General features: G+C 69.9%; 51 protein-coding genes (2 of these 51 cut by a window edge). 21 read left to right on the top strand and 30 right to left on the bottom strand.

All coding sequences use genetic code 11. From position 1 onward, the window contains the following. On the top strand, positions 1–419 hold the 3' portion of the coding sequence (locus VO99_RS11865) for an MOSC domain-containing protein (protein ID WP_046113059.1). It extends 166 nt beyond the left edge of the window; 419 of the gene's 585 nt are visible here — the last part of the coding sequence; the start codon falls outside the window, past its left edge; its stop codon occupies positions 417–419. Here VO99_RS11865 and VO99_RS11860 read toward each other — a convergent pair. Both VO99_RS11860 and VO99_RS11855 read right to left on the bottom strand, forming a co-directional pair. Further along, positions 416–1,477, bottom strand: a complete 1,062-nt coding sequence (locus VO99_RS11860; protein WP_310733656.1) for an AbrB family transcriptional regulator — start codon at positions 1,475–1,477, stop codon at positions 416–418. The two genes, VO99_RS11865 and VO99_RS11860, sit on opposite strands and share 4 nt — an antisense overlap. Continuing rightward, complete coding sequence (locus VO99_RS11855; protein WP_046113058.1) at positions 1,478–2,575, bottom strand: alkene reductase; 1,098 nt, start codon at positions 2,573–2,575, stop codon at positions 1,478–1,480. Positions 2,576–2,680: 105 nt separating this feature from the next. On the opposite strand from VO99_RS11855, the gene VO99_RS11850 reads away from it, so the two are divergent. Further along, entirely contained in the window at positions 2,681–3,538 is an 858-nt protein-coding gene (locus tag VO99_RS11850; protein ID WP_046113057.1) for a 23S rRNA (adenine(2030)-N(6))-methyltransferase RlmJ, read from the top strand. Between the two features lie 27 nt (positions 3,539–3,565). On the opposite strand, the gene VO99_RS11845 is transcribed toward VO99_RS11850, so the two are convergent. Further along, positions 3,566–4,825, bottom strand: a complete 1,260-nt coding sequence (locus VO99_RS11845; protein ID WP_046113056.1) for a pyridoxal-dependent decarboxylase, exosortase A system-associated — start codon at positions 4,823–4,825, stop codon at positions 3,566–3,568. A gap of 23 nt (positions 4,826–4,848) precedes the next feature. Further along, the gene (locus tag VO99_RS11840; protein WP_046113055.1) at positions 4,849–6,192 is read right to left on the bottom strand and encodes a UDP-glucose dehydrogenase family protein; all 1,344 of its coding nucleotides are present in this window, start codon (positions 6,190–6,192) and stop codon (positions 4,849–4,851) included. A gap of 183 nt (positions 6,193–6,375) precedes the next feature. Between VO99_RS11840 and VO99_RS11835 the strand changes: the two genes are divergently transcribed. After that, positions 6,376–7,386 carry an NAD-dependent epimerase gene (locus tag VO99_RS11835; protein ID WP_046113054.1) on the top strand — a complete coding sequence of 337 codons (1,011 nt, stop codon included), beginning with the start codon at positions 6,376–6,378 and terminating at the stop codon, positions 7,384–7,386. Between the two features lie 13 nt (positions 7,387–7,399). On the opposite strand, the gene VO99_RS11830 is transcribed toward VO99_RS11835, so the two are convergent. Further along, on the bottom strand, positions 7,400–9,004 hold the full coding sequence (locus VO99_RS11830; protein ID WP_046113053.1) for an acyl-CoA ligase (AMP-forming), exosortase A system-associated: 1,605 nt from the start codon (positions 9,002–9,004) through the stop codon (positions 7,400–7,402). A 156-nt stretch (positions 9,005–9,160) separates the two neighbouring features. Here VO99_RS11830 and VO99_RS11825 point away from each other — a divergent pair, with 156 nt between their 5' ends. The 13 genes from VO99_RS11825 to VO99_RS28790 all read left to right on the top strand — a co-directional run bounded on the left by VO99_RS11825 (position 9,161) and on the right by VO99_RS28790 (position 23,420). After that, positions 9,161–9,412 (top strand): acyl carrier protein, encoded by a 252-nt coding sequence (locus VO99_RS11825; protein WP_046113052.1) that lies wholly within the window; start codon positions 9,161–9,163, stop codon positions 9,410–9,412. A 43-nt stretch (positions 9,413–9,455) separates the two neighbouring features. Further along, positions 9,456–10,298 carry a hydrolase 2, exosortase A system-associated gene (locus VO99_RS11820; protein WP_046113051.1) on the top strand — a complete coding sequence of 281 codons (843 nt, stop codon included), beginning with the start codon at positions 9,456–9,458 and terminating at the stop codon, positions 10,296–10,298. Beyond that, on the top strand, positions 10,295–11,218 hold the full coding sequence (locus VO99_RS11815) for a hydrolase 1, exosortase A system-associated (RefSeq protein WP_046113050.1): 924 nt from the start codon (positions 10,295–10,297) through the stop codon (positions 11,216–11,218). The genes VO99_RS11820 and VO99_RS11815 overlap by 4 nt, the downstream gene beginning before the upstream one ends. Next, the gene (locus VO99_RS11810) at positions 11,215–11,976 is read left to right on the top strand and encodes a tetratricopeptide repeat protein (protein ID WP_157039542.1); all 762 of its coding nucleotides are present in this window, start codon (positions 11,215–11,217) and stop codon (positions 11,974–11,976) included. The genes VO99_RS11815 and VO99_RS11810 overlap by 4 nt, the downstream gene beginning before the upstream one ends. 64 nt (positions 11,977–12,040) lie before the next feature. Then, positions 12,041–13,264, top strand: a complete 1,224-nt coding sequence (locus VO99_RS11805) for a DegT/DnrJ/EryC1/StrS family aminotransferase (RefSeq protein ID WP_046113049.1) — start codon at positions 12,041–12,043, stop codon at positions 13,262–13,264. 70 nt (positions 13,265–13,334) lie between these two features. Further along, the gene (locus VO99_RS11800) at positions 13,335–14,579 is read left to right on the top strand and encodes a GNAT family N-acetyltransferase (protein ID WP_052736283.1); all 1,245 of its coding nucleotides are present in this window, start codon (positions 13,335–13,337) and stop codon (positions 14,577–14,579) included. Between the two features lie 160 nt (positions 14,580–14,739). After that, on the top strand, positions 14,740–15,822 hold the full coding sequence (locus VO99_RS11795; RefSeq protein ID WP_198156931.1) for a right-handed parallel beta-helix repeat-containing protein: 1,083 nt from the start codon (positions 14,740–14,742) through the stop codon (positions 15,820–15,822). A 23-nt stretch (positions 15,823–15,845) separates the two neighbouring features. Then, positions 15,846–17,540 carry an asparagine synthetase B family protein gene (locus VO99_RS11790; RefSeq protein WP_046113048.1) on the top strand — a complete coding sequence of 565 codons (1,695 nt, stop codon included), beginning with the start codon at positions 15,846–15,848 and terminating at the stop codon, positions 17,538–17,540. Positions 17,541–17,542: 2 nt separating this feature from the next. Further along, complete coding sequence (locus tag VO99_RS11785; RefSeq protein WP_046113047.1) at positions 17,543–18,511, top strand: glycosyltransferase family 2 protein; 969 nt, start codon at positions 17,543–17,545, stop codon at positions 18,509–18,511. 39 nt (positions 18,512–18,550) lie between these two features. Beyond that, positions 18,551–19,462 carry a hypothetical protein gene (locus VO99_RS11780; RefSeq protein WP_046113046.1) on the top strand — a complete coding sequence of 304 codons (912 nt, stop codon included), beginning with the start codon at positions 18,551–18,553 and terminating at the stop codon, positions 19,460–19,462. A 21-nt stretch (positions 19,463–19,483) separates the two neighbouring features. Then, entirely contained in the window at positions 19,484–20,779 is a 1,296-nt protein-coding gene (locus VO99_RS11775; RefSeq protein ID WP_046113045.1) for a polysaccharide pyruvyl transferase family protein, read from the top strand. Beyond that, positions 20,776–22,245, top strand: a complete 1,470-nt coding sequence (locus tag VO99_RS11770) for a lipopolysaccharide biosynthesis protein (RefSeq protein WP_198156930.1) — start codon at positions 20,776–20,778, stop codon at positions 22,243–22,245. Before VO99_RS11775 ends, VO99_RS11770 begins: the two co-directional genes overlap by 4 nt. After that, positions 22,233–23,420 (top strand): rhamnan synthesis F family protein, encoded by a 1,188-nt coding sequence (locus VO99_RS28790; protein WP_052736281.1) that lies wholly within the window; start codon positions 22,233–22,235, stop codon positions 23,418–23,420. Before VO99_RS11770 ends, VO99_RS28790 begins: the two co-directional genes overlap by 13 nt. Here VO99_RS28790 and VO99_RS11760 read toward each other — a convergent pair. The 9 genes from VO99_RS11760 to VO99_RS11720 are packed head-to-tail and all read right to left on the bottom strand — an operon-like array spanning position 23,357 to position 34,212. Further along, a complete protein-coding gene (locus VO99_RS11760; RefSeq protein ID WP_046113043.1) occupies positions 23,357–24,361 on the bottom strand; it encodes a rhamnan synthesis F family protein in 1,005 nt (334 codons plus the stop codon). The two genes, VO99_RS28790 and VO99_RS11760, sit on opposite strands and share 64 nt — an antisense overlap. Beyond that, complete coding sequence (locus tag VO99_RS11755) at positions 24,358–25,392, bottom strand: class I SAM-dependent methyltransferase (protein WP_052736280.1); 1,035 nt, start codon at positions 25,390–25,392, stop codon at positions 24,358–24,360. The genes VO99_RS11760 and VO99_RS11755 overlap by 4 nt, the downstream gene beginning before the upstream one ends. 15 nt (positions 25,393–25,407) lie before the next feature. Continuing rightward, on the bottom strand, positions 25,408–26,253 hold the full coding sequence (locus tag VO99_RS11750; protein WP_046113042.1) for a glycosyltransferase family protein: 846 nt from the start codon (positions 26,251–26,253) through the stop codon (positions 25,408–25,410). Beyond that, complete coding sequence (locus tag VO99_RS11745; protein ID WP_046113041.1) at positions 26,250–27,236, bottom strand: polysaccharide deacetylase family protein; 987 nt, start codon at positions 27,234–27,236, stop codon at positions 26,250–26,252. Before VO99_RS11745 ends, VO99_RS11750 begins: the two co-directional genes overlap by 4 nt. Beyond that, positions 27,226–28,527: a putative O-glycosylation ligase, exosortase A system-associated gene (locus tag VO99_RS11740; RefSeq protein ID WP_046113040.1), complete on the bottom strand. Its 1,302-nt coding sequence runs from the start codon at positions 28,525–28,527 to the stop codon at positions 27,226–27,228. The genes VO99_RS11745 and VO99_RS11740 overlap by 11 nt, the downstream gene beginning before the upstream one ends. After that, positions 28,520–29,728 (bottom strand): glycosyltransferase family 4 protein, encoded by a 1,209-nt coding sequence (locus VO99_RS11735; protein WP_046113173.1) that lies wholly within the window; start codon positions 29,726–29,728, stop codon positions 28,520–28,522. Before VO99_RS11735 ends, VO99_RS11740 begins: the two co-directional genes overlap by 8 nt. A 5-nt stretch (positions 29,729–29,733) precedes the next feature. Beyond that, complete coding sequence (locus tag VO99_RS28785) at positions 29,734–30,960, bottom strand: glycosyltransferase family 4 protein (RefSeq protein ID WP_052736279.1); 1,227 nt, start codon at positions 30,958–30,960, stop codon at positions 29,734–29,736. Next, positions 30,957–32,273 carry a nucleotide sugar dehydrogenase gene (locus VO99_RS11725; protein WP_046113171.1) on the bottom strand — a complete coding sequence of 439 codons (1,317 nt, stop codon included), beginning with the start codon at positions 32,271–32,273 and terminating at the stop codon, positions 30,957–30,959. Before VO99_RS11725 ends, VO99_RS28785 begins: the two co-directional genes overlap by 4 nt. A 19-nt stretch (positions 32,274–32,292) precedes the next feature. After that, a complete protein-coding gene (locus VO99_RS11720; protein WP_046113039.1) occupies positions 32,293–34,212 on the bottom strand; it encodes an XrtA/PEP-CTERM system amidotransferase in 1,920 nt (639 codons plus the stop codon). Positions 34,213–34,467: 255 nt separating this feature from the next. Between VO99_RS11720 and VO99_RS11715 the strand changes: the two genes are divergently transcribed. From VO99_RS11715 to VO99_RS11705, 3 genes are read left to right on the top strand one after another with little or no spacing between them, the layout of a single operon-like run. Next, positions 34,468–36,045 carry an ArnT family glycosyltransferase gene (locus VO99_RS11715; protein WP_083440532.1) on the top strand — a complete coding sequence of 526 codons (1,578 nt, stop codon included), beginning with the start codon at positions 34,468–34,470 and terminating at the stop codon, positions 36,043–36,045. Positions 36,046–36,055: 10 nt separating this feature from the next. Further along, positions 36,056–36,997: a glycosyltransferase gene (locus VO99_RS11710; protein ID WP_046113037.1), complete on the top strand. Its 942-nt coding sequence runs from the start codon at positions 36,056–36,058 to the stop codon at positions 36,995–36,997. Beyond that, positions 36,985–37,404, top strand: coding sequence for a GtrA family protein (locus VO99_RS11705; protein WP_083440531.1), 420 nt, complete (start codon positions 36,985–36,987; stop codon positions 37,402–37,404). The genes VO99_RS11710 and VO99_RS11705 overlap by 13 nt, the downstream gene beginning before the upstream one ends. 29 nt (positions 37,405–37,433) lie before the next feature. On the opposite strand, the gene VO99_RS11700 is transcribed toward VO99_RS11705, so the two are convergent. The 16 genes from VO99_RS11700 to VO99_RS11625 form a co-directional block, all read right to left on the bottom strand. After that, entirely contained in the window at positions 37,434–38,597 is a 1,164-nt protein-coding gene (locus tag VO99_RS11700) for a TIGR03088 family PEP-CTERM/XrtA system glycosyltransferase (protein ID WP_046113036.1), read from the bottom strand. Between the two features lie 21 nt (positions 38,598–38,618). Then, positions 38,619–40,193 carry an exosortase A gene (gene xrtA, locus VO99_RS11695; RefSeq protein WP_046113035.1) on the bottom strand — a complete coding sequence of 525 codons (1,575 nt, stop codon included), beginning with the start codon at positions 40,191–40,193 and terminating at the stop codon, positions 38,619–38,621. Continuing rightward, positions 40,190–41,431, bottom strand: a complete 1,242-nt coding sequence (locus VO99_RS11690; protein WP_046113034.1) for a TIGR03087 family PEP-CTERM/XrtA system glycosyltransferase — start codon at positions 41,429–41,431, stop codon at positions 40,190–40,192. The genes xrtA and VO99_RS11690 overlap by 4 nt, the downstream gene beginning before the upstream one ends. A gap of 14 nt (positions 41,432–41,445) precedes the next feature. After that, a complete protein-coding gene (locus tag VO99_RS11685) occupies positions 41,446–42,483 on the bottom strand; it encodes a FemAB family XrtA/PEP-CTERM system-associated protein (RefSeq protein WP_046113033.1) in 1,038 nt (345 codons plus the stop codon). A 5-nt stretch (positions 42,484–42,488) separates the two neighbouring features. Continuing rightward, on the bottom strand, positions 42,489–43,337 hold the full coding sequence (locus VO99_RS11680) for an XrtA system polysaccharide deacetylase (RefSeq protein WP_046113032.1): 849 nt from the start codon (positions 43,335–43,337) through the stop codon (positions 42,489–42,491). 20 nt (positions 43,338–43,357) lie between these two features. Then, complete coding sequence (locus tag VO99_RS11675; protein WP_046113031.1) at positions 43,358–44,458, bottom strand: XrtA/PEP-CTERM system-associated ATPase; 1,101 nt, start codon at positions 44,456–44,458, stop codon at positions 43,358–43,360. Positions 44,459–44,460: 2 nt separating this feature from the next. Continuing rightward, positions 44,461–46,008, bottom strand: coding sequence for a TIGR03016 family PEP-CTERM system-associated outer membrane protein (locus tag VO99_RS11670; RefSeq protein WP_198156929.1), 1,548 nt, complete (start codon positions 46,006–46,008; stop codon positions 44,461–44,463). Further along, complete coding sequence (locus VO99_RS11665; protein ID WP_046113029.1) at positions 46,005–46,994, bottom strand: XrtA-associated tyrosine autokinase; 990 nt, start codon at positions 46,992–46,994, stop codon at positions 46,005–46,007. The genes VO99_RS11670 and VO99_RS11665 overlap by 4 nt, the downstream gene beginning before the upstream one ends. A gap of 2 nt (positions 46,995–46,996) precedes the next feature. After that, positions 46,997–48,571: an XrtA system polysaccharide chain length determinant gene (locus VO99_RS11660; RefSeq protein ID WP_046113028.1), complete on the bottom strand. Its 1,575-nt coding sequence runs from the start codon at positions 48,569–48,571 to the stop codon at positions 46,997–46,999. A gap of 36 nt (positions 48,572–48,607) precedes the next feature. Then, positions 48,608–49,189, bottom strand: a complete 582-nt coding sequence (locus VO99_RS11655) for an XrtA/PEP-CTERM system exopolysaccharide export protein (RefSeq protein ID WP_046113027.1) — start codon at positions 49,187–49,189, stop codon at positions 48,608–48,610. Positions 49,190–49,516: 327 nt separating this feature from the next. Next, on the bottom strand, positions 49,517–50,977 hold the full coding sequence (locus VO99_RS11650) for a UdgX family uracil-DNA binding protein (protein ID WP_046113026.1): 1,461 nt from the start codon (positions 50,975–50,977) through the stop codon (positions 49,517–49,519). A gap of 5 nt (positions 50,978–50,982) precedes the next feature. Then, the gene (locus VO99_RS11645) at positions 50,983–52,245 is read right to left on the bottom strand and encodes a putative DNA modification/repair radical SAM protein (RefSeq protein ID WP_046113025.1); all 1,263 of its coding nucleotides are present in this window, start codon (positions 52,243–52,245) and stop codon (positions 50,983–50,985) included. Between the two features lie 63 nt (positions 52,246–52,308). Further along, positions 52,309–53,622, bottom strand: coding sequence for an RNA polymerase sigma factor (locus tag VO99_RS11640; RefSeq protein WP_046113024.1), 1,314 nt, complete (start codon positions 53,620–53,622; stop codon positions 52,309–52,311). Then, positions 53,622–54,032 carry a VOC family protein gene (locus VO99_RS11635; RefSeq protein WP_046113023.1) on the bottom strand — a complete coding sequence of 137 codons (411 nt, stop codon included), beginning with the start codon at positions 54,030–54,032 and terminating at the stop codon, positions 53,622–53,624. Before VO99_RS11635 ends, VO99_RS11640 begins: the two co-directional genes overlap by 1 nt. A 26-nt stretch (positions 54,033–54,058) precedes the next feature. Continuing rightward, positions 54,059–54,448 (bottom strand): YciI family protein, encoded by a 390-nt coding sequence (locus tag VO99_RS11630; RefSeq protein WP_046113022.1) that lies wholly within the window; start codon positions 54,446–54,448, stop codon positions 54,059–54,061. Between the two features lie 78 nt (positions 54,449–54,526). Next, positions 54,527–54,898, bottom strand: coding sequence for a YciI family protein (locus tag VO99_RS11625; protein ID WP_046113021.1), 372 nt, complete (start codon positions 54,896–54,898; stop codon positions 54,527–54,529). Between the two features lie 150 nt (positions 54,899–55,048). Here VO99_RS11625 and ahpC point away from each other — a divergent pair, with 150 nt between their 5' ends. Further along, positions 55,049–55,612 (top strand): alkyl hydroperoxide reductase subunit C, encoded by a 564-nt coding sequence (ahpC, locus tag VO99_RS11620; RefSeq protein ID WP_046113020.1) that lies wholly within the window; start codon positions 55,049–55,051, stop codon positions 55,610–55,612. Positions 55,613–55,809: 197 nt separating this feature from the next. Then, positions 55,810–57,128, top strand: partial view of an alkyl hydroperoxide reductase subunit F gene (ahpF, locus tag VO99_RS11615; RefSeq protein WP_046113019.1) — the 5' portion only. Its footprint extends 253 nt past the window's final position; only the first 1,319 of its 1,572 coding nucleotides appear in the window; the start codon lies at positions 55,810–55,812; its stop codon lies off the right edge, out of view.

Raw genomic sequence — 57,128 nt, 5'->3', positions numbered from 1 at the left:
ACGGCGGCGTCGCCAAGGCGGTGTACGCCTACCCGGCCGAGCACTACGCCTTCTGGCAGACGGTGCGCGCCCAGGCCCGGGTGGCGCTGTGGGACGAGGTTCCGCCGGCGGCCCTGCTGGGCGAGAACCTCACCCTGCGCGGCCTGTTGGAGCAGCAGGTATGGATCGGCGACCTGCTGCGTCTGCCGGGCTGCACCCTGGCGGTGAGCGAGCCGCGCTTCCCCTGCGGCAAGCTGAATGCGGCCATGGGCTTTCCGCAAGCCGGAAAGATGATGTGGCAGTCGGGCTACTGCGGATTCTACCTGGCGGTGCGCGAGCCCGGCAGCCTGCGCGCGGGCGACCGCTTCGAAGTGGTGCCCGGGCCGCGCGAAGTGTCGATCCCCGAGCTGTTCCGCGCCCGGCGCGCCGCGCGCGCCTAGGCCGCCGCAGCCAGCCGGCGCTGCTGCCGGCGGAACAGCGGCCCGGTGAGCAGCAGCACCGCCACGTAGCGCACCACATGGAAGGCGGTGACCACCGGCACGCCCAGCTGCAGCACCTTGGCGGTGATGCACATTTCGGCGATGCCGCCAGGCGAGGTGCCCAACAGCACCGTGGCCCAGTGCAGGCCGGCGGCCTGCGCCAGCAACCAGGCGAACACGGCCGAGGCCGCGATCATCGCCAGCGTGCCCAGCGCCACCGCCGCCAGCCAGCGCGGCGCGGTGTGCAGGAAGCTGCGGTTGAAGCGGGTGCCCAGCGCCACCCCGATGAGCAGCTGGCCGACATGGCTGACCTCCGGCGGCAGGGCGGACAGCTGCAGACCACTGCCGCTGAGCGCCGCCGCCACGAACAGCGAGCCCAGCACCCACGGATTGGGCAGGCCGGTACGCCACACCGCCAGGCTGCCGGCCACCGTGGCCAGCACCAGCAGGAGCAGCCCGCCGGGCTGCACGCCCTGCACCGCCAGCGGGGTGGTGTCCAGCCCATGCAGGCCGGCCGCCTGGTAGCCGAATGGAATCACAAGCACCACCAGCAGCACCCGCAGCGAATGCGAGGCCGCCACCAGGTCGACCCGGCCGCCGTGGCGTTCTGCCAGCACCGCCATCTCGGAGGCGCCGCCGATGGCCGCCGCGAAATGCGCGGTGGCCGGATCGACGCCCGGCAGCGCGCGCCGCAGCACGCCGGCGAACACGCCGCCGATGAGCAGCGCCCAGGCCACGCCGGCCAGCAACGCCGGCGCCAGCGCCACCAGCAGCCCCAGCACCTGCGGCGAGAAGTACAGCCCCAGCGAGGTGCCGATGGCCCACTGCCCGGCGTTGCGCAGCGGGCCGGCCGCGGCCAGCCGCACGCCAGCCACGCAGCCGATGGCGGTGGCCAGCAGCGGGCCGATCATCCAGGGCAGCGGCGTGCCGAGACGCTCGCACGCCAGCGCCGCCAGCCAGGCCAGCAGCAGCGTGCCGGCCACGCGCATCAGCCAGCGGCCGTCGAGGCGCCGCGTCACTTACGCGGGCTGTGCGTCGAGCGTGGGGTAGTCGGTGTAGCCCTGGGCGCCACCGCCGTACATCGTCTTCTGGTCCGGGCGGGCCAGCTCCGCGCCCAGGTGCAGGCGGCGGGTGAGGTCGGGGTTGGCGATGGCCGGCTTGCCGAAAGCCACCAGATCACCCTTGCGCTGGGCGACGGCGTCCAGTGCCATCTGGCGGTCGTAGCCGTTGTTCACCATCCAGGCGCCGGGGAAGCGCTGGCGCAGGGCCTGGTAATCAAACGGCGCCACGTTGCGGTCGCCGCCGGTCTGGCCTTCGATCACGTGGATGTACGACAGGTGCATCGGCGCGATCTGCTCGACCACGTGGTTGAACAGCGCCTGGGGGTCGCTGTCCTGGCCAGCGTCGTTCACGGGCGTGACCGGCGACAGCCGGATGCCGGTGCGGCCGCCGCCGATCTCGTCGGTCACGGCCTTGACCACTTCCACCAGGAAGCGGGCGCGGTTGGCGATGGAGCCGCCGTATTCGTCGGTGCGGTCGTTGATGCTGTCGCGCAGGAACTGCTCGATCAGGTAGCCGTTGGCCGCGTGCACTTCCACGCCGTCGAAGCCGGCGTCGACGGCGCAGCGCGCCGCATGGCGGTAGGCTTGCACGATGCCGGGGATCTCGTCGGTGCGCAGGGCGCGCGGGGCCGACACGTCCTCGAAGCCCTTGGCGGTGAAGGTCTTGCCCTTGGCCACGCGGTTGGTGGAGGACACCGGCGCCTGGCCGCCCGGCAGCAGCGAGGTGTGAGAGATGCGGCCCACGTGCCACAGCTGCACCACGATCCTGCCGCCCTGCGCATGCACCGCGGTCGTCACCTTGCGCCAGGCCGCGACCTGCTCGGGGCTGTGGATGCCGGGGGTGTCGAGGTAACCCTGGCCCTCCGGCATGATCTGCGTGGCCTCGGTGATGATCAGGCCGAAGCCGGTCATCGGATTGGCGCGCTGTGCGTAGTACTCGACCGTGAGGTCGTTGGGCAGCTGGCCGGTGGCGCGGTTGCGCGTCAGCGGCGCCATCACCACGCGGTTGGCGAGTTCGATGTCGCCGATGCGGATCGGGTCGAAGAGGGTGGACATGGGTTTGGGCTTCTTGGAGTTGGGGAGAACCCCCAGAGCCTACGTAAAAGCCGGCAACCTTGCTGCGCACGCCCCAGGCCGATCCATGCTAGTTACAGTGCAGCCATGCTCGCCTACCGACACGCCTTCCACGCCGGCAACCATGCCGACGTCCTCAAGCACCTGGTGCTCGCCCAGGTGCTTCGCTACATGGGCGAAAAGGACAAGCCCTACACCCTGGTCGACACGCACGCCGGCGCCGGCGGTTATTCGCTGGCCGGGCGCTATGCGCAAAAGCGCGGCGAGTTCGAGAGCGGCATCGGCCGCCTGTGGGACCACCCCGACCTGCCCGCCCCGCTGGCGGAGTACGTCGAGCTGGTGCGCCAGTTCAACGGCGGCGGTGCGCTGGAGCAGTACCCCGGCTCGCCCGGCATCGCGCAGATGCTGCTGCGCGCCACCGACCGGATGAGCCTGTACGAGCTGCACCCGACCGACAACCGCATCCTCGAGAGCTTCCTCGGCCACCGGCCGCACACCAAGGTGCAGATGAGCGACGGCTTCGCGGCGCTGCAGAAGGAACTGCCGCCGCCCTCGCGCCGCGGCGCGGTGCTGATCGACCCTTCGTATGAGTTGAAGACCGACTACGCCAAGGTGGTGGGCGCGGTGCGCGAGTGCCTGACCCGCTTCGCCCAGGGCACGGTGATGGTCTGGTACCCGCAGGTTCAGATCGTGGAGGCGGCGCAGCTGCCCAAGCGGCTGATGGCCGCGGCCAAGGAAGCACCCAAGGGCTGGTTGCATGCCACGCTGCATGTGCACCGCGGCGAAGGCGACGGCTTCGGCCTGCACGGCAGCGGCATGTTCGTGATCAATCCGCCCTTCGTGCTGCACGACACCCTGGCCGCGCTCCTGCCGCTGCTGACGGAGCTGCTCGGCCAGTACGAAGGCGCCCGCTTCACGCTGGACCAGGATCTGGGCAAGGGCTGATCACCCTGCCGGCCTGGCGGCCGGCTGCTAGACCAGCACCTCGACGCAGCCCGGGTGGCCGAGGAAGTTCTGCGGGCTGGCGCTGGCGCCATAGGCGCCCGACTGGAACACCACCGCCAGGTCGCCCTCCTGGGCCACCGGCAGTTCCATGCGGTCCGCCAGCAGGTCGAGCGGCGTGCACAGCGGGCCGACGACCGAGGCCGGCTCCCGCTCCGCACTGCCCATGCGGTTGCCGATGGCCACCGGATAGTTCTTGCGCACCACCTGGCCGAAATTGCCCGAGGCCGACAGGTGATGGTGCAGGCCGCCATCAGTCACCAGGAACACCTGGCCGCGCGAGACCTTGCGGTCGAGCACCCGGGCCACGTACACGCCGGCCTCGCCCACCAGGTAGCGGCCCAGTTCGATCACCAGCGAAGCCCGCGGCAGCTCGCGGGCGGCACGCTCCACCAGCCCGGCCAGGTTCTCGCCAATGGGCGCCAGGTCGAGCCGCTGCTCGCCCGGAAAGTACGGAATGCCGAACCCGCCGCCCAGGTTCAGGAACTGCACCGGCGAAGGCGCGATCTCGGCCAGCCGCAACGCCAGCGCGTACGACTGCTGCTGCGCATCGCAGATCGACTCGGCCTTCAGGTTCTGCGAGCCGGCGAACAGGTGGAAGCCTTCGAACGCCAGCCCGGCCGCACGGATGTCGGCCATCAGCGCCGGCAGCTGCTCCACATCGACCCCGAACTGCTTCGGCCCGCCGCCCATCTTCATGCCCGAGCCCTTCAGCTCGAAGTCCGGGTTCACGCGCACCGCCACCCGCGCCGGCAGGCCGAGCCGCTGGGTGATGCCGGCCAGCAACCTCACCTCGCGCGGCGATTCGAGGTTGATCAGCACGCGCGACGCCACGGCGCGGCGCAGCTCCGCTTCCGTCTTGCCGGGGCCGGCGAAGCTCACCTCGGCCGGATCGGCGCCGGCGTCCAGCGCCACTTTCAGCTCACCCGCCGACGCCACGTCGATGCCATCGACCAGGCCGGCCATGAAGCCGACCACCGCCGGCATCGGGTTGGCCTTCATCGCGTAGTGCAGCTTGACCTGTTGCGGCAGCGCCTGGCGCAGTTCGCTCACGCGCTGGCGCAGCGCACCGCGGTCGTAGGCGTAGAACGGCGTCTGGCCGACACGCTCGGCGAGCAGGCTCAGCCGCTCGCCACCGATGACGAGCTCGCCTTCGCGCACCGCAAACTGCTGCAGGGGTGCGTGCTCGGGCAGGCGGCGCACCGGCGGGGGCGAGGTCGTGTCGGTCATGGCAACTGCAGGAACGGAAAGGCTCAGGCGCTGGCCGGCAAGGCGGCGGCGCGGCCGATGGCCAGGTACTCGAGGCCGAAGGCCTTCATCAGCGCTGGCTCGTAGAGGTTGCGGCCGTCGAAGATCACCGGCTGCTTGAGCGTCGCCTTGATGAACTCGAAGTCCGGGTTACGGAATTCCTTCCATTCCGTGACGATCAGCAGCGCGTCGGCGCCTTCCAGCGCGGCCTGCTGGCCAGCGACGAAGCTCACGCCCGGCACGCCTTCCAGCACGCGCTTGGCCTCCTCCATCGCCACGGGGTCGTAAGCCTGGATCTTGGCGCCGCGCTTGACCAGCTCGGCGATCACCACGCGGCTGGGCGCCTCGCGCATGTCGTCGGTGTTGGGCTTGAAGGCCAGGCCCCAAACGGCCAGCGTGCGGCCGCTCAGGTCTTCACCGAAGCGCGCGGTCACGCGCTCGACCAGCACATGCTTCTGGCGCTCGTTGGCGGCTTCCACCGCATTGAGCACCTGCAGCGGCACGCCGTTGTCGGCGCCAATGTGGATCAGCGCCTTCACATCCTTCGGGAAGCAGGAGCCGCCATAGCCAGCACCCGCGTACAGGAAGTGCGTGCCGATGCGCGGATCGCTGCCGATGCCCTTGCGCACCAGCTCGATGTCGGCGCCCACGCGCTCGGCCAGCAGCGCCAGCTCGTTCATGAAGCTGATGCGGGTGGCCAGCATCGCGTTGGCGGCGTACTTGGTGAATTCGGCGCTGCGCACGTCCATCACGATCAGCTTGTCGTGGTTGCGCATGAAGGGTGCGTACACGGCGCGCATCAGCAGGCTGGCGCGTTCGTCGTCGGAGCCCACCACCACGCGGTCGGGCCGCATGAAGTCGTCGACCGCCGCACCTTCCTTCAGGAATTCGGGGTTGCTCACCACCGCGTAGTCCATCTGCAGGTTGCGGGCGGCCAGCTCCTCGGCGATGGCGGCGCGCACCTTGTCGGCGGTGCCCACGGGCACGGTGCTCTTGTCGACCACGACCTTGTAGTCGGTCATGTGGCGGCCGATGTTGCGGGCGGCAGCCAGCACGTACTGCAGGTCGGCGGAGCCGTCCTCGTCCGGCGGGGTGCCCACGCCGATGAACTGCAGGGTGCCATGGCCCACGGCGGCGGCCACGTCGGTGGTGAACTGCAGCCGGCCGGCCGCGGCATTGCGCTGCACGACGGCGTCCAGGCCCGGCTCATGGATGGGGATCTCCCCGCGCTGGAGCATCGCGATCTTGCGTGCGTCCACATCCAGGCACACCACGTGGTTGCCCATCTCGGCCAGGCAGGCGCCTGTGACCAAACCCACGTAACCGGCGCCAACGACGGTGATCTTCATGCTTCTTCTCTCCCTGAATCGGGCCCGCGGCCCGTCAACTGACTGGATTCTGCCTGTGTGGCGTGACACGCATGCCGCGTGCCTGCGCAGCGGCGGCCCGGACTCAAGCGCCGGAGCGTAAGAGGACTTGGCTCAGAATAGCCACACAACGGCCACACCCAGGCCGGCACTCCTCCACAAACCATGCCCAAGATCCTGCTCACCGGCGCCGCCGGCTTCATAGGCGCCCACGTCGCCCGCCTGCTGCTGGCGCAGGGCGACGAGGTGGTCGGCATCGACAACCTTAACGCCTACTACGACCCCCAGCTCAAGCGCGACCGCCTGGCGACGCTGCAGGACCAGCCCGGCTTCCGCTTCCAGCAGCTGGACGTGGCCGACCGCAGCGGCATGCCCGCCCTGTTCGCCCAGGAGAAGTTCGACCGCGTGGTGCACCTGGCCGCGCAGGCCGGCGTGCGCCATTCGCTGGTCGACCCGCATGCCTACGTCGACAGCAACCTGGTGGGCTTCACCAACATCCTGGAAGGCTGCCGACACCACGGCGTGCAGCACCTGGTGTACGCCTCCAGCTCCAGCGTGTACGGCGGCAACACGGTGATGCCGTTCTCGGAGCACCACGGCGTGGACCATCCGGTGAGCCTCTATGCGGCCACCAAGAAGGCCAACGAGCTGATGGCCCACACCTACAGCCACCTGTTCAACCTGCCGACCACGGGGCTGCGCTTCTTCACCGTCTACGGACCCTGGGGCCGGCCGGACATGGCGCTGTTCCTGTTCACCCGCGCCATCCTGGCAGGCGAGCCGATCCAGGTGTTCAACCACGGGCGGATGGTGCGCGACTTCACCTACATCGACGACATCGCCGAAGGCGTGGTGCGCACGCTGGACAAGCCGCCGGCCGCCGATCCGGCTTACGACCGCGGCCAGGCCGACCCCGCCGCCAGCCATGCGCCGTACCGGGTGTTCAACATCGGCAACCACCAGCCGGTGCCGCTGATGGACTTCATCGCCGCCATCGAGCGCCACACCGGCCGCGAGGCGATCAAGGAGCTGCGCGACATCCAGCCCGGCGACGTGCCAGCCACCTACGCCGACGTGTCCGAGCTGGAGGCCTGGACCGGCTTCACGCCCGCCACCTCGGTGGACGAAGGCGTGCGGCGCTTCGTCGCGTGGTACCGGGACTACTACAAGGTCTGACCGCGCGGCCTGGCTACAGCGCCTGCTCGGCCCAGCGCGCGGCCAGCAGCTTGCGGTCGATCTTGCCGTTCGGGTTGCGCGGCAGCGGCCCGGCCACCGGCACCACGCCGGCCGGCACCATGTAGGCCGGCATGTGCACACGGCACTGCGCCAGCAGCGCCGGCACGTCCAGAGCTTCGCTGCCGTCCGGCGCGGTGGCCACCACCTGGATGGCCTGGCCCAGCGCGGCGTGCTCCACGCCGAAGGCGGCGCATTCCCCCACCAGCTTCGTCGCGTACAGCACCTCTTCCACCTCGGTCGGGCTCACCCGGTAGCCCGAGGTCTTGATCATTTCGTCGCGCCGGCCGATGAAGTACAGGAAGCCCTCGGCGTCCCGGCGCACCGTGTCGCCGGAAAACACCGCGTACTCGGGCAGCTGCAGACCGCCCAGCCGGCCGCCGATGCCGGGCTGCAGCAGCTTGTAGCGCTCCGCCGTCTTCTCGGCGTCGTTCCAGTAGCCCTGGCCCACCAGCGCACCGCGATGCACCAGCTCGCCTGGCTCGTCGGGGCTGCACTCGGTGCCGTCGTCGCGCAGCACCAGGATCTCGGCATTCGGGATCGCCTTGCCGATGGAGTCGGGCCGGCGGTCCACCTCCTCGGGCGGCAGGTAGGTCGAGCGGAAGGCTTCGGTCAGGCCGTACATCAGGAACGGCTTGGCCGAAGGCACGCGCTGGCGCAGCGCGGTCAGCGTTTCGCGCGGCATCCGGCCGCCGGTGTTGGCGAAGTAGCGCAGGTGGCCGTCGATCTCGGCCGGCCATTCCAGCTGCGTGAGCTGGATGTAGAGCGGCGGCACGGCGGTCAGGCCGGTCACGCGTTCCTTGGCCATCGCCTTGAGCACGTCGCGTGGCATCAGATAGTTCAGAAGCACCACCCGCGCGCCGGCATGGAAGGCGGTGGTCAGCTGGCTAAAGCCTGCATCGAACGACAGCGGCAGCGCGGCCAGCAGGGTGTCGGAGGGCCGGTTGTCCAGGTAGGTGGCCACGCTCTTGGCGCCCGCGACCATGTTGCGGTGAGACAGCACCACGCCCTTGGGCCGCCCGGTGGAGCCGGAGGTGTAGAGGATGGCGGTGATGTCGCTGTCGACCACCCGGTGCGGCGCGGCCTGCGGCCCTTCCAGCAGCGCTGTCCACGACAGCGGCGCGACCCCCGGCGGCAGCGCCAGGTCCGCCGGCGCGCCGGTCCCGGTGACTACCACGCAGCGCAGCGCCGGGCAGCCGGCCAGCACCGGCGCCAGCGCCGCCAGCCGCTCCGGCGAGGTGACCAGCACCCGCACGTCGCAGTCCTGCAGGATGAAGGCGGCCTGCTCCGCCTTCAGCAGCGGATTGATCGGCACCATCACGCCGCCCGCGGCGGGCGCGCCGAAGCTCGCGATCACCGTCTCGAAGCGCTTTTCCAGGTAGATGCCCACCCGCTCGCCGCGCTGCAGGCCCGCATGCACCACGCCGCCGGCGAAACGGCGGACCGCGTCGTCCAGCGTGGCGTAGCTCAGCGTGTCGGCGCCGTGCGTGAGGGCCGGCGTCGCGCCGTCGCGCGCCGCCGCGACGTGGACCAGTTCGTGAAGCAAGTGACTGTCAGGCATGGAAAAAAGTATGGCATGCAGGCGCCGGCAGTCCCCAGCCGTTGCGCCTGCGCTGAATGCGCAGCCCGGCACGGAACCCACCCGTTTGGGGGAAGCATGGGCTCCTAGAATCGCCGCGCTGCTGGACCCCCTGAACCAAGCCCCCGGAGTGCCCTGATGGATGTGAAGAGCGAACTGCTCGCCGTGCTGGACGAAACGCTGGGCCTGCAAGGCCGTGCCGCGGGCTTCGACCTCGACACGCCGCTGCTGGGTGCGCTGCCCGAGCTGGACTCGATGGCCGTGGTGTCGCTGATCGCCGGCCTGGAAACGCATTTCGGCATTACCGTGGACGACGACGACATCGACGGCAGCACCTTCTCCACCGTTGGTGCGCTGGTTCAGTTCGTCGACGGCAAGCTGGCCGCATGACGGCCCGGCGCGGCATCGGGTCGCGCCCGCCTCGCTGATCGCGATGGAAGCCTTCTTTCTTCCTGTCGAGCATGCGGACGGTGCGCGCTTGTGCATCCACCATCCGCCGGCCGGCGCGCTGCCTGCGCGCGGCGCGGTGCTGTACCTGCCGCCGTTTGCCGAGGAGATGAACAAGTCCCGCCGCATGGTGGCGATGCAGTCGCGTGCCTTGGCCGCGCAGGGCTACGCGGTGCTGTGCATCGACCTGCACGGCTGCGGCGACAGCAGCGGCGAGCTGGCCGACGCCAGCTGGCAGGGCTGGATCGAGGACGCGCTGGCGGCGGCGCGCTGGCTGCAGGCGCGCCATCCCGGCCTGCCGCTGTGGCTGTGGGGACTGCGCACCGGGGCGCTGCTGGCCGGCGCCGCGGCGGCGGCGTTGGGCCCTGGCTGCGGACTGCTGCTGTGGCAGCCGGTCATCGCCGGCAAGCAGGCGCTGCAACAGTTTCTGCGGCTGCAGGCGGCCGCCGACCTGATCGAAGGCAAGCAGCAAGGCGCCACCGCAGCGCTAAAGCAGCAGCTGGCACAAGGCCAGGCGGTGGATGTGGCCGGCTACCGGCTGCCGCCCGCGGTGGCGCTCGGCCTGGAAGCTGCCATCTTGCAGCCGCTGGAAAGCACCGCGTCGCTGCGATGGCTGGAGGTCACCTCGCGTGCCGAGCCGGCGCTCACGCCCGCTTCCGCGCTGGCGCTCGACAAGTGGCGTGCTGCCGGCGTGCCGGTACACGCGGCGGCCGTGCGCGGCCCGGCCTTCTGGCAGACGGTCGAGATCGAGGATGCGCCCGCGCTGATCGACGCCACCCTGGCGGCGATGGCCACGGCCGGCGCGCCGCAGGCGGAGCAGCGGGCATGACGGCCGGGCTGCCCTACCGCGAAACCGCCATCGTGTTCGCCTGCCAGGGCGAGCAGCTGGTGGGCGTGCTCACCCGGCCGGCCGTGGCCCCCTCCCCCGCCAAGCCCGGCGTGCTGGTGGTGGTGGGCGGACCGCAGTACCGCGTGGGCGCGCACCGGCAGTTCGTGGAGCTGGCACGGGCACTGGCCAGCCAGGGCCATGCGGTGCTGCGCTTCGACGCGCGCGGCATGGGTGACAGCAGCGGCGCGCTGCATGACTTCCTGCAGATCGACGACGACATCGCCGCCGCGATCGACACCTTGTGCCGCGAAGCCGGGGTGCGGCAGGTGGTGCTGTGGGGCCTGTGCGATGGCGCCTCGGCCGCCCTGCTGTACTGCCGGAAGACCGCCGATCCGCGGGTGGCCGGCCTGGCGCTGGCCAACCCGTGGGTGCGCTCGCAGGAAAGCCTGGCGGCCACGCACGTCAAGCATTACTACCTGCGCCGGCTGCTGGACGGCGCCTTCTGGCGCAAGGTGGCCAGCGGCGGCGTGGGGCGCCAGGCCGCGCGCGAACTGGCCGGCAACCTGGCCACCGCGCTGCGCGGCCGGCTTGCTTGGCGCCGTGGCGGCGTGGCAGCCGGCCCCGCCAGTTACCAGGACCGCATGGCGCAGGCCTGGCATCGGTTTGGCGGGCCGGTGCTGCTGCTCGTCAGCGGCGACGACTACACCGCCCGCGAATTCATCGACACCACCGGCAGCGCGCCCGCATGGAAGGGCGCGATGGCGCGCCCCGGCCTGCAGCGCGTGGACTTGCCCGAGGCCGACCACACCTTCTCGGATCGACGCTATGGTTCCGAAGTGGCCAGTGCCACATCGGCCTGGCTGGCCGGCGCCTGTACCGCAGGCGCGGCGGCCGACGTCCACAGGAGCACACACGCATGAACACCCGCCCAGCTCACCGCGCGCCGGCGCGCATGCCCTCCCTGGCCGGCCTGGCCGCGGCCGTGGTGCTCGCCGCCGCCTCGGCGCTGCCAGCCCACGCCCAGATCATGAACAGCCAGGGCTGCGGCCCGATGTACATCCCCACCCACGTGGGGCCGTTCGACTATCGCAACCAGCGCGAGATGCTGCGTACGGTGGAGTTCGGCCACTTCCAGCCGAACGTGGAAGACCTGATCAAGCCGATGTTCAACAGCTTCGGCGCGGACATCGACTACACGCTGAAGGCCTATCCCAACCACCACCGCGCGCTGATCACGCTCAACCGCCTGAGCCTGCGCGAGAAGGCGCTGAAGACTTCCGGCTCCGACTTCTCGGTGGAGTGCTACTTCTTCCGTGCCATCCGCTGGCGGCCCGACGACCTGATCGTGCGCATGATCTACGCCAGCTGGCTGCATCAATGGGACCGCACCAAGGACGCGGTGCAGCAACTGGACTACGTGGTGGACAACGCGGGTGACGATCCGTTCACCCACTACAACGCCGGCATGGTGTTCGCCGACCTGAAGATCTGGGACCGCGCGCTGCAGCAGGCGCATGCGGCGCAGGCGCTGGACTTCCCCAAGGGCGACCTGAAGGCCCGGCTGGTGGAAGCCGGCAAGTGGCAGGAACCGGTGCCGGGCGCACCGCTGCCCGGCCGTGCGGCCGCCTCCGCACCCGCGCTGCCCGCCTCGGCGGCCAGCGCCGCGGCAAGTCGATGAACACCTGCCCGGCAGGCAGCGCCGGCCCGCTACCGCGGCGCCCGCGCGGTCAGGAACGGCGCCCGTGAGCGCCGCCGCCCCGTCGCTGACAGGCGACGCCGCTGCAGCAACACCCGCAGCACTGCAGATCCGGCAGTTCGTGCCCGCGGGCTGCGGCTTCCCGCCCGCTGCGGTGCCGGTGATGCCCTGGCTGCGCCGCGCCGACCTGCGCTGGCGCGCCGCGCCCCGGCCCGCACCTGGCTTGGCCGGCGCCTCGGTGCGCAGCCATGCCTACGGCCGCCATGCGCTGCATGCCGCGCTGGCCGCAGCCGGCGTGGGCCCGGGCACGCGGGTGCTGGCACCGGCGTACCACTGCCGCACGATGATCGACGGCGCGCTGGCGCTCGGCGCGACGGTGCATTTCTACCGCCTGGCCGACGACCTGCGCCTGGATGCGGCCGACCTGCTGGCCCGCCTGGACGCCGGCGGCCCGCCGGTGCGTGCGGTGATCGCGGCGCACTTCTTCGGCTTTGCGCAGTCGCTGGCGCCGCTGCTGGCGGCCCGGCCCGACGTGGCGCCGCTGCTGGTGGAGGACTGCTCCCATGTGCTGGTCGGCGGCCCGCCGGCGCCGGGCGCCGCCGGCCTGGGTGGGCACGGCCGCTTCGGCATCGCCAGCTCGTACAAGTTTCATCCGCTGCCCGAAGGCGGCCTGCTGTGGGACAACAGCGGCCGGCCGCTGCCCGCCCTGCCGGATCGTGCCGGGCCGCTGGCCGAACTGCGCGCAGCCTGGCACACCCTGCAACGCATGCGCGCGCCGGCCCTGCCCGCCCCGCAGCCGGTGGACGACTCGCGCCCGCTGCCCGACGACGCCGACCGGCTGGTGGCCGACGGCAGGCCGTCCAGCCAGTTCGACGCCAGGCAGCTGGGCCGGCCGGCACTGGGCTTCGCGCGCTGGCTGAGCCGCCATGTGGATGCGCGGCGCTTGGCCGAGCGCCGACGCGCCCGCTACGTCCAGTGGGTGGAGGCCAGCCGACACTGGTCCGGCGCCCGGCCGCTGCAGCCCGTGCTGCCCGAAGGCACCGTGCCCTACATGTTTCCGCTGCTGCTGCAGGCACCACAGCGGCAGTTTCCAGCGCTCAAGCGCCGCGCCGTGCCGCTGGGCCGCTGGGACGACATGGCCGTCAGCGACTGCCCGGTGGCCACCCGCTATCGCAGCGCGCTGGTGCATCTGCCCTGCCACCAGGCCATCGACGATGCACAGATGGACTGGCTGCTGAACACCGTGTCGACCGCCCTGCAGGCCGGGTGAGGACATGTCAGTGCCCGTCCGCCCCTGCGCCTGTGCGCCTGCTCCCCCGCCCCTGAACCGCTCGCCGCGCATGCCTACCACCGCCCCTGACCTGCACACCCCGTGGATCACCGAGCTGCGCCTGCTGCCGGACGACGCGCGCGCCCTGATGACGGCCAAGGCCGCCGCGCACGGCATGCAGGCCGGCCTCGCCTGGTTCGAGAACTTCTGCGCCCAGGTGCAGGAACCGGGCAGCACGCCGGGCTTCCTGCTGCTGCAGCACGACGGCCGCACACGGGCGGTGCTGCCGCTGCTGCGGCGCGAGGCGGCCGATGGCCAGCCGCGCCGGCTGGACAGCCTGGGCAACTACTACACCACCTTCCACGCGCCGGCACTGGCCGACGACCTGGCCGCGCAGCCGCTGGCCGACGCCCTGCGCGCGGTGGTGCGCCAGCACCGGCCCGCGTCCATGCGGCTGGCGCCGATGGACCCGGACAGCCGCACGTATGCGCTGCTGCAGGAGGCCCTGCGCGCCGCCGGGCTGCATTGCCACCCGTACTTCGCGTTCGGCAACTGGTACCTGCCCAGCGAAGGCCTGGACTGGGACACCTACTGGAAGCAACGCAGCTCCGGCCTGCGCAGCACCTGCAAGCGCATGGGCCGCAAGTTCGAGGCCGACGGTGGCACGCTGGAGATCGTCACCGGAGGCGACCGGCTGGACAGCGCCATCGAGGCCTATCACACCGTGTACGCCTCCAGCTGGAAGCCGCAGGAGCCGTATCCCGGCTTCATGCCCGGCCTGGTGCGCATGTGCGCGGAGCACGGCTGGCTGCGGCTGGGCGTGGCGCGGCTCAACGGCCAGGCGGTCGCCACCCAGCTGTGGATCGTGGCTGGTGGCCGCGCCGAGATCTACAAGGTGGCCTACGACGAGGCCCACAAGGCCTACTCGCTCGGCTCGCTGGTCACCGAGATGCTCATGCGCCACGTGCTGGAGCACGACCGCGTGCGCGAGGTCGACTTCCTGGCCGGCGACGAGAAATACAAGCAGCAGTGGATGACGCAGCGGCGTGAACGCTGGGGCCTGGTGGCCTACAACCCCCGCACCGTGGCCGGCGCCCTGGGCGCCGCGCGGGAGGCGGCGGCGCGCCAGCTCAAGCCCCTGCTTGCACGATTCCGGCGTCCCGTTGCGGATGCAGCAACAGCAAAAGCCGTGAAAACGCACACCGACGGCTCGATTCGAGGGGGGGATGGTGCTCCCCCAAAAGAGTTGCCCGACAATCCGCAGCGATCGGAGGCACCCGCCAGGGCGCTTCCTCCGGCCCGCGGCACCCGGTAGGCGTGCCGCCGCTGCCCGCCACCAGGCAGCCAACGTAGTCACCCTTGGGGGTCGAAACATGTCGAGGGCTCACCACCCGTCATCCGCCCGGCAGCGTCGCCATGCGCTGCTGGCACTGGGCTCCCTGCTGTGCGCGCCGGCCTGGGCGCAGCGTGCCGACGTGCCGCCCACCACGCTACAGGTGGGGCCAAGCCGGTCGGTTCGCACTCTGGCGCAGGCCGCCCGCATGGCTACCGACAACATGTTGATCGAGGTGGATGCCGGCGAATACCGCGGCGATGTGGCCTTTTGGCCGCAGAGCCGTTTGCAACTGCGCGCAGTGGGGGGCCGGGTGCGCCTGCTGGCCGACGGTGCAGCCGCGCAGGGCAAGGGCTTGTTCGTCACCCGCGGCCGTCAGTTCCGAGTTGAAGGCTTCGACTTCGAAGGCGTGCAGGTGCCCAGCTTGAACGGCGCCGGCATCCGCGTGGAGACGGGCAGCGTCCACATCACCGACTGCCGCTTTTCCGACAGCCAATGCGGCGTGCTCGCCGGCAACGATCCCGGCGTTGAGGTGGTGATCGAGCGCTGCGAATTCACCCGCCACCTGCGCGCCGATGGCGGCAACCACCATGTGTACGCTGGTGCCATCGGCCGGTTGGTGGTCACAGGCAGCCATTTCCAGGGCGCGCAAAGCGGCCACCTGCTGAAAAGCCGGGCGCGCGACAACCTGGTGACGTACAACCGGCTGGTAGACGGCCCCGATGGCCACGCTAGCTATGAGCTCGAGTTTCCCAACGGCGGCGTAGCCGTCGTGGTGGGCAACGTGATCCAGCAGGGACCAGGCAGCGAGAACCAGCGGTTGGTTTCCTTCGGCGCCGAGGGCCTGTACCCCGCGCCAAACGAATTGCACATGGCCTTCAACACCCTGGTGAATGAGTTGGGGCCGACGGGGGTCTTCCTTGCGGTGCGGCCGGGCACCGACCGTGTGCGCCTGCTTAACAATTTGCTGGTGGGCGGCGGCCAGGTGCCGACTGACGGCGCCGAGGTGCAGGGCAATGCCCTGCTCTCGCTGGCCGACCTGGTCGACCCCGCGGCGGGCGACTACCGCGTGCGCAAAGCCGTCGCCGCCCGCCTGCGCGCGCTGGAGCTGCCGGCCGATGCCGACGCGCTGCGGCCGATGCTGATGCCCACCACGCCGCGCGGCGTGGCGGAGCGGCCACTCGCCTCGCTGCGCCTGCCCGGTGCGCTGCCGGCCCAGTCCTGAACACCAAGAACCGCATCGCGAGCATGTCCGCCGTACTCCCCGACACCTCCGCCGCCGCACTCGTGCTGGGCGACCCGACCTTCAGCGACCCCGCGTTGGCCGCCCTGCAGGCCCGCGAAGGCAGCGCCGCTGCATGGCGTGCGGCCGTGGCGGCCGACCCGCTGACCGCGGCGGCCAAGGCCGACGGCGCCTTCGCCGTGGCCCTGCCGCTGGAGGGCGGCCGGGTGTTCCTGGCGGTGGACCGCTTCGCCGTGCGCACGCTGTGCTGGCGCATCGACCACGGCGTGCTGCGCTTTGCCGAGCAGGCGCACCTGCTCGCCGACGCGCAGCACTCGCTCGACACCCAGGCGCTGTACGACTACCTGTACTTCCACGCCATTCCGTCGCCGCGCACGGTGCACCAGGGCGTGCACCGGCTACCGCCCGGCCATTGCGCGGTGTACGACGGGCGCACGGTGCATGTGCAGCCCTACTGGGTGCCGCATTTCGTCGATGCCGGCCCCGCGCCGCGCCACAGCTTCGACAGCCTGCGCGACGAATTCCGCGGCCTGCTGCGCCAGGCGGTGCAGCGATGCGCCGACCCGCAGCGGCCGGCCTGTTTCCTGAGCGGTGGCACCGACAGCTCCACCGTGGCCGGCATGCTCTCCGAGGCCACCGGCCAGCGCGCGTCCACGTATTCCATCGGCTTCGACGCCGAGGGTTACGACGAGATGGAGTTCGCGCGCATTGCGGCCAAGCGCTTCGGCACCGACCACCACGAGTACTACGTGACGCCGGAAGACCTGCTGCGCAGCATGCCGGAGGTGGCGGCCGCCTACGACCAGCCGTTCGGCAACTCGTCGGCACTGCCGGCCTACTACTGCGCGCTGATGGCCCGGCGCGACGGCGTCTCGCGCATCCTGGCCGGCGACGGCGGCGACGAGCTGTTCGGCGGCAACGTGCGCTATGCCAAGCAGCGGGTGTTCAACTGGTACGGCGCCGTGCCGGCGGGCCTGCGCGCCGCGCTGATCGAGCCGGCGCTGGGCACCGGGGCCGCCCGCCGCCTGCCGCTGGCGCGCAAGGCCGCCAGCTACGTGGACCAGGCGCGCCAGCCGCTGCCGCAGCGCCTGGAAACCTACAACCTGCTGCTGCGCCTGGGCCTGGACGACGTGCTGACGCCCGCCTTCCGCGCCGCGGTGGACGTGGAAGGCCCGATGCGCGATCAGGCCGGCGTGTGGCGCGAGGCGCGCACCCACAGCCTGCTCAACCGCCAGCTGGCCTTCGACTGGCGCTACACCCTGGCCGAGACCGACCTGCCCAAGGTGTGCGGCACCACGCGGCTGGCCGGGCTGGCCGTGGCCTTCCCGATGCTGGACAGCGCGCTGGTGGACTTCTCCCTGCGGCTGCCCACCGACTACAAGCTGCGCGGCCTGAAGCTGCGCTGGTTCTTCAAGGAAGCGCTGCGCGGCTTCCTGCCCGACGAGATCATCACCAAGAAGAAGCAGGGCTTCGGCCTGCCCTTCGGCGTGTGGACGCAGCGCCATGCCGGCCTGCAACGGCTGGCCGCCGACGCGCTGGGCAGCCTGGGCACGCGCAACCTGGTGCGCCAGCCCTTCCTGGATGCGCTGATGACGCAGCACCTGCCCGCCCATCCCGGCTACTACGGCGAAATGGTGTGGATCCTCACCATGCTGGAGTTGTGGCTGCGGGCGCATGCGCCCGAGTTCCGCATCGCCTGACCATGCAGCCGCCGTCGCCCACCGTGACCGATGCCGCGCCGCCGCTGGTGAGCGTCATCGTGCCCACCTACAACTGCGCCGCCTACATCGACGAGACGGTGGCCAGCGTGCTGGCGCAGACGCATCCCGCGGTCGAGCTGATCGTCATCGACGACGGCTCCACCGACGGCACGCTGGAGCGCCTGGCCGCCTGGGGCCCGCGGCTGACGGTGGTGCCGCAGGCCAATGCCGGCGTGTGCGCCGCACGCAATCACGGCCTGCGCATCGCCCGCGGTGAATTCGTGTGCCTGCTGGACCACGACGACTACTGGTTCCCGGACAAGCTGGCCGTGCAGGTGGCGGCGCTGCAGGCGCGGCCCGAGGTGGGCGTGGTGTACGGCAGCTTCATGCCCTGGCAGCGGCCGGCCGAAGGCGCCGCCTTCCCCTCGCCCGCCAGCCTGGACCGTTCGGCCAGCGGCAGCGGCCCCGATCCTGCGTTCTCGGGCTGGATCTACCACCAGTTCCTGCTGGACTGCTGGATGCTGACCAGCAGCGCCATGTTCCGCGCCAGCGTGTTCCGCGATTGCGGCCTGTTCGACGAGACCCTGCCCTACAGCGAGGACTGGGAGCTGTGGCTGCGCATCTCGCGCCGGCATCCCTTCCTCAAGCTGCGCGAAGTGCACACGCTGTACCGCCAGCACCGCCAGCAGGGCAACCGGGTGGTGCGGCCGGTGGACTACCGCACCGAGCTGCTGCAGCGCACGGCTCACCGCTGGGGCCTGGCCAGTGCCGACGGCCGCCAGGTCAGCGAAAGCGCCTTCCGCCAGCAGCTGGCGCGCTACCACGTGGAATTTGGCCTGTCGCACCTGGCCGGCGGCAGCCGCCGCATCGGCCTGCAGTCCATGCTCAAGGCGCTGCGCGCCTGCCCCTGGCGCGTCAAGCCGGCGGCGTACATGCTGGCCGCCACGCTGGGCTGGAAGCCCGCCGTCTGAGCCGCCACACAGAATTCAGAAGTCATCAGGACCGGTTACATGCTCTCCTACTTTCGTCAGCGGCTGCACAAGCGATGGTTCAACTTCAGGTGTTCCGGCATCGACCGCACGCCGCCGCTGCAATGCGACCCCGACAGCAACGTCGTCATCGTCAGCCAGGTCTACCACCCCGACACGACCATGCTGATGCTGGCCGCCAAGAGCTTCGCCCAGCACCTGCGCCCGCGCGGCTTCGTGCTGGTGGACGACGGCCTGCGCCCCGACGATCGCGCGCGCCTGGCGCACCACCTGGGCAACGTGGAGTTCATCAAGACGCCTGACGCCGCCGCGCCGGGCCTGCCGCGCGGCGGCGCCTGGGAGCGCTTCGCCACGCTCACGCGGCAGAACCAGCAGCACTACGTCATCCAGCTCGATTCCGACACGCTCACCCTGCGCCGGCCGGACGAGGTGATCGCCTGCGTGCAGTCGCAGCGGCCGTTCACCCTGGGCACCAAGTCGGGCACGCATCCGGTGACGCTGGCGGCCGCCTCCGAATACGCCGCGCAGTACGACTCCGACCATGTACAGAACGCGGCCGAACGCGCGCTGGTGCAGCTGCCGGCCGACCTGGGCACGCAGTACGTGCGGGGCTGCGCGGGCTTCACCGGCTTCCCGCCGGGCACCTTGTCGCTGGACCGCATCGCGCGCTTTTCCGGCGCGATGGAAAGCCTGCTGGGCGCGCCGAAGTGGCACACCTGGGGTTCCGAACAGGTGGCCTGCAACTTCATGGCCGCCAACGCCCGCGATTCCATCGTGTTGCCGGTGGACCGCTATCCGTTCTGGTTGCCCGGCAGCGACATCCACCATGCCGCCCTGGTGCATTTCTTCGGCACGTTCCGCTTCACAGGCGGCGTTTATGCGCAGCAAGGCGCACGCCTGAGCCAGTTGCTGGCCGGTCGCCAACCGCGCTGATCCATCGAGCGTTGTCACAACATGAATCAAGCCGCCAAGCCGCGCATCGCCCTCGTCGGTGCGTACGACCGCTTCAACTACGGCGACCTCCTGTTCCCCATCCTCGCGCGCGATGAGTTGGTGGCACGCGGCCTGTCGCATGACATGACGGCCTATGCGCTGTCGCGCAGCGACCTGTCGGAGTTCGGCGCCATGCCCACGCTCGGCATGCGCAGCCTGTACGGCGGCTGCGCGCTGCAGGACGGCGACGTGGTGGTGTTCAACGGCGGCGGCACCATCGGGGCCGACTGGGTGAACATGCAGGCCAACCTGGTGGGCCCGCGCGGCAACTACCTGCTGTATGCCCTGCAGCGCGCGGTGGGCCAGCAGCGCGCGGTGGACCTGGTGCGGCGCTTCCGCGGTGCCAACTCGCCCTTCCCGTGGGTGGCCGGCCCGCAGGACTTCCCGCACCGCGTGAAGATTGCCTACAACGCGGTGGGCGGCTCGGAGCTGGCGGTGCAGCCGACCGATATCCAGCAGCAGACGCTGGCGCGTCTGGCGCAGGCCGACTTCGTCTCGGTGCGCGACCATGAGACCCAGCGCCTGCTGCTGGGCGGCGGCGTGGCTTCCGTGGCGCTGGCGCCCGACTCCGCGGTGCTGATGTCCAAGCACTTTCCGCTGGCCCGGCTGGCGGGCCTGGTGGGCACGCGCACGCAGCAACGCCTGCGCGGCGAGCCCTTCGTGGTGGCGCAGTGCAATGCGCGCTATGCCCAGCGCCACCGCGACGACCTCGCCGCGCTGCTGGCCGACATCCACCGCCGCCACGGGCTGCGCGCCATCCTGCTGCCCATCGGCCGCTACACCGGCCTGGACGACATCCAGGGCCTGACCGACATCCAGGCCCGCGCTGGCTCGCCGGTGGAGGTGGTGGACGAGGAAGCCTCCATCTGGGACATCATGGCCACCATCGCCCACGCCTCGCTGTTCCTCGGCACCAGCCTGCACGGCAACATCACTTCGCAGGCCTTCGGCGTGCCCCACCTGGGGCTGAGCGACAAGCCGCACAAGCTGGACTACTACCTGCACACCTGGGACACCGAATCGCAGCGCGCCTGTGTCCGCCCGGCCGACGCCATCGGCGCCATCGGCCAAGCGCTGTCGGCGCCGGCGGCCGAACGGGCAGCGCTGGTCAACCGCCTGCACCAAGCCAGCGAGATCAACTACACCCAGCTGATGGACGCCTGCGGCCTGGTGCCCCGGCCCGGCGCCGCCGCCCAGCCCGCCATGGCGGCACCCGAGGTGCCGGCCGATGCGGCGCGGGCGGAGTGGTCCGCGTGACGGAACCTTCGACCGCCGCCGGCAACCTGGGCGGCAAGGCGGTACGCAGCGTCGCCTGGCTCAGCGCCGGCCAGCTGGGCCGGCAGATCCTGGCGTTCTCCACCAACCTGGTGCTGGCGCGCATCCTGGTGCCGGACGACTTCGGCCTCTTCGGCATGACCTACGTGGCCGCCGAGATCGCGCAGGTGTTCATCGCCTTTGGGCTGGGCGCCACCATCGTGCAGCGACAGGTCACGGCGCAGGCGGTGCTCACCACCTGCTTCTGGTTCAACGTGGTCATCGGTGCGGTGGCCGCGCTGGCCCTGTGGGGCAGCGGGCCGCTGCTCAGCACCTATTTCCAGCGGCCGGAGGTGGACACGCTGGTGCTGCCGCTGGCGATCAACATGGTGGTGGCCGGCGCCTCGGTGGTGCCGCAGGCGCTGCTGACGCAGCGGCTGCAGTTCCGCGACATGACGGTGGCGCAGATCGTGGGCAGCGTGTGCGCCTCGCTCGGCGCGCTGGCGCTGGCCTGGGCCGGCGTGGGCGTTTGGGCGCTGGCAGCGCAGCCGCTGATCGGCAACACCGTCACCTGCGCCATCATGATGCGGCAGGCGCGCTGGCTGCCCGGGCTGCATCCCGCGCTGCGGCACCTGCAGGGCATGGTGAGCCTGTCGCTCAACCTGCTGGGCAGCAACCTGGTGTCCACCGCCGGGCGCAACCTGCACACCTTCGTCATCGGCCGCTACCTGGGTGCGGCGGCACTGGGCGCCTATGGCCTGGCCTCCGGCCTGACCGGCACGGTGCTGTTCCAGATCACCTCGGTGATCGTGCGGGTGCTGTTCCCCACGCTGTCGCTGCTGCGCAACGAGCCCGAGCGGCTGGCCAGCGCCTGGCTGAAGGCCAATGCGGCGGTGGCGCTCACCACCATCCCCATCATGGCCGGCACCGCCGCGATGGCGCCTGACGTGGTGCATGTGCTGTTCGGCCCGCAGTGGGAAGCCGCCATCGACGTGCTGCGCATCCTGTGCGTGGCGATGGCGGTTCAGAGCGCGCTCACCACCACGGGCACGGTGCTGCTCACCTTTGGCCGCGGCGACCTGCTGCTCAAGACCTCGATCGCCACCGCCGTGCTCAGCGGCGCGGCCTACTGGGTGGGCACCGTGTGGGGCGGCCTCGTCGGCGCGGCCTGGGGCTTCTTCGTGGTGTGCGTGGTGACGCACCTGTGGACGGCGGCGCTGGCCTGCCAGGAAGTGCACATGCCGCTGCGCCGACTGCTGATGCCGATGCTGGCCCCCACCCTGTGCTCGGCCGCCATGGCCGGCGCCATGGTGGCCACCACGCAGCTGCTGGCCGGCTGGCTGCCGCTCACCCGGCTGCTGGCCTGCTCTGGCGTGGGTGCGCTGGCCTACCTGGCGCTGCTGCTGCTCTTCGCGCGGCGCACCACCTGGTCGCTGGTGAGCGACATCCGCGCGCAGTGGTCGCACTGAGCGGCTGGTCGGCAGCGCTGCGGTTGGCCCGGCGCGACCTGGCTTTCGAGCGCAGCCGCGCGCCGCATCCGCGGCTGGCGTTGCAGCGCTGGTGGCAGGCGCTGGCCGCGCGCCGCCGGCGTGCCGCCCGCCTTGCACCGGCACAGGCGGCGCTGCTGCAGCAGGCCGAAGCCGCCTGTGCCGCAGCCGGCCTGGCCTACCCCAAGGAAGATGCCGGACAGCTTGCGCCCTGGCACCTGCCGGCGCGCTTTGCCACGCTGCCGGTGCAGGCACTGCCGCCGCATCCGCTGATCGAGCCGGCCTGGCTGGCACGGCACGCCGGCGACCGGCCGGCTTGCGAAGCGCTGCTGGCGCTGCTGCAGGAGGAAGCGCTGCCCGGCCGCTGGCAGGGCCTGCCGGTCGGCACCGCGGCGCTGACGCCGGCACGGCCTCCGCGCCGGGTGGCGGTGTGTCTGCATCTGTTCTACCCCGAGGTGTGGCCGCAGCTGCAGGCTGCGCTGGCGGCACTGCCCGAGCCCTTCGACCTGTACGTCACCCTGCCCGACTACGCCACCACGCCCGCGTTGGCGCCGATCGTTGCCGACCATCCGCGCACCCGGCTGCTGCCGCGGCCCAACCACGGCCGCGACGTGCTGCCCTGGCTGTGGGCGCTGCGTGCCGGCGTGTTCGATGGCTACGCCGCCGTGCTCAAGCTGCACAGCAAGCGCAGCCCGCACCACCACGACGGCGCTGCCTGGCGCGACAGCCTGCTGCGCGGCCTGCTGCCCGGGCCGGCGGCGCTGCGGTCGCTGCTGGCGCAGTTCGAGGCCGACCCGCAACTGGGCCTGGTGGGCCCGGCGGCGCACTGCATGTGGCCCGGCCAGCCGCAGCATGCAGGCAGCAACGGCCGCTCCATCCGCCGCGTGGCGGAACGCGCCGGGCTGCCGGCCGATTGCGCGCGATCGCGACCCTTCTTCGCCGGAACGATGTTCTGGTTCCGCCCGCAGGCGATGCAGGGGCTGCGCGCCGCGCGGCTGTCGTCCGACGACTTCGAACCCGAGATGGCGCAAACCGACGGCACGACAGCGCACGCGCTCGAGCGGCTGGTGTGGCCGCTGGCCGAGCAGGCCGGCTACCGCGTGGCCTGCCTGGGCGAGGATGGCTCGCTGGCGGCCGCGCCGCCGTCGCCGAAGTAGTCGTCCAGCAGGCCCACCGGATAGGCCGGCGCTGCCGACACCACCAGCGCGCGGGCCGCGGCGAACTCGGCCGGACTGGCGCGAAACCGGCGCAGCAGGTCGCGCTTGAGGTAAGGCGAGCCGGCATGCGCCAACGCGGCCCGCCACAGCGCATGCGTCGGGTTGAACTGCCCGGGCCGCCGCGCCAGGTGGTCGGCCAGCGCGGGCGGCAGTTCGCCGGCGGCCCGGGCCTGCGCCAGCAGCGCGGCACATTCCACCAGCGCGGCCCAGCGCAGGCCGGCGGCGCTGGCGTCCTGCGACAGCCCCAGCTCGTAGCGCGCGATCACCGCCTCGCGGTCGTCGATGAGCTTCATGCGCAGCGCCCATCGCCGGAAGAAGGCCAGCGCGGCCGGCGTCTCCAGTACAAGGAAGTAGCTCTGCAGGTGGTGACCGCGCTCCTGGCTGTCGGTGATGCCCCACAGGTCCAGCCCGCGCGCGGCCATCGGCGGCATCCAGGCGCCGATCGGTTGCAGCGGGCCGAACACGCTGTCGTTGGTGAGCAGCAAGCGCCCGAAGGCCGCGAGCGGCTGGCCGGCCGCCTGCTCGATGGCCTGCACCGCCGTGGGCCAGCCGCCGATGTCCATGCCCACGTTGCGCCGCCGCAGCACCAGCCAGCACAAGGCCTGCAGCCGGGCCAGCGACTCAGGCTGCAGCCGCGCCGAGGTGGTGATGAACACCAGCGCGAAACCCGCGGCCCGCCACTGCGCCAGGTGCCACATCACATGGGCCGGCACGCTGCCATCGGCCTCGAAGTGGTTGAACACGGCCACCGCGCCGCCCGCGGCGGGAGCCAGCGCCGGCGTGCACCAGCGTTCCAGTGCGTGGAAGCGCTGGGGGTTGGCATTGCGCAGCCAGTAGGCGGCCTTGCGGGCCAGGCGGCGCGGCAGGCTGGCGGCGCTCACGCCGGCTGGGCGTGGCGCAGGTAGAACGTGGCCTGGTCGCCGCGGCCTTCGGCATTCAGGCGCTGCGCCAGCGCCTCGAATTCCTGCACCTGGGCCTCCGTCAGGCCGGCCCAGGAGGGCTTGCCATCGGGGCGCTGCGGGTCGCGCACCAGGGGTACGTCGTCGCGGTACCGCTCGCTCAGCGTGAACTGGTGGTGGTCCGAGTCGTGCACCACCCGTGCCACCGCCAGCCCGGCCCGGCCGGCCAGCAGACGCAGGCTGCGCTGGGTGTGCAGGTAGTAGTGGCGTGGCGCATCGAGCTGGAACCAGTCGGCGCCGTAGCGCTGCCAGGCCTCGCTGTCGCACAGCGGCACGCGGATCACCGCCGTGCCGCCGGGCGCCAGCAGCCGGGCCACGGCGGCCATGGTGGCCGCGGGATCGGGCACATGCTCGAACGAGTGGTTCATCAGCACGATGTCGTACGGGCCGTCGTCCAGCGACTGGGCATCCCGTGCCAGCATGCGGAAGCCGCGGCCCACCTGGCGGTCGCCACCCGCCAGGAAAGGATCGGCGCCGGTGAGGTCGCGGAAGCCCGCGTTGTGCAGCCGGTGCAGCAGGATGCCGCTGCCGCAGCCGATGTCCACCATCCGCGAATGCAGCGAGAGCCCGGGCACCCGGCGCAGGAATTCGAAGCCGGTGCGCAGGTGCGGCACGCTCACCCGGAAGGGCAGCCGGTCGCCCCCGGGCAGGAACAGCGTGGCCTGGTCGCGCCAGCGGTTCAGCAGGTTCTTGGCCGGGCTGCGGTAGGCGTCCGCGGGGTCTTCGGTGAAGCTGTAGTACGCGCCGCCGTAGTAGGCACCCGGGTCGGCCGGGAACTGCGCGATCTGCAGGCAGCCGCACTCGGCGCACTGCAGGTAGTCGAAGGCCTGCCGCGTGCCGAACATCATCTCCCGGGCGGTGTGGCGGCCCGGCTCGGCGGTGGAGCCGCATACGCGGCAGCGGAAGGCAGCCAGCGCCGGCGCGGCAGGTTGCGTGAGGGTGGCAGTGGTCATCGGCAGGGACGGGCGTCAGGCGGTGGCCAGCGCCTGTTGATAGGCCGGCCGGTCGTCGGCCAGCAGCAGTTCACGCTCGTAGGTCTCCAGCATCACCGCCTTGTTCTTCATCACGAAGTGCAGGCAGGAGAACTTGCGCCGCTGCCAGGCGGTGAGGCCGCCGGCATTGCGCAGCTCGTCCGGGAACATCATGAACCAGGTCTGCCAGATGGGCAGGCCCGCGGCCTGTACCAGCGCGGTGGCGGCAATGTCTTCCACCGGGATCTTGCGCTCGGCCAGGAAGGTTTCCAGCGGCTCGCGCTCGATGAGCGCCAGCACCGCCCGCACCGCCGAGGCGCGCAGGAAATAGCAGCCGCCCTGGCAGTACGCGAAGTCCACGAAGTGGCCGTCGCCCACCATCGCGGCGGAGCTGCGGGCCACCGCCTGGAAGATGCGGTCGTTGAAGAAAAACACGTCGGAATCCACCCGCGCGACGACGTCGTCGTCGTGCAGGCCTTCGGCCGCCAGCGCATAGGCGCGCCAGATCCAGCCGATCTGCTCGGCGCCCCAGCCCATGCTCTTGGGCCAGGGCACCACGCGCAGGTTGGGCATCAGCCGCTGCAGCTGCTCGGTCTGCGCCGGGGACAGCGGCATGTCGTTGTCGCTGAACACCAGCACCTCGTAGCGCACGTGGGGCGCGCTGCGCAGCAGGCTGTGCAGCGCGCAGTAGAGGTAGCTGAAGTACGACTGGCAGCTGAAGTAACACAGCCGGAACACGGGCTGCCGCTGCAGCGGCCGGCGCAGCACATGGCGGCGCTGCGCCATCTGGCGCACGAAGGCGGGCGCCTGTTGCAGGCGGATGGGCACTCTCACGCGGGTCATGCAGCGGCCTCCAGCGGCGCCTGGGCGGCCGGCGCGGACATCAGGTTCATGGCGCAGCGCAGGCCGAAGCGGGCCATGCGCACGTCCCACGGGGTGAAGCGCGGCAGCTGGAACGGATCGCTGGCCGCGGTGGCCACGCCCGGCGCCGTGCTCACCGCACCGGCATAGCCGGCACGCCGCACCAGCGCGACGTCGCGCGCGCCGTAGTCGCGGCCGGGTACGCCGTTGGGGTAGGCGAACATCGTCGGCGCCTCGCCCAGCCAGGCGGTGAGCTGCTCGCGGCCGATGGCGATCTCGGCATAGGCCTGCGCCTCGGGCGTGCTGGACAGGATGGGATGGCTGACGGTGTGGCCGCCGATGTCCATGCCCAGGTCGCGCAGTTCGCGCAGCTGGGCCGGCGACATCATCAACGTGCTGTGCGCCGGCAGGCCGTGGCGTGCGGCCAGCACCTGGGTGCGGGCCAGGCGCTCGTCCGGCGGCAGGTACTTGAGGCGCTTGAGCGCATCCTGGTAGGCGGCCACGCGGGACGCGTCGTCGGTGAGCGGGTGACGGCCGGCGCCGACGTCCTGCCAGTCCAGCTCGCCGGCGGGGGCGGCGCGCACGGCCTCGATCACGGTGTCGTTCCACATGCGGCCGCCGCCCGAGAAGCCGGTGGCGATGAAGAAGGTGGCGCTGAGGCCATGCTTCTTCAGCACCGGGGCGGCCAGCGTGAGGTTGTCCAGGTAGCCGTCGTCGAAGGTGATGCAGGCGGCGGCCGCAGGCAGCCGGCCCTCGGCCAGCCGTCGCGCCGCATCGGCCAGCGGCAGCACGTTGAAGCCGCGGCGCAGGAAGCCGACGATGCGCTCGAAGCGCGCCACGTCGATGTCGTCGGGCAGCAGCGGATCGGGCGCCGGCAGCACGCGGTGGAAGATGAAGATGGACAGCCGCGCGCGCGAGCCCGAGGGCGACAGCCAGCCGAACGGATTCAGCACGTTAACGCCCATGGTTCCACCCGAGGCCCATGTTGTTGTCGCCGAGGGCGGCACGCTGGGCCTTCAGCGCGGCGCGTCGCTGCTTCTGGTCGATGCTGGCCGCCAGCGCCACGATGGCGGCCAGGTAGTAGGGCAGGTCGAAGTAGGCCAGGCTGAGGAAGGTGCCGCCCACCGCGTACCCGAGCAGGCTCACCTGCACCATGGCGCCCAGGTCGGCCAGCCACTGGCGGGAGGGATCGTTGTGCACCGACTTGATCAGGCGACGTGCAGTGGCCCAGGTGGTGAGACCGACGCCGAGGAACAGGAACAGCCCGATGAAGCCATGTTCGCCCAGTATCTGGAAGTAGATGCTGTGGGCGGCCAGCACGCGGTTGGGGTCCTCGGCATACCGCGCATACACATCCGGGTGGTAGGGCATGAACCCGCCGCCGACGATCCGGTCGAGCGCCAGGTTCGTGGCCATGCCCCAGGCGTTGAGCCGCCCCATGGCCGATTCGTCCTGCTGGTAGGTCTCGATGGTGTTCATGCGCTCGAACCACTGCTCTGGCATGAATCCCAGCGCGCCGATCCCGATGAACAGCATGACAAAGGCACCGACGAACTTGCGCTTGCCCTTCATCCACAACATCAGGCCCATCATCGCCAGCGCCAGGAAGGCGCCGCGCGAGTAACTGCCCAGCACGGTGATGACCGACAGCACCAGCGCGAGGCCCATGGCGCGGCGCTGCCACTTGCCGACCATTTGCAGCTGGATGTAGCGAAGCAGCGGAATCGTCATGACGCCGGCCAGTGCCAGCTCGTTGTTGCCACCGATGAAGCCACCCGGGCCCCACACCCGGTAGTTGCCAGCCGTCATCAGCGTGAACAGGCCACCCTTGACGGTGTAGAAGCCGATGGAAAACGCGATCGTCCAGATCAGCCAGTGCAGCTTGCGCTTGTCATCGATGAGCGCCAGCGTGACGAAGATCATCAGGAAGATCTTCATCGAGCGCTCCCACAGCGGCAGCGATTCGTCGAGGTAGAACGAAAACGGCAGCGTGATGCAGATCCACAGGGTGAAGAACAGAATGGCCCATGCCGGCGAGCCCACCATCGGGTTCTGCTTTTGCTTGGTGAGCAGCAGGCCCACCAGGGTGCAGGCGGCGATGCCGGTGGCCACCGGCCAGTTGGCGGCGCTCCAGCCGAACTCCACGTGCGGGCTCATCAGGCTGACCCACACGAACAGCACCGCCCCGATCCACGGCCGCCAGAGCGACCACACGGTGGCCGTGCCGAGAATTCCCAGGATCAGCAGGTCAGACATGGCTCAGCACCTCGGCCGGCTGAACCGCCAGCGAACGGAACAGACGCAGTTGCGCCTGGCTGGTGGCCTCCCAGCTGAAACCCTCGGCGTAGCGTCGCACGGCGGCGCGGTCCGGCGCGGCGGCCAGCAGCTCACGCACCGACTGCGCAAAGGCCTCGCCGCTGCGCTCGTCCACCAGGCGGCCCACCGTATCGCTGGCCACCACCTCGGGCGTGCCCCAGATGCGCGTGGCCACTACGGGCGTGCCGCAGGCCATGGCTTCCAGCAACACATTGGCCCAGCCTTCGCGGCTGGAGGCCAGCACCAGCGCGTCAGCTGCGCTGTACCAGCGCAGCAGCTCCGTATTGGGCAGGCTGCCGATCAGGTGCACCTGGTCGGCCACACCACGCTCCCGTGCGCGCTGCAGAAGACGGGCGCGCTCCTCGCCCTCTCCGGCAATCACCAGGCGCGCGCCAGGATGGGTGACCTGCAGGGCGGCCAGTGCGTCGATGGCCACATGGTGGCCCTTGCGCTCGATCAGGTGCCCCACCGACAGCAGGAGCGGCGCGCCGTTGATGCCCAGCTCATTGCGCATTGCTGCCAGCGGAAGCGGGCGAAAGCGCTGCAGATCGACGCCATTGCGCATGACGTGCAAGCGCGCCGGCTCGATGCCCAGGTCGCGCAGCACGTCCATCAACGCCGCGCACACGCCGATGGACGCATTGGCCTGCCGGGCCGCCCACAGGATCATGCGGCGTGGCAGCGGGTATTGCGGGATCAGGTTCAAGTCGGTGCCGCGGGCCGTGATGACCAGCGGTTTGCGGAAATGCCGGGCCAGCAGTGTGGCAGCCACGCCGTCGGGATAGTAGTAATGGGCGTCGATCAGATCGAACTCGAAACCCTCGTCGAGAAGTTGCTTCACCGCGGCGAGGGCGCCCAACGCCAGCGTCAGGGGAGCGACGGTCATGCCGATCTTCGGTGCCAGCAGATAGCGCGGGTGCAGCACGTCCAGGCCGTTGCGCTGCTCGCGCCGGGGCGTGGCAGCGACTGTCGCGTACTCGCCCCAGCTTGTACGCGTCGACGGAAACCAGGGCACCGGCGCAACGACGCGGGCATCGACATGCCCGCTCTTGAGCAGTTCCCGCAGCCGAGTCTCGACGAAGATGCCGTGGGTCGGCCGCGCGCTGCTGGGGAACAGCGTGGAGAAGGTCAGGATCTTCAGCGGCTTCACGCGACGGCCTCCGCGGCGCCCACCGCCTCGTTCAGGATGCGGCCGAACTCGTCGGCCGCGACACGGTGGCCGAAGCGTGCTTCAACCAGCTCGCGCGCCGCCCTCGACAGCCGCAGCCGCAGAGCGTCATCCGCCAGCAGGCGCAGCGTGGCCTCGGCCAGCGCAGGGGCACCGTCGGCGCACAGGAAATGCACGCCATCCTCGACATCCAGCCCTTCCATGCCAATGGCGGTGGACACCACGGGCAGGCCCATGGCCATCGCCTCAAAGGCCTTGATGCGGGTGCCACCGCCAACACGCAGCGGAATCACGAAAGCCTGGGCGTCACGTGCGTGCGCCCGCACATCGTCCACGAAGCCGGTGAAGTGCACTCCCGGCACCCGGCCTTGCACCAGCGACGCGGGCGGGTTCTTGCCGACCACGCGCAGCTGTGCCTTGGGCACCTGGGCAAGCACCAGCGGCCAGACCTCCTCGATGTAGAAGCGGATGCCGTCGACGTTGGCCTCCCAGTCCATCGAGCCGGTGAACACCACGGTGGGTGCGCCTCCGGCCGGCGGCTGCCAGGCGAAGAAGTCCAGGTCCACGCCGGTCGGGATGGCGCGGGCCGTCGCCAGCCCGTCATTGCGCTCGAAGGTGCGGGCATCGCGCTCGGACACGGTGACCACGCGCGTGAAGCGCGCCAGCGCCGCGCGCTCGAAGCGGCGCATCTTCGCCGCCTGCGAGGACCACAGCCAGCGCAGCGGCGCGCGCTCGGCCGTGCTGGCATGGCGCTCGAAGATCTCGGCCTCGACGTTGTGCGTGAAGCACACCGTCGCCCCGCCCAGGGAGGGCGGACGCAGCACCGCAGCATGGACGAAGTCGAATACCACCACGTCGAAGCGCTCGGCAGCCAGCAGTTGCTCCACCGCGGCGGTGGCTGCCGGCGTACGGTCCGACACCACATTGATGGGCAACGCGGACAGCAGGTGCGGGATGCGTTGCCAGCGCGCACGCGGCGGGCTTGGTGCCCAGCCAATGAAGGCATGGCAAAGCCGGCCAAGTGCCTCCTGCCAGTCGCGCTGCTGCTGCGCCGTGGCCGGCGACAGCAGCGTGATGTCGAACCGGCCGCTCTCCTTCAGACCCCGCAGGATGTTGCCGGTGCGGATCTTGCCGCCGGCATCCGCCGGAAACAGAAAGACCGGCGAGATGAAGGCGAGCTTCAGGCAGCGCTCCGGCTGGTTCACCAGCAGATGCCCTCGTACTCGGCAAAGCCGGCATCACGCAGGTCGGCATAGCCGTTGAGGTCCACCAGGCGGGCGCCTTTGGCCAGCGCGATGATGCGCTGGCGCGTCTCGGCGTCCGCATGGCCCACCACGACGATCTCGGCACGGGCCAGCACGGCATCCGGCGTCTCGTGCAGCAGCTTGTCGAGGTGCGGAATCTCGCGGTCGATGTATTCCTTGTTCTTGCCCAGCAGCCGCGCGATCTTGACGAAGCGGTCGTAGATGGCGATGTCGAAGCCCTTGCCCAGCAGCTTCTCGGCCAGCACCACCAGCGGCGAATCGCGCAGGTCGTCGGTGCCGGGCTTGAAGGCCAGGCCGAACAACGCCACCGGCTTGCGGCCGTGGCTGGCAATCAGGTCGTAGGCGCGGCCGATGTGGGCGTCATTGCTGGTGAGCAGCGAGCCGAGCACGGGAATCTCGACCCCCTGGTCGCGGGCGATGGTCAGGAATCCCTTGACCTCCTTGGGCAGGCAAGAGCCGCCGAAGGCGAAGCCAGGGCGCAGATAGGCCTTCGAGATGTTGAGCTGTTTGTCCTCGCAGAAAAGCGCCAGCACCTCCCGAGAGTCCAGACCCGCCTGCTTGAGCACGGCGCCGGCCTCGTTGGCGAACACGATCTTCAGTGCGTGGAAGACATTGCACAGGTATTTGACCGACTCCGCCACGCCCACGTCGGCCGCGACGAAATTGCCCGACAGGCCGCTGTACAGGCGCTTCATGACCTCGACGCCCGCGTCGTCCAGGCTGCCGACGATGGTTTGCGGCGGGTTGTGGAAGTCCGACACCGATGAACCTTCACGCAGGAACTCGGGATTGAAGACCAGCGACAGCCGGTCACCGATCTGGCGGCCCGCTGCCTTTTCCAGCAGCGGCGCGATGCGCGCGCGCGTGGTGCCCGGCGCAACGGTGCTGCGGATCACGAGAGTGTGGTGGCCCGGCTTCTTCGCAATTTCGGCACCGATCTGGCCGACGACCGCGTCCAGCGCCGTCAGGTCGGGCATGTAGTTGGCAAGAGAGGGCGTGGCCACCGAGATCAGCGACACCTCGGTGCCCCGGACGGCAGCGGCCACGTCATCGGTGGCCGTCAGCCGGCCGTCCTTCACCGCTGCGGCGATCAGCTCCTCGATGCCCTCTTCCACCACCGGCGACTGGCCCGATGCGATCAGCTCCACTTTCAGCGGGTTGATGTCCACACCGACCACTTCGTGGCCAAGCTCGGGCAGGCAGGCGCATGACACGGCACCTACATAGCCCAGACCGAAAACCGAGACCTTCATCTTGTTGTCCTTGTACAAATCAGGCGGCGATGCGGGTCGTGGTCGTGCCCAGGCCCGCATTGCGAAGGAAGGCATCGAACATCAGCAACACCCACAGCGGCTGGGCATGGTCCATCGCGCCACGCTCGTGCTGGTCCAGCAGCCGGGCGATGGTGTTCGGGTTGAACCAGCCGGTCTGAGCCAGCGCGCCATGCTGGAGCGACTGGCGGGCCTGTTCGCGCAGGGGGCCGCGCAACCAGCGCGCCAGCGGCACCGCAAAGCCCATCTTGGGTCGATACAGCACGTCGTGCGGCAGCATCGGCTCCAGCGCCTTCTTGAACAGGTACTTGCCTTCCTGGCCGCGCAGCTTCAGGTCGGAGGGCAGCGTCGCCACCCATTCGACCAATTCGTGATCCATCAACGGCTCGCGCACCTCCAGACTGTGGGCCATGCTGGCGCGATCGACCTTGGTGTTGATGTCGCCCGGCAGGTAGGTGTGGATGTCGAGGTACTGGATCAGCGCCAGCGGGTCGTCGGTGCCGGCACGGCGGGCGTGTTGATTGAACACCTCGCTTGCGTGCCAACCTTGCAGCTCGCGCTTGAACCCGTCGCTGAACAGCTGCTGGCGTAGCGGGTCGCGCACCAGGCCCATGGTGTTGAAGTAGGCCTCGACCGAGTCACGGGCGATGGCCTGGAAGGTGGTCTTGGCGCGGAACACACGCGGCGCCCAGTCGGCCTTGGGATAGACGCGAGACAGCGGACCGAACACCCCCTTGCGCAAGGCCAGCGGAAAGGCGCTGCGCATGCGTTCTTCCATCATGTGCATCTTGTAGCGGCGGTAGCCGCCCAGGCTCTCGTCGCCGCCGTCACCGGACAGCGCCACCGTCACATGCTTGCGGGCGAGCTCGCAGACCCGGTAGGTGGGAATGGCGGACGAGTCGGCATAGGGCTCGTCGTACAGGTGGGCCAGCGTGTCCACCAGCCCGAAATCGTCGCTGCTGACCGTCTCGACGCGATGGCGGGTGCGGTAGCGGTCCGCCACCATCTGCGCGAACTCCGTCTCGTTGAACTTCGGATCGTCGAAGCCGATGGAGCAGGTGTTGACGGGCTGGCCGTCCAGCTGCGCCATCGTCGCGACGACGGCGCTGGAGTCCACCCCGCCGGACAGGAAGGCGCCCAGTGGCACCTCGGCCTTCAGGCGCAGCTTGACCGACTCCGTCAGGCGGCGGCGCAGCTCTTCGGCGGCTTCCTGTTCATCGAGCTTGGCGTCGAGCGTGAAGCGCACGTCCCAGTAGCGCTGCGGCTCGCCCAGCGGCTGGCCGCGCTTGACCAGCAGGCGGTGCCCGGGCGCCAGCTTGTGCGCATGGCGGTAGATGGTCCAGGGATCGGGCACATAGCCCAGCGCGAAATACGCCTCCACGGCGCGCGGGTCGATTTCCTGCCGCAGGCCGCCATGGGCTACCAGGCTCTTCAGCTCCGAGCCGAACAGCAGCCAGCCGTCCTCGGTGATGGCGTAGTGCAGCGGCTTCACGCCGAGGCGGTCGCGCGCCATGAACAGGCAATCGCGGCGACGGTCGTGGACCATGAAGGCGAACATGCCACGCAGATGGTGCACGCAGTCCTCGCCCCAGTGCTCCCAGGCGCGCACGATGGCCTCGGAGTCGCTCTTGGTGCGGAACACGTAACCGTGGCCGCGCAGCTCGTCCATCAGCTCAAGGTAGTTGTAGACCTCGCCGTTGAAGACCAGCGCCACCGACTTGTCGTCGTTGAAGATGGGCTGCTGACCGGTTGCTATGTCGATGACCGAGAGGCGGCGGTGACCGAAGCCCACGCCGGGTTCGATGTGCAGGTCCCCCTCATCCGGCCCACGGTGCTGCTGAGACTCGTTCATCCTGTGCAGGCGCTGGCGCTCGGGGAGGCGCTTGCTGCGGGTATCGAACAGACCGGTGATGCCGCACATGGATTGGCCTGGAAATGCAAAGTTGGAGTACAGACCCAGGATCGGGCGCACGAAAAGGCGGATTCTTACCGAGGCCGCCCCCCTCCACTCTGCCACTACCGCCGCGCTTGTGATATCGCGCACGGTCCAAGCCCCCCCGAGGTTGGAGCTGCGGCAGGCGCCACAATGCCAATCCGCGATGATCCGCGTCGCGCTGGACACGTCGATTCGTGAGCCGCTCGCGACCACTTCTGCACTGTGACCAACGCCCCATCCATGACGTCATCCCGTGACACGCACCCGTTGTCCGGCGGCGCAACGTCCACTGCCACCGTGTGGACCGTCTATGTCCTTCTGGCGCTGGCTCTGGTGCTGCTGCAGTGGCGCGTCTTCGTCGGCTACCAGGCCAGCGACGACGCCAACTACCTGCTCGGCGCCATGGGATGGCTGGAGCACAGCCCCTATGTCGGCAACAGCCACTGGACATTGCGCCACACCCTGACGCTGCCCAGCGCGCTGTCCATCTCGGCACTCGGCTTGAACCTGTTCTCCGTGGCGCTGCCCACGCTGATCTATTTCATCGGTTTTATCGCGGTGCAGACATGGGCCTTGCACCGGCACTTCGGGTTCCAGGTCGCGGCCTGCTTCGCGCTGATCGCGATGACCACTTCGGGCATGGTCGTCAACTCGACCTACCTCGCGCCGGACGTCGCTGAACTGTTCTTCGTCGGCACGACGTTCTGGGTGCTGATGGCAGCCCTCGAACCCCGTGCGGACGGCCAGCGTGGCACGGCCTGGGTCTGGCTGCTTGCCGGCGTGCTCGCGGGCCTGGCTTGGAGCAACCGGCAGACGGCCGCCGGCGCGCTGCTGGCCTGCGCCATCACGGCCTGGGTGGCGGGGCGCCCGGCACGTGCCCGCATGCCCTGGGCGGTTCTGGGCTTTGCGCTGATCGTCGGCGCCGAGTGGGCCTACCTGACCATCATGACCGGCAACCCGATGTATCGGATCGGCCTGGACATGCACCACGATCCGGTGAACCGCCTGGCCGAGGTGCAGCGCGTCGCGGCCCGTGGCGGCTGGATTGACAAGGAGGGCAATCTCAGCGTCCACCTCCTGCTGGACCCGATCCTCGCGTTGTTCGTGTCGCAGAAATACGGTCTGGTGTTCTGGACGGGCGTCGTGGCGGCCTGGCAGGCCTGGCGACTGCCGCAGGGCCGGGATCGCCGGCTACTGATGCGCCTGATGGGCCTGGGGGCCATCGCCTTCGTTTTCGTCGCGGCCAACCCCAAGCTGTATCTCGTGCCGCGCTACTTGCTGGTGCCCGCCTGGGTCGCCATTGTGCTGACCGCCTGGTGGGTGGCCCGGCTGTGGGCCCGGCAGCACCGGGCGCTGGCCGGCTGCGTGGTGGCCGCGGTGGTTGGCATGAACCTGCTGTGCCTGTCCGTCGAGAACACGCAGCCCCGCGCGATCGAGCAGGCGCTGGTGGACTGGGTGGCGGCGCACCCGCAGCAACGTGTCCACACCGACATCGAGACGCTGGAACGCGCGCGCGGATTCTTCCGCATCGCGGGCGTATCGCCGGAAACGGTTTCCAGCGCGCCGGCCGCAGCGGGCAACCTCGTGTTCTACAGCGCTGTGCGCGTCGAACAATGTGCGGCGCAGGTCCGCTGCCGCGACGTCGCCCCGGCATTTCGGGCGCAGCCTGGCTGGGTGGCGACGGAAACGCTGGTGGGGCCGGCGAAGCCGGTTGGCCGGCTGCTGACGGCGCTGGGCATCGCGCAGCGGCTGCCCCCTGACATTGCCCGGCGAATCGTGGGACCCAGCTATGAAGTCATCCTCTATGAAGTGCGCTGAACACAATCAAATGCACCACACCCTGGACCCCACGCCTCGCGTGGCGGTGCTGATCCCCTGCTACAACGAAGAGGTCGCCATTGGCCAGGTGGTGAAGGACTTCCAGGCCGCGCTGCCCCAGGCCGCCATCTACGTATACGACAACAACTCCAGCGACCGTACCGCCGAAGTGGCACGCGAGGCCGGCGCGGCCGTGCGGGTCGAGCGCCGCCAGGGCAAGGGCAACGTGGTGCGCCGCATGTTTGCCGACATCGAGGCCGACGTGTACCTGCTGGTGGACGGCGACGCCACATACGACGCCGCCAGCGGCCCGAAAATGGTGCACACCCTGGTGGCCGAGCGGTTTGACATGGTCGTGGGCTGCCGAACGCACACGCAGACCGAAGCCTACCGGCCGGGTCATGTGTTCGGCAATGCGATGCTGACCGGCGTAGTCGCCAAGCTGTTCGGGCGCAGCTTCACGGACATCCTGTCGGGCTACCGCGCCTTCTCGCGCCGTTTCGTGAAATCGTTTCCGGCGCTGTCCAAGGGCTTCGAGACCGAGACCGAACTGACCGTGCACGCGCTGGAACTGCGCATGCCGGTGACCGAGATCGACACGCCCTACGGCGCGCGGCCCGACGGCTCGGCCAGCAAGCTGTCGACCTACCGCGACGGCTGGCGCATCCTGCGGCTGATCCTGCAGCTCTACAGGCACGAGCGGCCGCTGGCCTACTTCTCGGTGCTGGCCGCCTTGCTCGCGCTGCTGTCTGCCGGGCTGGCCACACCCATCATCCTCGAGTACCTGGAGACCGGCCTGGTGCCGCGCTTTCCGACGGCCATCCTGTCGACGGGCATCATGATCCTGGCCTTCCTGTTCTTCATTGCCGGCGTGATCCTGGAAACGGTCACGCGTGGGCGGCAGGAGATCAAGCGGCTGCTGTACCTGCAGATGTCGCGATGGGAGCTTTGAGCCAGCTGCGGGCCACGATGCTGCGCTCGCAACTGGTGCGGTTCGGCATGGTCGGCTGCGTGGGCTTCGCGCTCGATGCCAGCCTGACGCTGTTGTTCCACCGCCAGCTCGAGCTGGGCGAGGCGTCCGCGCGCGTGTTGGCCTTCCTCGTCGCGGCCACCGCAGGCTGGTGGCTCAACCGCCAGTTCACCTTCCGGACCCAGGCGCCCGTCAGCGCATCGAGCTGGCTGCGCTACGTCGTGCTGACAGGTGCGGGCGCCGCCATCAACATCGCCTGTTACCTGGCCGTGGTGCATGTGCTGGGCACCAGGCCGCTGCATCTGCTGGCTGGTGTGGCGGTGGGGTCTGTCGTGGCGATGGGTTTCAACTTCTGGGTGTCGCGCCGCTGGGTGTTTGCCACCCGCTAGGCTGAAACCGTTTGCGGGCTGGTCCGCAGTCAGCCGGGCCTGCTGGCGGAGGCATACAGCGCTGCGTAAGCGGAGACCATGCCCTGCAGGCTGAATTCCTGGTTTGCGCGCGCCAAAGAAGCCCGGGCCAGCCGCTGCCGCAGGGCGGCATCGGTCGCCAGCCGGGACAGCCCCTGCGCCAGCGCCTCGCTGTCGGACGGCGGCACCAGCAGCCCGTTGGCACCGTCCCGGACCAGCTCCGGGTTGCCTCCCACCTCGGTGACAACAGGCGCACAGCCGCAGGCCATCGCTTCCAGCAGCGTGTTGCTGATGCCCTCCTCCTGCGACGGCAATGCGAAGACGTCGAACTGCGGCAGCAAGGCGGCCACGTCACTGCGGTCGCCCGGCAACCAGGCCTTGTCGGCCACGCCCGCGCTTGCCAGGCGTTCACGCGCCTGCGCCAGCAACGGGCCGCCGCCGAGCATCGCCAGGCGCAACCGCGGCCAGTCGGCCGGGCACAGCGCGCGCAGCCGCAGGAAGGCATCGACGAGGTTGAGCGGATCCTTGACGGCCTGCATGCGGCCCACCGCGCCGATGACGAAGTGCTCGCCGCGGCGATAGGGCCAGGCCTGCGGCACTTCGGCCGACGGGGCGAAGCGAGTGGTATCCACGCCGTTGCAGATGCGCAGCACGCGATCCTGCGGGAAACCGACCGGCCCGGTCAGGTAGGTCTCGATGGCCTTGGACAAGGCCACGAAACGATGCACACCCAGCCCGTAGACGCGGCGCAGACGCTGGTTGGTGCGGCTGACGCCCCCAAGGTCGTTGACATCCCAGCCATGCTCGCTGTGCACCCGCAGCGGCACGCGGGCCGCCCAGGCGGGCAGCTGGAATTCCATCGCCCCGAGGTTTCGGGTGTGCAGCACGGCCGGGCGCATCTCGCGCAGCAGACGGTAGACGTGTGGATACAGCCAGCAGCCCTGGCCCGGCGGTTTGTCCAGCGCGATGAACTGCGTGCCGGGTGCCTTCACCCGCTCCTTGAATGCGGTGATTTGCGTCACCGCCACCACCGCATGCCGAAAAGCCGGCAGGTGGTTGATGAGGTTGACGACACCGTTCTCCAGCCCGCCGGTGTCGAAGCGGTAGATCAGGTGCATCACCAGCGGCCGCTGGTCGCTGGAAGGGCTGGCGGAGGTCGCTGGCGTCTCGGTCATCGGCAGGCCGGAACGTCCGCTTCAGCGGCTGCGGCGTGCATCGTCCAGCGCGCGCAGCAGCGTGTCCTGGTGGGCGGCGGCAAACGCCTGCAGTCGCTGGGCGGCCTGGCCATCCGGACTGGCTTCGGTGTAGATCATCACGATGGCGGCGTCGTCGGGTTCGCCGCGCACGCGCATCCAGGCCTGTCGCAGCTTGGCCTGCACTTCGTTGCCCACCAGCTGGCCACCGATCCAGTAGGTGCGCCACACCAGCAAAGGCGGGCGCTGCAGGGCGGTGGCGATGCTGCTGCCACGCAGTTCGGTGGCCTGCCAGCCGGCGGCGCCCACCGCGCCAGGCGCCTGCACCGGGCCCACCGGCACGGCGTGCCGCTCTGTATCGCCCACGCGCAGCAGCCCATTGAGCGAGCTGACGGCCTTGCTGTCTTCCTGCTGCTGGCGGTAATACGCTACATGCAGGCCCACGCGGCCTGCCGGGCCGGTGTAGGTGCGGCTTTGCTCGGCGCGCGCGCCGACCACTGCGGGCCGCCAGTCGGAAATCGGCTCGTCGGCCGGGCGCCAGTCGGGCGTCGCGGCTGCAGGCAGGCCCAGCGCCAAGGGCGCGCCGGGCAGGCCGTCGCCCGGGCGCAGCCAGGCGGGCCAGCTCACCGCTGCGGCAGCGCTCACCGCCACCACCAGCAGCCGGCCGGCCGATGCACGCCCACCGCGGCCGAGCGCCTGCATGCGCTCGGGCATCGGCGCATCGGGCTCCGACCAGCGCGCACCAATGAAAAACAGCGCGGTGATGACGATGCCGAAGAACACCCAGCCATACACCAGGTGATCGACACCAGTGGCGATCTGGTTGTTGGACAGGTGCCCCACCAGCACGATGAGGTAGGCGCGCAGCCAGTTGGCCAGCACCGGCACCACCAGCGACAGCAGGCAGAACAAGAGCCGCCGGCGCAGGCTGCGATAGTTCAGGTAAGCGAACAGCGAGCCCACCATGAACGACGCCATCAGGTAGCGGATGCCGCTGCAGGCCTCCACCACCGACCAGCGGCCCGACGGGATGACGAACTGCAACCCCTCCCGGTACACCGGGATGCCCGACAGCCGCAGCGTGGCCACCGTGAAGTCGGCGGTGTACTGCATCAGCACCGGCGTCATGAACTCACCGAGCGGCACCGCGAAGAACAGGAAGGCCAGCGGGAACATCAGCGCCCGCGTGACCTGCCATCCCAGCAGCGCCGGCACGCCGGCCACCAGCAGCGCGGTGAAGGCCAGCTGCATCACCGCATTGACGTCGGCCAGGTCGCCCAGCCACCACGAGACAGCCAGCAGCGCCAGCACCGGCACCAGGGCCGGCACCGCGCGCGGCGTGAGCAGGCGCAGCACGTCGCGCTGGCGCCAGACCAGCCAGGCGACGATGGGCGGCACCAGGAAGGCATGGGTGAAGGTGGCCGACCGCTCCCAGATGACGACCATCGCCAGCCCGGTGCCGCGGTAGGCCAGCAGCACCAGCAGCAGGTAGGCCAGCATGGCCGTGCCGGCTTCGCGCCACCCGGGCGCGCTGGGCTGGGCGGGCGTCGAATCGACAGCAGCGGGCACGGCGCTCATGCGGCCACCACCTCGGCGCGTGCGCCGGGCGCGCGGGCCTGCATCGCCTCGGAGAGCAGGCGGTCCAGCGGCGCCAGTTGGGCCGCCCAAGCGTAGCGGGTCAGCACGAAGCGGCGGCCGGCTTCACCCAGCTGCCGTGCCAGCGTCGGGGCTTCCAGCAGGCGGGTGAGCTGGGCCACGTAGTCGGCCGCCTGTTCGGCCGCCAGCAGGTCCTGGTCGTGCCGGGCGGCAATGGCCTCGGCGCAGGACGCGGCGCACACCACCGGCCGGGCCATGGCCATGGCTTCCAGCACCTTGTTCTGCACGCCGCGGGCCAGCCGCAGCGGCGCGACCACTGCCAGCGCATGTTGCAGGTACGGTCGCACGTCGGGCACAGTGCCGCTGACCGACACACCCTCGCCGGCCAGCGCCTGCACCGCAGGCGTGGGGCTGCGGCCGACGATATGGAAGCGCAGCGCAGGCCAGCGCTGGCGCAGCGCGGGCAGCGCTTCGGTGGCAAACCACACGACCGCATCGACGTTGGGCCAGTAGTCCATTGCGCCGGTGAACACCACAGGCAGCTCGCCCGCCGCATAAGGCGAGGCCCACTGCCCGTCGGGCGAGAAGAAGTCGGCGTTCACGCCGTTGCCCGCTGCATGGACACGCGCGGCGCACTCGGGCGCCAGGCGGCGGAACAGGTCGGCCTCCTTCTCGGTGACCAGGAAGGTGCTGTGGGCGGTGGCCGCGATCTCCCGCTCATAGGCCAGCAGGCGTTCACCCTCGCGCCGGTACAGCCACGACAGCGGCCACGGCCGGCTGAGCGCGTACTCGGTCCACTTGGCCGAATCGACGTCCACCAGGTCTACCAGCACCGGCACGCCTGCCGCGTGGCGGGTGTACGGTGCCATCGACGACGAGAACACGATCACCGCATCGATGGCCTCGCGCCGGCACACCTCGCGCACCCAGGCGTCGAGACGCGTGTTGCGGTAGTAACGCAGCGTGAGCGACTGGTCATCGGCCAGCGCCGCCAGGCTGCGCAGCTTGGCCGTGGTGGGGTTCAGCGGCACCGCGCACAGGTCGGCGCACAGCGCCTGCAGCGTGGGCACGTGCTGCTGGTCGTCGGGGTCGTCGACAAAGGTGCCCAGGAACACCCGGTGCCCGGCCAGCAGGTGCTTGAGCACGTGGTACGAGCGCACCTTGTCGCCCTTGTTGGGCGGGTACGGCAGGCGGTGCACCAGGTACAGCAGGTTGGCCATGGCTGCGTGGGCTGTCAGCCGAGGTTGCGCACGATCAGCGGGCCCAGGCGGTTGGCTAGGCCGATGGGCATGCGCCGCCAGGTCTTGATCAGCAACTGGTACTTGGCGTTGCTCGGGTTGTTCTGCGGTACCGCGTCGCGCTTGTACAGGCGGTGCTCGTAGTGAAGCGGCGTGGGCTCGAAGCCCCAGTTCTTCTTGAACGCATAACTGCCCGTGCCCTGCTTGCTGCGGCCGTAGTCGAAAACCTTCAGCCCGCGGGCGCAGGCCTGCTGCATCAGCGCCCAGTACTTGAAGTCGTTGCCGGCCAGATCACGCGCGGCTTCGTCGTCGCCGGCGTAATAGGGCAGGATCTCGTCGCGGAAGTAGAAGCTCAGCACGCTGCTGATGGGCTGGCCTTCCGGCGTGGTGACGGTCAGCACATTGGCGTCGGGGCCGAAGGTATCCAGCAGCGCCTGGAAGTAGCGCTTGGGCATGGCCGGCGTGCCGTGTCGGTGCACGTTGCTGGCATACAGCGCGAAGAAGCGCTCGATGCCCGGATCGATCGTGGCCTGCAGCCCGTTCTTGATGCCCTTGCGCACCATCGCCCGCTGCTTGCGCGGGATGGCCAGCATGTTGGCTTCCTCGTCGGGCAGGATCTCCTTGCGGAAGGTGACGTACAGGTCCTGCAGCGGCCAGTCGGCGTGGCGGCGCTGCACGTTGCGCATCTCCAGGTGCTCCACGCCCAGCCGGCGGGCCAGTTGCTGCGCCTCATGCTCCAGCGCGTGCGCGGCCTCGTCGTCCAGCGCCGCCACGCCGCCGTACACGGCGAAGGGCAGGCTCACCAGCGACTGGCCGAACATCACGCTGTGCACATGCGCCAACGGCAGCACGCCGCGGATGCCGTGCGCATCCTCCGCCCACAGGAAGAAGGTCTGGTGGTGGAACACCTCGCGCAGCAGCGTCTGCCAGCCGGCGCGGTGGAAGAACGTGGCCTGCGGACAGGCCTGCACGAAGGCGTCCCAGCGCGAGGCGGCTGCCGCATCGCGCGGGCCGAGCCGACGGATCTTGAGCATGGTGGTCAGTGGGCCGGCCGGCCCAGGAAGATCTCGTCCATGCGGCCCCAGCGGAAGTCGGCGAGCAGCTGCTCGAGCCGGCGTTCCATGCGGCCGATGTTCACGTAGTGGCGAAAGCGCGTCTTCGCATCGATGCCCGCCACCCGCGGCTGGCCGGCGTCGATCTCCCACGGATGGAAGTAGAAGATGGCCGAGGCGCCGTCGCCGCTGTTGACCTGCTTCAGCATCCAGCGTGACAGCGCATAGGGCAGCAGCCGGAAGTAGCCGCCGCCGCTGGAAGGCAGGTTGCGGTTCATCATGCGCAGCGTGGTGACCGGGATCTCCAGCAGCCCCGGCCGCACCTCGTGCGCGAAGCGCGGCGCGTCCGGCATGCCGTAGTGGTCGTGCTGGATGGGGTACACGCTGGAGCTGTAGCGGTAGCCGGCCTCGGCCAGGCAATCGAAGGCCCAGAGGTTGCGCTCGCCGATGGAAAAGCTGGGTGCGCGGTAGCCCTGCACCGGCTGGCCCGACAGGTCTTCCAGGATGGCCTTGGCACTGCGGATGTCCTGGCTGAACGCCTCGGGCGTCAGGTCGCTGGCCCGCTCGTGGCCATAGCCGTGGCTGGCCAGCTCGTGGCCCTGCGCGACGATGCGCCGCACCAGCGCGGGATAGCGCTCGGCCACCCAGCCCAGCGTGAAGAAGGTGGCCCGGGTGCCGCGCCGGTCCAGCATCGCCAGGATGCGGTCGACGTTGGCCTCCACGCGGCATTCACGCGCGTCCCACTCGCTGCGGCGGATGTAGGGCGCGAAGGCGGAGACCTGGAAGTAGTCCTCCACGTCGATGGTCAGCGCATTGGTAATGGCGTTGGATGGCATGGCGTACTCCCCGGGCGCGCTCAGCGCTCGCTGCCGTCGGCGCTGGGCTTGAGCGCGCCCACCAGCCGCTGCATCAGCGACAGCGTCTCGAGGTTGATGCGCTCCAGCCGCAGCAGGCTGCGTTCCAGACGCTGCAAGCGGTCGCCGTGCTGCTGGGCGGCGAGGCTGTCGAGCTGGCGCGAGATGCCATCGGCCACCTCTGGGCTGAGCGCCAGCTTGGAAGGATCGATGTCCACGTCGCCCATCGAGCCCACCGGCTCCAGGCCGCGGCCACCGGCGGCCACCGGCGTGGGCATGGAGCCGGAAGAGCCGCCTTCGCGGGCGAACTCCTTCACCACCTCGTCCACGTCGGCCACGGTCAGCAGCGTCTTGTTGTTCAGGTAGCCCAGCAGCAGCAGCCGGTCGCACACCGCATTGATGCGGCGCGGAATGCCCTGGCTGGCGTTGAAGATGGCCTGGAAGGCGTCCGCCTCGAACTCGGGCTTGCCGCTGGCGCCGGCGCACTTCAGCCGGTGCTCGATGTAGTGCTGGGTGTCTTCCAGGTCCAGCGGGCCGATGTGACAGGTGGCCGCCACGCGCTGGCGGAACTGCTCCATCTCGGGCCGCTGCAGGATCTCGCGGAACTCGGGCTGGCCGACCAGGAAGCTCTGCAGCAGCGCCTGCGTGCCCAGCTGGTAGTTGGACAGCATGCGCAGCTCTTCCACCGCACGCGGCGACAGGTTCTGCGCCTCGTCCACCACCAGCAGGCAGCGCTTGCCCTGGCTGGCCTGGCCGATGAGGAAGGCCTCCAGCGTGATCAGCAGCTCCGACTTGGTGACGCCCTTGACCTGGAAGCCAAAGGCGGCGCCCACCATGCGCAGCGTGTCCTCGGCGTCCAGCTGCGTGGTCACGAGCTGGCCTACCACCACGTCGCTGCGGTTCAGGCTGTCGAGCAGGCCGCGCAGGATGGTGGTCTTGCCCGCGCCCACCTCGCCGGTGATGACGATGAAGCCCTCGTTGCGCATCACGCCGTACTCGAGGTAGGCCTTGGCGCGACGATGCTGCTTGCTGTCGAAGTAGAAACTCGGGTCGGGGTTGAGCTGGAAGGGCTTGTTGCTCAGCCCATAGAAGGCTTCGTACATGGTCAGAAACTGAATCCGACGCTGCCGTAGACGGCGCGCTCGGTATAGGGCTGCACGGAGCCGGTGGACTGGGTGTAGCGCGCACCGACGTTGAGCGAGGTGCGGTAGCCAATCTGCGTGTTGTAGCCGGTGGACACGGTCTTCAGCGCGCTGCTCTGCGCATTGATATCGCCGCGCGAGCGCTGCCAGCTCACCGAGGTGCTGACCGAAGCGATGGGTGTCAGCTTGTGGCTGAAGGTGACGTCGAAGCCGCGCTGGCGCACGTTGTCGGCACGCGAGAGGTCATCGCTGATGCCGCTGGCGACGTTGTTTACCCGCTGCGTGTTGCTTTGCGAAGCCTGCAGCAGCAGGTTCGAGCGCTTTCCCACCAACGCCAGTGAGAGCGACTGCCGCCGCTGCAGGGTGGGCGAGGCGCTGAGGAAGCCGGGGATCACCGTGGCGTTCGGATTCAGGTTGAGTTGCGTGATGAGGCTGCGCACAAGCAGGTCGCGCCGCTGCAGGTCGGGCTCCACCGACGCGAACTGCAGGAACAGCACGTCGTACACCGAGCCCAGGCCCGTGTTGCCCGTGCCGCCCCCCAGCAGATTGATGTCCCGCGTATCGCTGAAGGTCCACACCGTGCGCGGCGTGCGGAACGAGAAGTTCACCGCATGCGAGTCGCCGAAGTAGCGACGCTCGAAACGCGCCGACAGGTTGGTGCGCTCGCTCGGCACCCATTCCAGCTGCAGGCCCGAGATGCTGTGCCGCTCCTTCGTGGCGCTCTGCAGGTCGGAGCGCTCCACGCCGCCGATGCCGGTGAGCACCACCGACGGCAGCACCGGATAGCTGAGCGTGCCGCGCAGCGAGTCGGACTCCGACTCCTCGCCTTCGGAGAAGTCGGACACCTGGCTGTTGGCCGCCAACGACCACGACAGCGTGCGCTGCCGGTCCCCACCCTGCAGCGACAGCAGCAGGCCCGAGGTGCTGGAGTCGGCGGCGCCGAACTGGCTGCTGCGCGTCAGGCCGTAGGTGTAGCGCGCCTCGTACTGCACCGAACCGCCCAGCGGCCCGCGGATGAACGGGGAGATGGTGAGGTTGGTGACCTGCGTGCGGTTGTCGTTGGCCAGCGCCGGGTTGTCGGTGGCGGGGCCGAAGGCCGAGATCTGCTGCTGCGTGACGGAACCGTTCACCTCGACGAAGGCCCGGTCCTCGAGCAGTTCCACCGAGCCGTTGCCGCGCAGGTAGCGCTGGATGTTGTTTTCTTCCGAGTGGCGCGCATACGCCAGCCCGGTGAGCGACAGGTCCAGGTCGCCCCGCAGCCGCGTGCCGGCGCCCACCAGCCGCATGCCCACGGTGGCCTGCGTCACCGCATCGCTCTCGCGGTCGGGCTGGATGCGGTAGTTGTCGGTGAAGGTCTGCTGCACGCTGAGCGAAGGCGTGAAGCGCCAGGCCCGGCCGCCCTCGCCCTGCTGGGCGGCTTCCTGCGCCCGGGCGGCAGGGCCGCAAGCCAGCGTGGTGATAGCGAGCGCAACGACTCCCAGCGCAGGCCGCAATGGCAAGCCCACCGTCACGCCGCGGTCCTGGAGGGCTCGGCAGCGGCTTCGGCCGCCTTGTCTTCGCCCGGCCCGTAACCATGGCCGTAGCCATAGCCGTAGCCATATCCGTAGCCATAACCCGACGAGTAGCCGTCGGTGGTGGCCGTGCGGGCCTGGTTCAGCAGCAGCATGCGCACCGGGCAGTTGTCGATGGTGGACAGCGCATGCTCCACGTCGGTCTGCAGCGTCTTGTCGGCATGCACCACCACCACGACCTGGCCCATGTTGGTGGCCAGCACGCGCGATTCCGTCGTGAGCAGCAGCGGCGGCGAGTCGAAGATGATGATGCGGTCGGGGTAGCGCGTGGCGATGTCGTCCAGCAGCTGCCGCATCGCGTCACTGGCCAGCAGTTCAGTGGCCCGCGGGTGCGGCGAGCCGCTGGGCAGGATGGTGAGCTTCTCGACGTTGGTGCGCAGCAGCACGTCCTGCATCTCGGCCGTCTGCTTGAGCAGGTCCAGCAGGCCGGGGCCTTGGGGAATGCCCAGCATGCGCGGCAGCGAAGGCCGCGCCACGTCGGCGTCCACCAGCATCACCGTGTGGTCCAGCTCGTTGGCGATGCTCATCGCCAGGTTGATGGAGGTGAAGCTCTTGCCCTCGCCGGCCAGCGCACTGGTGACCATGATGAGGTTGCCGTGCGTGATGGTGGACACGCCCTTGCCGACCGCATTGCGGATCAGCGGGCGCTTGATCACCCGGTATTGGTCCGACACGGTGGAGCGCGGCGCGTTGGGCGTGACGATGCCCTGCGCGGCCAGCGCCTCCAGGTCGAGGTCGATCTTGCGCGAGGCCGGGCGCGGGGCGGCCGGCTCGGCGTCGGCCACCGGCACGGCAGGCACGGTCGGCTGTGCGGGCGTCATGGCGCCCACGGCGGCGGGGGCCCGGTCCAGCTGCGGTATCTCCACGCCGGCCTGGCGCAGCTGGGCGAGCCGCTGGGCGGCCTGTTCGATCAAACTGCCATTCATGCTCATCGGCTCGCCATCATCGACATGACCACCATGCCCACCAGGAAGAAGGCCACCAGGCTGGCGCTGGCGGCGGAGAAGCGCAACAGGTCCGCACGCTCACGGCGGCGGTCGGTGTCGCTCTGGATGAGCGAGACGACGCCGAGCAGGGGCAGGTCGAGACGGTTGCGCAGTTCGGACGCCCGATGGAACACCGGCCGCAGCTGGCTGGCTCCGAAGGCGATGAACAGGCCCGCGCCAATGGCCACCAGCAGCGCGAGCGGCAGCAGCAGCAGGCGGTTGGGCGACACCGGCTTGGGCGAGACCCGCGGCGGCTCGATCAGCCGGAAATCGGCCATGCCGGAGGCGGTGTCCAGGTCGCCGGACATGGTGGCGGCCTCGCGGCGCGACACCAGGTCTTCGTAGTTCTTCCTGTGGATGGCGTAGTCCCGGTTGAGCTGCGCAGCCTCGGCCTCGATCTTGGGCGCCAGGCGGATCTTGGAGTGCGCGTCGTTGTAGCGGGCTTCGTACTCCGCCACGCGGGCCCGCAGGCCGGCGATCTGCACCTCGGCATTGGCCAGCACGCGGCTCATTTCCTGGGTGGCCAGGCTGGTCGTGTTGCCGTTGCCGATGGCCGGCATCGCCAGCGAGCGCTTGCGCAGGCGCGCCGCCTCTGCGGCCTTCTGGCTCTCCAGTTCCTTGACCAGCCGGCGGGTGCTGATCACTTCCGGATGCTGCTCGGTGAAGCGCTGCAGCAGCGCGTCCAGGTGGCGCTTCTGCGCTTCCAGGCGGGCGTCGATCTCGGGCGTGGCCACGCCGACGGTCGATTCCTCCAGCAGGCTCTGGGAGGTGGCGTTCATGCCCGTCGAGCTTTCGCTGGCCAGCGCGGCGCGGGCCGCATCGCGTGAGTTCTCGGCCTCGCGCAGCTGCAGCTTGGCCGATTCCAGCTGCGCCATCAGTTCACCCAGGCGGCTGGCGGAATCCTTGCCGTCGGCGAACTGGATGTCGATGTTGCGCAGGCGGAAGTCCTTCAGCCGCGCCTCGGCCTCCTCCAGCTTCTGCTGGTAGCTCTTGATCTGCTCGTTGATGAACACCTTGGCGCTGTCGGTGTCCTTGCGGCTGGCGCCCAGGCTCGACTCCACGAAGATGGACACCAGCGACTGGATGGCGCGCTTGGCCTTCTCGGGGTCGGAATCGCGGAAGGACAGCAGGTACAGGTTGTCGCGATCGGCGCTCTTGATCTGCAGCGTCTTCATCAGGTGGTCGACCATCGCGTCCTGCTCGGTGCGGCTGCCGTTCTCCAGGTCGAGGTCGGCCATGCGCACCAGCTTCTCGATGTTGGGCCGGCTGATCAGCGTGCGGCTGAGCATCGTCACCTGCTGGTTCACGTCGGGCTGCACCGCCAGGCCGGACATCAGCGGCTTCAGGATGGACTGGGTGTCCACGAAGATGCGCGCGCTGGCCTCGTACTGATCGGGGATGCGCAGCACGGCGATGACGCCGGCGATCGCCACGATCCACGCCACCAGCACACCCTGCCAGCGGTACTTGTACATACCGCGGGCGATGTTGGTGATCTGCTCAATCAGTTCATACATCGCTGTTTCCTGCTCGCCAGAGCTTCAAGGCGTGCGTCAGAAGAAGCTCTGCGGAATGATGAGGATGTCGCCCGGACGCATCTCGACGTTGGCGGAGATGTCGCCGTCCTTGATGAGGTCCTTCAGGCGCACCGTGTACTGCTTGTTGCCCTCGGCGCTGCGCAGGATGGTGGCGCGGTTGCCGGCGGCGAAATCCGTCAGGCCGCCGACGGCGATCATCACGTCCAGCAGCGTCATCTTCTGCTTGTAGGCCAGGAACTGCGGCCGGGTGGCTTCACCCACCACGCGCACCTGCTCGCTGTACGGGCCGACGAAACCGGTGACCACCACGGTGACGACCGGGTCGCGGATGTACTTCTCGAGCTGCTTTTCAATCTCGCGGGCCAGCTGCACCGAGGTCTTGCCCTGCGCGGGCAGCTCGTCCACCAGCGGCGCGCTGATCTTGCCGTCCGGCCGCACCGGCACCTGCATGGACAGCTCCGGATTGCGCGAGACGATGATGTTCAGCGAATCGCCGGCGCCGATGACATACGAGTAGTCCTGCGTCTGCGCCTCGAGCGGGGCCGGTGGATGCGCGGTGGAGGCGCAGCCGCCCAGCAGTGCGGCGGCCACGGCCAAGAAGGACGAGATCCAGAAGGCGCGCCCTTGGAAGATGGAAGAAGTTCGCAACGCAGAGCCCCTTGTGTGCTGTCTTGTGTGGGCGCCGGGCCATGCAGGCCGGGCGTGCAGCGGGCGAAGGCGCCCGGTGCGGCCCCGGAGGACCCGCTGAGTGCAGGCATCCTAGGCCTCACACAATTTACTACAAGGGCTTGACCGAAATACTGACGGCCTGGGGGGGTAGGAAGCGTGCATTTTCCCTCTGCGCACTAATGCGCAAAGGGGTGTCGCGGCCATCCCCTTCAAGGGGCGGAACCACTCGAATGGGGGTGGCTCGCACGCCACCTTTTACACAGTTTCAGCACTTCTGCAGGCGGCCAGGTCGTCCAGCCAGGCGCCATAGGCGGCCTGGCGCTCGCCATCAGGCAGCCGCAGCAGCGCCGAGGGATGCCAGGTGACGAAGACCGGACGTCCGTCGGCACGCTCATGCAGCCAGCGCCCGCGCTCCCGCGTGACCGCCACCTGGCGGCCCAGCAGCGTGCGCGCGGCGGTGGCGCCCAGGGCCACCAGCACCCGCGGCTGCACCAGCTCGATCTCATGCGTGAGCCACTGGGCGCAGGCCTGCGCCTCGCGCTGGCCTGCGGTCTTGTGCAGGCGGCGCTTGCCCCGCAACTCGTACTTGAAGTGCTTGACGGCATTGGCGAGGTACACCTCGCCGCGTAGCCAGCCCAGTTCGGCCAGCGCGCGGTCCAGCAGCTGGCCGGCCGGGCCGACGAAGGGGCGGCCGGCCAGGTCTTCCTGGTCGCCCGGCTGCTCGCCCACCAGCATGTGGCTGGCGCCCGCCGGCCCCTCTCCGCACACCGCCTGGGTGGCCAGCGCGCCGATGGGGCAGGCGTTGCAGGCGTTGGTGGCCGCCCGCAACTCGTCCAGCGTGGCGGGGGGTCGCCCGGCCGGTGCGGGCGCCTCGCGGTGCAGCTGGATGGCGCGCATGCTGCGGGGCGGTGTGGCCGGTGCCTCGATCATCTGCCCGGTGCGTGCGGCGGCGGCCGCGGCCAGCGGCGCAATCAATGCGGCTTCCGGCAGGTTGGGCCAGTAGCGGCGCGGCATCTCGCGCTCCATCATGGCGATCTTCAGGCGCGCGGGATTGAAGATGTGCTCGTAGTAGGTGAGCCACAGCCGCTCGCCAGCGTCGGCCTGCGGCGCGCTGCTGCGGTCGGCGCCGGGCTGGAAGTGCAGCGCGTTGCCGTCCCACTCGACGCAACGGCGCGGCGTGAGGATCGCCCAGCGCATCTGGGCGAAGCGGCGCATGAAGAACGGCGCGTTGGCCTCCACGATGTGGTGGTCGGGCTCGAACCACGCCACGTGGCGGTCGTCGCCCACCGGGCGGAAGCGCACGAAGGCGCGCATCTTGTGGATGTCGCGCCGCACGGCGGCCGCCAGCTCGGCAGCCTGCAGGCGGTCCGGATCCAGCGGGTCATGGCGCAGCGCGGGCTCGTGCACCAGGCGCCACAGCAGCCGGTACATGAGTGCAAAGCGGCCCGGATCGGAGTGCAGCAGCACCTGGCCGCACAACTCCACGAAGGCCGCAGGCACCCGAACGGCGGACGCGCCGGCCGGGGCGGCATCCAGGGACGAAGTGGCAGCGGACTCAGGCTCGTCGGCCCACAGGCCGGCGGTTTCAGCCGTGGGGGCGGCGCCGGCCACCTGCCAGCGTACCGCCGCCGGCGGCACCTGGGCCTGCAGCAGCCGCCGCGCCTCCCGGCGGAAGCCGTCCACGTCGGCCGGACCGGCCAGCAGCACCGCCTGCATGCGCCTCAGCCGAACAAGGAGGCCTGCACCGGTGCGGCCGGCGCCACCGCCGGCACGGGCACCGGCACTGCGCGGTCAGCCGGGTTGTGGCCGTCGACCACCACGAAGGGCAGCACCTTCTTGAGCGGCACGTGCAGCCTCGGCAGGTCGTCGGCACGCAGCCGGCGCACCCGGCGCGACTGCAGCAGCCGGTCGATGGCCTTGACGCCCAGGCCCGGCACCCGCAGCAACAGCTCGCGCGGCGCACGGTTCAGGTCGACCGGAAAACGATCGCGGTGCGCCAGGGCCCAGGCCAGCTTGGGGTCCACGTCCAGCCGCAGCAGGCCCTGGCCGCCGGGCACGATCTCGTCGTGCGCAAAACCGTAGAAGCGCATCAGCCAGTCGGCCTGGTAAAGGCGATGCTCTCGCATCAGCGGCGGCGCCTGCAGCGGCAGCGAGCGCGACGCATCCGGTATCGGGCTGAAGGCCGAGTAGTACACCCGCCGCAGCCGGTAGCTGCCGTAGAGCTGGGCGCTGGTGGCCAGGATGTGGCGATCGTCGGACGCGTCGGCGCCCACGATCATCTGCGTGCTCTGGCCGGCCGGCGCGAAGCGCGGCGCCTTGGCCGGCCGCGGCCGCGCCCCAGGCAGCACCCGGATGGGCACCGGCTTGGCCGCCTCCTTGCCGTCGTCGATGTGGAGCCGCAGCCGCGCCATGGAGCGCTTGATCGCCCGGTCGTCCTTCTCGGGCGCCAGCGCCTGCAGGCCTTCGGTGGTGGGCATCTCGATGTTGATGCTCAGGCGGTCGGCATAGCGGCCGGCACGGGCCAGGAGTTCTTCGCTGGCGTCGGGGATGGTCTTGAGGTGGATGTAGCCGCGGAAATCGTGGTCCTCGCGCAGCGAGCGGGCCACCTCCACCACCTGCTCCATCGTGAAGTCCGGGCTCTTGATGATGCCGCTGCTGAGGAACAGGCCCTCGATGCAGTTGCGGCGGTAGAAGTCGAGCGTGAGCTGCACCACCTCCTCCGTACGGAAGCGCGCCCGCGGCACGTTGCTCGAGCTGCGGTTGACGCAGTAGAGGCAGTCGTACTGGCAGTGGTTGGTGAGCAGGATCTTCAGCAGCGAGATGCAGCGCCCGTCGGGTGCATAGCTGTGGCAGATGCCCATGCCTTCGGTGGAGCCGATGCCGCGCCCGCCGACGGAGTTGCGCTTGTCGGTGCCGCTGGAGGCGCACGAGGCGTCGTACTTGGCCGCGTCGGCCAGGATGGCGAGTTTGCTTTGCAGGTCCACTGTACGAATATACAGGCCCGGCCTCACCCTTTCGGGTGTGTGCGCGTAACAGCCCTCCCGGCGTCAGTGGCGCTGCGGCTTGCCGTTGTCCAGCGCCTCGGCGCGGGCCCGGAGTACTGCCTGGTCGCGCATGTTGTGCGTCAGGCCGGCGGCATGCCGGAAGGCGGCGGCGGCCTCGGCGCCCCGGCCGAGACGCGCCAGCAGGTCGCCCTGCACGCTGAACAGCCACGGGTAGCGCGCCAGCGAGGCCTCGGCCGCGAGCGCCTGCACCAGCGGCCATGCCGCCTGCGGCCCTTGCGCCATGCCCACCGCCACGGCGCGGTTGAGGGCCACCACCGGTGAGGGCGCGGCTGCCATCAGCGCGTCGTACAACTGCACGATCTGCGTCCAGTCGGTGTCCTGGGCCCGGGCGGCGCGGGCATGGCAGGCGGCGATGGCGGCCTGCAGCGCGTACGGCCCCCAGCCGGGCCCGGCCTCGGCCAGAACCTGCGCCTGGCGCAGCGCAGCCAGGCCGCGGCGGATCAGCAGGTGATTCCAGCGGCTGCGGTCCTGGTCGGCCAACAGCACCGCGGCGCCTTGCGCATCGACGCGGGCCGGCGCACGGGCATGTTGCAGTTCCATCAACGCCACCAGGCCCTGCACCTCCGGCTCGGCCGGCATCAGCGCGGCCAGCACGCGTCCCAGGCGCAGCGCCTCGTCGCACAGCGCGGGGCGCATCCAGTCGTCCCCGGCGGTGGCTGCATAACCTTCGTTGTAGATGAGGTAGATGACGTCCAGCACCGAGTCCAGGCGCTGGGTGCGGGCCTCGGCCGGCGGCACCTCGAACGGCACCTTGGCCGCGGTGAGGGCGCGCTTGGCCCGCACGATGCGCTGCGCCACCGTGGGCTCCGGCACCAGGTAGGCGCGGGCGATCTCGGCCGTGCTGAGGCCGCCCAGCAGCTTGAGCGTGAGGGCCACGCGCGCCTCGGTGTTCAGCACCGGATGGCAGGCGGTGAAGATCAGCCGCAGCAGGTCGTCGCCGATGTCGTCCTGCCGGGCGGCATCCAGCGCATCCACGAAGTCGGGCACCACATGCGTGCCGAGCGCGTCGGCGTCGGCGCCCAGTTCCTCGTGCTTGCGGTGCTGCATCGCCTGCTGGCGCAGGCGGTCGAGCGCGCGGTGCTTGGCGGTGGCCATGAGCCAGGCTCCGGGGTTGTCGGGCAAGCCGTCCTGCGGCCAGTGCTCCAGCGCGGCGATCAGCGCGTCCTGTGCCAGCTCCTCCGCCAGGCCCACGTCGCGCACCATGCGCGCGACGGCGGCGATGATGCGGGCCGACTCGATCCGCCAGACGGTCTCGATCGCGCGGTGGGTCGCGGACGCGCCGGCCGCCATGGCCATCAGGCGGCCGCCGGTGGCATCTCACCGGTCATGGCCACCAGCTCCCAGATGTGGCCGTCCAGGTCCTCGAAGCCGTGGGCATACATGAAGCCGTGGTCCTGCGGTGCGCGGGGCGTGGTGCCGCCGGCCGCCACTGCCTTGGCCACCAGCGCATCCACCTGCTCGCGGCTGTCGCAGGACATGCAGACCAGCACTTCCGACACCTCGCGCGCGTCGGCGATCGGCTTGGCGGTGAAGCCCTTGAAGAAGTCGTGCACCAGCAGCATGGCATGCAGGTTCTCGCCCAGCACCAGGCAGGCGCCCTGGTCATTGCTGAACTGGGGATTGAAGGCATAGCCCATCGCCTCGAAGAAGGCGCGCGAGCGCTGCATGTCGCGGATGGGCAGGTTGACGAAGATTTGCTTGTGCATGGGGGGCTCCGGTGATGGATGGGCGGTCAGGCGGCGGCGGGCGGCGGGAAGTCGCTGGCCTCGTAGAGCTCGCGCACCTCGATCTCGGCGGGCACCCGCTCGCCTAGCGGCGCAGGGAAGCGGCGTGCCCACTCCATCGCCTCCTCGCGCGTGCGCACCTGGATCAGCGTGTAGCCGGCGATCAGCTCCTTGGTCTCCGCGAACGGGCCGTCGATCACCTGCCGCTGCCCGCTGCCATATCGGATGCGCCAGCCATGCCGGCTGGGCTTGAGGCCGTTGGCGTCCAGCAGGACGCCGGCCTTGGCCAGTTCGTCGTGGTAGGCCAGCATGGCGGGCAGCACGGTCTCGTCTTCCGGCAACGGGTTGCCTTCCGCCTCGGTTTCGGGCGTGGCCCGCACGATGATCATGAATCGCATCTGTCGCTCCTCGGCGCCATGTGCGCCTGGAACCACGACGAACGTCCCCGGCGCTTTTCGACAGCCTGGCGGCGTCGCTCAGCCCGCGGCGCTGCGGTCCCAGCAGGGCGCGGTCTGGCGCACTTCCACGGTGCACCACTGCGCGGCCGGGCATTCGGCGGCGATGGCCAGCGCCTCCTCGCGGGTGGCCACGTCGATCAGGAAGATGCCGCCCACCATTTCCTTGGTTTCGGTGAAGGGGCCGTCGATCACCGTGCGCCGGCCTTCCCGCACCTGGATGCGGGCGGCATTCGGGCCCATGTCGGCCAGTGATTCGGCGGCCAGCAGCACGCCGCGCGACTGCAGTTCGGCCGCGAAGCCCAGCATGCGGTCATAGAGCTGGCGGCCGGCGGCCTCGCCGCGCTCGACGCGCTGGCCCAGGGGTTCACGGATCAGGAGCAAGTACGACATCTGCAGCCTCCGTTGCGGTGTGCCGACGATTCTGCCTGCGCGTGGCGTTAGCCAAAGTCAATCAGTCACATTGACTCAATGAATCCACGCGATGCCCCAAAGCGCCTAAAGTGAAACCCGGCCTACAACCAACCCTACAGAGGAACACACATGTCTTTGATCAACACCCAAGTCCAACCGTTCAAGACCCAGGCGTTCCACAACGGCAAGTTCATCGAAGTGACCGAAGAGAGCCTGAAGGGCAAGTGGTCGGTGCTGATCTTCATGCCGGCAGCCTTCACCTTCAACTGCCCGACGGAAATCGAGGACGCGGCCGACAACTACGCCGAGTTCCAGAAGGCTGGTACGGAGGTCTACATCGTGACCACCGACACCCACTTCTCGCACAAGGTGTGGCACGAGACCTCGCCCGCCGTCGGCAAGGCCAAGTTCCCGCTGGTCGGCGACCCGACGCATGCCCTGACCAACGCCTTCGGCGTGCACATCCCTGAAGAAGGCCTGGCGCTGCGCGGCACCTTCGTGATCAACCCCGAGGGCATCATCAAGACGATGGAAGTGCACTCGAACGAGATTGCCCGTGACGTGAAGGAAACGCTGCGCAAGCTCAAGGCTGCCCAGTACACCGCCGCCCACCCGGGCCAGGTGTGCCCCGCCAAGTGGAACGAAGGCGCCGCCACCCTGACCCCGTCGCTGGACCTGGTCGGCAAGATCTGACCTTGATTCGATGAAGCGGCTGACGGCCGGCCCTGCGCCGGTCGCACAAGCTCAAGGCGCCGGCCGGCCCAGGCCGCCGGCGCCGGTCCCCTCCGGGCCCTGTTGAAGACGTCCCGCGGCTGTGATGTGGGCGTGTTCAACCGGGTCTGGGCCGACTCGCCCTCCGAATTTCACATCCCACCTTCCAAGGAGCCGCCATGCTGGACGCCAACCTCCAGGCCCAACTCAAGGGCTACCTCGAACGCCTGCAGCAGCCGATCGAGCTGATCGCCTCGCTGGACGATCGCGCCGAATCGCAGCAGGTGCGTGAGCTGCTGAGCGAGATCGTCGGCCTGTCCGACAAGATCACGCTGCGCACCGACGGCAGCGACGCCCGCCGCCCGTCCTTCCAGATCACCCGCCAGGGCGCCGACATGGGCGTGCGCTTCGCCGCGCTGCCGATGGGCCATGAGTTCACCTCGCTGGTGCTGGCGCTGCTGCAGGCCGGTGGTTATCCGCCCAAGGTGGAAGCCGACCTGATCGAGCAGATCAAGGCGCTGGAGCCCGAGCAGGACCTGGTCTTCGAGACCTGGATGAGCCTGACCTGCCACAACTGCCCGGACGTGGTGCAGGCGCTGAACCTGATGGCGGTGCTGAACCCGCGCATCAAGCACGTGGCCATCGACGGTGGCTTCTTCCAGAAGGAAGTGGAAGACCGCCAGATCATGGCCGTGCCGTCGATGTTCCTGAACGGGCAGCCGTTCGGCCAGGGCCGCATGGGCCTGGAAGAGATCCTGGCCAAGATCGACACCGGCGCCACCGCCCGTGACGCGGCCAAGCTCAGCGCCAAGGCGCCCTACGACGTGCTGATCGTCGGTGGCGGCCCGGCCGGCGCGGCGGCGGCCATCTATGCGGCGCGCAAGGGCATCCGCACCGGCGTGGCGGCCGAGCGCTTCGGTGGCCAGGTGCTGGACACCATGGCCATCGAGAACTACGTGTCGATCAAGGAGACCGACGGCCCGAAGTTCGCCGTGGCGCTGGAAGAGCACGTCAAGACCTACGACGTGGACATCATGAACATGCAGCGTGCCGAAGCCCTGCGCGCCGACGGCGGCATGGTGGAAGTCACGCTGGCCAGCGGCGCCACGCTGAAGAGCAAGAGCGTGATCCTGGCCACCGGCGCCCGCTGGCGCGACATGAACGTGCCCGGCGAAGCCGAGTACCGCACCAAGGGCGTGACCTACTGCCCGCACTGCGACGGCCCGCTGTTCAAGGGCAAGAAGGTGGCGGTGATCGGCGGCGGCAACTCCGGCGTGGAAGCCGCCATCGACCTGGCCGGCGTGGTGGACCACGTCACGCTGCTGGAGTTCGACAGCCAGCTGCGCGCCGACGCGGTGCTGCAGCGCAAGCTGCACAGCCTGCCCAACGTGCGGGTGCTGGTGAACGCGCAGACCACCGAGGTCAAGGGCGACGGCAGCAAGGTGGTGGGCCTGGCCTACAAGGACCGCAAGACGAACGAGCTGCACAGCATCGACAT

It is taken from the genome of Aquincola tertiaricarbonis, assembly GCF_000969605.1.
Lineage (GTDB): Bacteria > Pseudomonadota > Gammaproteobacteria > Burkholderiales > Burkholderiaceae_C > Aquincola > Aquincola tertiaricarbonis.
Note: the sequence above shows the minus strand (reverse complement) of the source record. Positions and strands in the feature narration are given on the sequence as shown.

Bases quoted from the DNA above. Each gene is read 5' to 3' on its own strand.
- VO99_RS11725 (WP_046113171.1), bottom strand. From the start codon at position 32,273: ATGAAGGTCTCGGTTTTCGGTCTGGGCTATGTAGGTGCCGTGTCATGC.
- VO99_RS11640 (WP_046113024.1), bottom strand. From the start codon at position 53,622: ATGGCCATGGCGGCCGGCGCGTCCGCGACCCACCGCGCGATCGAGACC.
- VO99_RS11855 (WP_046113058.1), bottom strand. From the start codon at position 2,575: ATGTCCACCCTCTTCGACCCGATCCGCATCGGCGACATCGAACTCGCC.
- VO99_RS11745 (WP_046113041.1), bottom strand. From the start codon at position 27,236: ATGGGCGTTAACGTGCTGAATCCGTTCGGCTGGCTGTCGCCCTCGGGC.
- VO99_RS11820 (WP_046113051.1), top strand. From the start codon at position 9,456: ATGGAAGCCTTCTTTCTTCCTGTCGAGCATGCGGACGGTGCGCGCTTG.
- VO99_RS11715 (WP_083440532.1), top strand. From the start codon at position 34,468: ATGACGTCATCCCGTGACACGCACCCGTTGTCCGGCGGCGCAACGTCC.
- VO99_RS11710 (WP_046113037.1), top strand. From the start codon at position 36,056: ATGCACCACACCCTGGACCCCACGCCTCGCGTGGCGGTGCTGATCCCC.
- VO99_RS11740 (WP_046113040.1), bottom strand. From the start codon at position 28,527: ATGTCTGACCTGCTGATCCTGGGAATTCTCGGCACGGCCACCGTGTGG.
- VO99_RS11750 (WP_046113042.1), bottom strand. From the start codon at position 26,253: ATGACCCGCGTGAGAGTGCCCATCCGCCTGCAACAGGCGCCCGCCTTC.
- VO99_RS11815 (WP_046113050.1), top strand. From the start codon at position 10,295: ATGACGGCCGGGCTGCCCTACCGCGAAACCGCCATCGTGTTCGCCTGC.
- VO99_RS11780 (WP_046113046.1), top strand. From the start codon at position 18,551: ATGCTCTCCTACTTTCGTCAGCGGCTGCACAAGCGATGGTTCAACTTC.
- VO99_RS11675 (WP_046113031.1), bottom strand. From the start codon at position 44,458: ATGTACGAAGCCTTCTATGGGCTGAGCAACAAGCCCTTCCAGCTCAAC.
- VO99_RS11700 (WP_046113036.1), bottom strand. From the start codon at position 38,597: ATGACCGAGACGCCAGCGACCTCCGCCAGCCCTTCCAGCGACCAGCGG.
- VO99_RS11690 (WP_046113034.1), bottom strand. From the start codon at position 41,431: ATGGCCAACCTGCTGTACCTGGTGCACCGCCTGCCGTACCCGCCCAAC.
- xrtA (WP_046113035.1), bottom strand. From the start codon at position 40,193: ATGAGCGCCGTGCCCGCTGCTGTCGATTCGACGCCCGCCCAGCCCAGC.
- VO99_RS11755 (WP_052736280.1), bottom strand. From the start codon at position 25,392: ATGACCACTGCCACCCTCACGCAACCTGCCGCGCCGGCGCTGGCTGCC.
- VO99_RS11790 (WP_046113048.1), top strand. From the start codon at position 15,846: ATGTCCGCCGTACTCCCCGACACCTCCGCCGCCGCACTCGTGCTGGGC.
- VO99_RS11840 (WP_046113055.1), bottom strand. From the start codon at position 6,192: ATGAAGATCACCGTCGTTGGCGCCGGTTACGTGGGTTTGGTCACAGGC.
- VO99_RS11660 (WP_046113028.1), bottom strand. From the start codon at position 48,571: ATGTATGAACTGATTGAGCAGATCACCAACATCGCCCGCGGTATGTAC.
- VO99_RS11635 (WP_046113023.1), bottom strand. From the start codon at position 54,032: ATGCACAAGCAAATCTTCGTCAACCTGCCCATCCGCGACATGCAGCGC.
- VO99_RS11825 (WP_046113052.1), top strand. From the start codon at position 9,161: ATGGATGTGAAGAGCGAACTGCTCGCCGTGCTGGACGAAACGCTGGGC.
- VO99_RS11705 (WP_083440531.1), top strand. From the start codon at position 36,985: ATGGGAGCTTTGAGCCAGCTGCGGGCCACGATGCTGCGCTCGCAACTG.
- VO99_RS11630 (WP_046113022.1), bottom strand. From the start codon at position 54,448: ATGCGATTCATGATCATCGTGCGGGCCACGCCCGAAACCGAGGCGGAA.
- VO99_RS11830 (WP_046113053.1), bottom strand. From the start codon at position 9,004: ATGCCTGACAGTCACTTGCTTCACGAACTGGTCCACGTCGCGGCGGCG.
- ahpC (WP_046113020.1), top strand. From the start codon at position 55,049: ATGTCTTTGATCAACACCCAAGTCCAACCGTTCAAGACCCAGGCGTTC.
- VO99_RS11650 (WP_046113026.1), bottom strand. From the start codon at position 50,977: ATGCAGGCGGTGCTGCTGGCCGGTCCGGCCGACGTGGACGGCTTCCGC.
- VO99_RS11800 (WP_052736283.1), top strand. From the start codon at position 13,335: ATGCCTACCACCGCCCCTGACCTGCACACCCCGTGGATCACCGAGCTG.
- VO99_RS11680 (WP_046113032.1), bottom strand. From the start codon at position 43,337: ATGCCATCCAACGCCATTACCAATGCGCTGACCATCGACGTGGAGGAC.
- VO99_RS11625 (WP_046113021.1), bottom strand. From the start codon at position 54,898: ATGTCGTACTTGCTCCTGATCCGTGAACCCCTGGGCCAGCGCGTCGAG.
- VO99_RS11665 (WP_046113029.1), bottom strand. From the start codon at position 46,994: ATGAATGGCAGTTTGATCGAACAGGCCGCCCAGCGGCTCGCCCAGCTG.
- VO99_RS11775 (WP_046113045.1), top strand. From the start codon at position 19,484: ATGAATCAAGCCGCCAAGCCGCGCATCGCCCTCGTCGGTGCGTACGAC.
- VO99_RS11810 (WP_157039542.1), top strand. From the start codon at position 11,215: ATGAACACCCGCCCAGCTCACCGCGCGCCGGCGCGCATGCCCTCCCTG.
- VO99_RS11785 (WP_046113047.1), top strand. From the start codon at position 17,543: ATGCAGCCGCCGTCGCCCACCGTGACCGATGCCGCGCCGCCGCTGGTG.
- VO99_RS11850 (WP_046113057.1), top strand. From the start codon at position 2,681: ATGCTCGCCTACCGACACGCCTTCCACGCCGGCAACCATGCCGACGTC.
- VO99_RS11845 (WP_046113056.1), bottom strand. From the start codon at position 4,825: ATGACCGACACGACCTCGCCCCCGCCGGTGCGCCGCCTGCCCGAGCAC.
- VO99_RS11720 (WP_046113039.1), bottom strand. From the start codon at position 34,212: ATGTGCGGCATCACCGGTCTGTTCGATACCCGCAGCAAGCGCCTCCCC.
- VO99_RS11685 (WP_046113033.1), bottom strand. From the start codon at position 42,483: ATGCTCAAGATCCGTCGGCTCGGCCCGCGCGATGCGGCAGCCGCCTCG.
- VO99_RS11835 (WP_046113054.1), top strand. From the start codon at position 6,376: ATGCCCAAGATCCTGCTCACCGGCGCCGCCGGCTTCATAGGCGCCCAC.